The sequence below is a fragment of the Acinetobacter sp. B51(2017) genome (assembly GCF_003711395.1).
Lineage (GTDB): Bacteria > Pseudomonadota > Gammaproteobacteria > Pseudomonadales > Moraxellaceae > Acinetobacter.
This window is the reverse complement of record NZ_PJRJ01000002.1, coordinates 115,343-173,013: the sequence shown is the minus strand read 5'-3', so window position 1 is coordinate 173,013 and position 57,671 is coordinate 115,343. Positions and strand designations below refer to the sequence as shown.

The window sequence follows — 57,671 nt, the reverse complement described above, 5'->3', positions numbered from 1 at the left end:
TAACGCCACATAAATGTAGCCCGGTCGATATACAAATACCAAAACATCTTTTTGTTTGAGCAGTTTATGACCTTGCCATAAAAAACGCCGTTCGGCCCATCGTTGCCATTGCGCGCGCATTAACTCACCTTAACTTGCTGCAACAGCGCCTCGGCCTGCGCTTCACTGAGGTTTAAACGATGGGCAACCACTGCACTAAAGACGGCTTGTACATCATCTGCACTGACAAAATCACGTTGGCAAATTAAAGCATAGGCCTGTGCCGCTTTTTTGAGTGCCAAGATACCTCGCGTAGATAGGCCCTGTCTGTTTTTACGCGTCACCGCAGCTAAATCGAGCAAGTACTCAATCATCGCTTGGCTTAAATGCACTTCATCGACTTGTGTTTTAAGCGCCAGAATTTCTTCTGGACTAAACACCGCTTGTAGTTGTGACAACAGCACTTGGCGCGTGCTTTGTTGTAATAACAAACCCTCTGCTTGACGTGATGGATAACCTAAAGATAAACGCATTAAAAAACGATCTAACTGCGATTCAGGCAAGGCATAGGTGCCACTTTGAAACAATGGATTTTGCGTCGCTACTACCCAAAAAGGTTGCGGTAAGGCATAACGCACGCCATCAACACTGACATAACCTTCTTCCATTGCTTCGAGCAAAGCACTTTGGGTTTTTGGGCTACAGCGGTTAATCTCATCTGCCAATAGAATTTGGCTAAAAATCGGCCCTTGTTTAAATTCAAACTGTTGTGTTTTTTGGTTAAACATATTAATGCCAATCACATCACTGGCGAGCATGTCGTTGGTAAACTGAATACGTTGAAAATCTAAGCCTGTTAAATGTGCCAAACTACTGGCGAGTGTGGTTTTTCCCAGCCCAGGTAGGTCTTCAAACAGCACATGCCCACCCGCCAATAAGCAAGTAAGTGCCAATTGGGTTTGTTTTGATTTATCTAAAATCATGTGGTTAAGCTGCTGTAAAAATTCAGCAATTTTCTGTTGCTGTAATTTTGTAGTGAGCGGCTGAATAGTCGTGGTTTTTTGTGTGCCCCAAATCACTGATTTTTATCCCCAATTAAAAATAGTGTTTTATTAACATAACGCCTTTTTTAGCTTTTCTAAAGTGATTAATCGTGAACATTAAACTTAGGCTATTGAAAGCCAACCCTAATGGCATACTTTTATATCGGTATATGGCACTAAGGTGCAGGATTTTTGTGTAAATTTAGGCTTTAGGCAATGACTCAATATGATCATTGTGATGATGAAACGTAAGATAAAATTAGGGTGTATAAGGCATTTTCAGCACTTCTTCACAGCATAAGTCAGCTTCAAACATAAACTGCTTCGAGCTTTTGCATTTCATATTTTTTATTTTACACAAAGAGTCTAAAATATCTTTGCATTGAAAGACGGCCGCCCATCCTACAAAAATCAATTTCGATTTGATAAAAAAGCGCCTCGAAAGGCGCTTTGATTTAATACAGGTTTAGCACGGACATTTCTTCATACCGCCACCCGCTGATGGATAACGTGCATCTACACAATGACGATAAAAAGTTTTGGCATCCATTGGGGTTAAATCTGGATGGTGCTGCTGCATATGTTTTACATAATTTTCATAATCTGGTACGCCCACCATTAAACGAAAACTTTGCTGTAAACGCTGCCAAAGTGTCGCTATACGCGACCAGTTTTTTGGATTTAAAATTAAATCTTTTTGCGACATCACGGTCATTTTAATGATCTTATAAATCACCGTTTTGCCACTTTTGGCAAATTTTAGCTTCATGTATTCCTCCCAAGCAAGGCTTAATGATGCGCTTGTGGCTTAATCTCTTCAGGATCGCGATAAATCGCCTCTGCTTCATTCACACTTGGATGTGGATTGGCAAGCGCACGGCGTACCACACCAACAGCAGCAAATAACATCACAAATGCCACAATCATAAAGAAGGCACAAAGACCCGCGTTAATTTGATTGGATAAAGCCACGGTATGCATTTCTGCTACAGTTTTTGCTGGCGCTAAAATTTCATTATTGGCAATGGCTGTATTAAAACGCTCTGCTTGTGCCAAGAAGCCAATTTTAGGGTTTTCATGGAAAATCTTTTGCCAACCTGCGGTCATCGAAGTAATAAACAAGAAGATGGTTGGCACAATCGTCACCCACACATACTTTTGTTTTTTCATCTTAAATAAAATCACAGTCCCTAAGATCAGTGCCATGGCTGCCAAGATTTGGTTACCAATACCAAATAGTGGCCATAAGCTGTTAATCCCTCCTAAAGGATCGACCACACCTTGATAAACAAAGAAGCCCCAACCTGCAACAGCGACCGCAGTACCAATTAAATTACCCACAAAACTTGATGAGTTTTTTACCGCAGGTACCACAATACCTACTGTATCTTGCACCATAAAACGACAAGCACGGGTACCCGCATCTACTGCAGTTAAAATAAATAAAGCTTCAAATAAAATCGCAAAGTGATACCAAAATGCCATCATTTCACGGCTGTTAAAGATTTCCGTAATGATATGCGCCATACCAATGGCAAAGGTTGGTGCACCACCAGTACGCGATAAAATGGTACTTTCTCCCACTTCTTGTGCCAGTAAGGTTAAGGCTTCAGGGGTGACCACAAAACCTAAGTTACGTACTGCTTCTGAAGCGGATTCTACCGTCGTCCCTAATAATGCTGCTGGGGAGTTAATGGCAAAATAAATCCCTGGATCTAAAATCGTGGCACAAATTAAGGCCATAATCGCGACAAAAGACTCCATTAACATACCACCATAACCAATGATACGAATATCGCGTTCGTTATTCACCAGTTTTGGCGTTGTACCTGAAGAAACTAAGGCATGGAAACCTGAAATTGCACCACAGGCAATGGTAATAAATAAGAATGGGAACATTGAACCTGCAAAAACAGGACCAGTACCATCAACAAACTGCGTAAAGGCAGGCATTTTCATTTCAGGCATTGCAAACACAATACCAATGGCTAAACCTGCAATCACCCCAATTTTTAAGAAGGTAGACAGATAATCACGCGGTGCGAGCAGTAACCATACAGGTAAGACTGAAGCAATAAAGCCATAAATAATGAGTGCCCAAGTCAGTTCTGTACCGGTTAAAGTAAACAGTGGTCCCCAATAAGGGTGCTGGGCAATATTTTCACCATAAATAATACCCGCCATCATTAACACAAAGCCAATAATCGATACTTCGGCGATTTTACCCGGACGGATAAAACGCATGTAAATGCCCATAAAAATGGCAATTGGAATGGTGGCTGCAATACTAAACACGCCCCACGGACTATTGGTGAGTGCTTTGACCACCACTAAGGCCAACACCGCCAAGATAATAATCATGACCCCCAGTGCACCGAGCATCACCACGATACCCGCAAAGGTACCCAGTTCTTGCTTGGCCATTTCACCTAAAGATCGACCGTCACGGCGTGTTGAGATAAATAAAACCAAAAAGTCTTGCACTGCACCGGCAAGCACGACACCCACAAGCAGCCAAATGGTGCCAGGTAGGTAACCCATCTGTGCCGCTAAAATTGGGCCGACTAAGGGACCTGCACCAGCAATGGCGGCAAAATGATGGCCAAACAATACCCCTTTATTGGTCGGTACATAATCTAAACCATCATTTAAGCGATGTGCAGGGGTTAAACGCCGCGCATTCAGCTCAAAGACTTTATTGGCAATAAATAAACTATAAAAACGGTAGGCGATGCTGTAGACACAGGCTGCTGCCAATACCAACCAGACTGCGTTGACATGCTCACCACGACTTAAGGCGAGAATCCCAAAGGATACTGCCCCAATAATGGCGACCAGCAGCCAGATCATTTTAGAAGATAGGCTCATCTTCTGTTGTAAAGTTTCCATTCAATCCCTCATATCATGATGCTATTCAATCAGCTTATATTTGTTAGAGGTCTGCTGTTTAAAGCGACTCTACGCTCCTTATTGTTGTTTTCCTCTTATACTTTGGCATTAAAAAAGGGGTGATTTTAATCACCCCTTTCGATAATAGTCTATTTTTAAACCATTATGCACGTTCTAGGTAGTCACCTGTACGGGTATCTACACGAACGCTTTCTTCTTGCTGAACGAATAATGGTACACGTACCACAGCGCCAGTTTCTAATTTAGCTGGTTTACCCCCACCGCCAGAAGTATCACCACGTACACCTGGATCAGTTTCAACGATTTTTAATACCACGAAGTTTGGCGCGCTGACTGACAATGGAACACCGTTCCAAAGCATAATCGTGCAAAGTTCGTTAGAGTCGTCTTTTAACCATTTTGCCGCATCGCCCATTGCAACTTTGTCTGCAGCGATTTGTTCAAATGATACTGGGTCCATGAAGTTCCACATTTCGCCATCGTTATACAAGTAGTTCATTTCTACTTCTTGGATGTCAGCAGCTTCTAAAGAATCACCAGATTTAAATGTTTTTTCTAACACTTTGCCTGATTTTAAGTTACGTAATTTAACGCGGTTAAAAGCCTGGCCTTTACCTGGTTTTACGTATTCGTTTTCCATGATTGAACATGGGTTGCCATCAAGCATAACCTTAAGGCCTGACTTGAAATCATTCGTAGAATAATAGGCCATGACTGGCTCACTCCAAACTAACTAATTAAATCTATAAATGCTAAAAGCAATTTACATCGCACTTGGCACGAGGGGCTCATTCTACTGTGGATTAATTTCAATCAACAGAAAATTTGCGCCTTTTTATGCCATGACTGCTTATCTTACGCACGGACAGGACAAAACTATAGTTTATCCCTTCCCCGCTTATCGGTAGAATTATCGCATACTTTAGCGACAGACTAAAAAAGTGCAGCGTTTTTTTAGCCGCTCTGGTGTCTTTAGAACGTAATTTGTGCGCTATTTTTAAGCAAAATTACGCTCTGCACTCCCATCTTACTGAGCATTATTTTAAACATCTGGCATGATAAACTATTTATATCAAGAGCAAAACTGGCAATCACAACTGAGTGATTTAATTACCGACCCACAAGAATTGCTTGAGCTGCTTCAACTGCCTCAAGATTTACTGGGCGGTGCACATCTGGCCGCTCAAAGCTTTAAATTACGTGTGCCGCGTGCTTTTGTCGCCAAAATGCAAGTGGGCAATCCTTTTGATCCCTTACTCTTACAAGTGCTGCCGCACCATTTAGAGTTAAAAGAACATCCTGATTTTGTCACCGACCCTTTAGGCGAAGAAGATGCCAATCAACAACCGGGTGTATTGCATAAATATAAAAGTCGTTTTTTGCTTACCTTAACAGGGGCTTGCGCGGTGCATTGTCGTTATTGTTTTCGCCGCCATTTTCCTTATCAAGAAAACCTACCCAAAAATCAAGATTGGCTCAATATTAAGCAATATATTGAAAGCCAACCTGAGATCAATGAGGTGATTTTTAGTGGTGGCGACCCACTGACCTTGTCCAATCGTAAATTAGGTGAATGGATTGAACGGCTATCGAGTATTCAACAATTAAAATTTTTGCGAATTCATTCACGCGTTCCGATTGTGATTCCCAACCGTGTCGATGATGAACTCATTTCCATCTTAAAAAACAGTAGGCTACGCATAATTGTAGTGGTACACTCAAACCATGCTGCTGAATTGGACGATTTTACTTGCCATAAACTTGCACAATTGATCGAACATAAAATCACCGTCCTCAATCAAGCAGTTTTGCTCAAAGGGGTTAATGACTCAGCACAAATTTTAAGCAATTTAAGTTATCGTTTATTTGATGCTGGAGTAATGCCGTACTATTTACATGTCTTAGACAAAGTCAAAGGCGCACAGCATTTTGATTTAACACCAGACCAAACTGAGCTGATTTACAAGGATGTTTTAGCGAACCTACCGGGCTATTTGGTTCCTAAACTTGTTCGAGAAATTGCGGGTGAGAAGAATAAGACTCCGCTTTTTGGCACCACGAATTTTTGAGTTAAAATCATTATGACGATGCAGGCTTCGGATTTGTTTCAGACCCCGACTCAACCTAAATTAGACAAGTTGAGTTTTTGCCATCATAGTATTCAAGGCGTCCAAGATTGGGTGTCGACTTTATCTATTTTACAATTGGGCGATTCGTCTAAAACTTTATTTAATGCTTTATTGGAAATCTCAGAACTCAATTGCTCAGAGGCTTTACGTTTTGACTTGATCCAAGCCCTGCATCCTACCTTAGAAAACGTGTTACTGAGTTTAGAAAAGCACTTTTTAAACCAAGGCTTAATTTCCAGCGACCGTAATGATCATATTATTGAGCTGGCGACATTACTGCGCTGCTACTTTAGCAAGATTTATATTGATATTGCCAAACGTAGTCACCAACAATTACAACATCAGCCATTTTCATTATTTGCCTTTCGCAAAAAGCGTAACTTAAGCACTGTCCGTATTATGGCAACCTATTATGCCTTACAGCAAATTAGCGCCTTATTTTATCAGCAACATATGCTATATAGCGCACCGCTGCCTGGCCAGTGGCTGATTGCCCATCAACTGCTATCCTTAGCGATTGAACATCATTTTGATCAAACCAATATTAACCATATTCAAGGTACTGAACATAAACTTAACACTGTCGCACAGGCTTATGCGCGTTTAATCTTGTTAGAAGTGTTTAATACCCATCAAATTCGTCCAACAGAAATTCAAGCCCTGTATTTATGTAGTGTCGATTGGGCGCGTTTAGTACAAGTGTTACCCAAAGAAACTACACTGTCACGTTATGCGGTCGATACTCAGCAAGATCATCCTCCCATGTATAACAACAATCATGCCAAAAGCTTAAATCCTAATATTTATATTGCGACCCAAAAGTTATTAGAACATTTTAGTGATTTACAACGTAAACAAAGTGAATATTTATCAAGTAATGAAAAAAATCTGCTCACGCCAGCTCTACACTTTCATATTCAAAATTTATTAAGTAATCAAACTGGGCGACGTTCTGAGCGTTATGACTATTCGGCACCCCTACAAATTTGCTTTAGCTTGGCTGTAGCACATTTTTATTTATCGAAAGGTAAAGCTTTCTATGAAACCTTAGAGCTGAATCATGGCTATAAGCTGCAAAACACTACCAGTCTATTTGGCAGCCAAAACAGTCATAACAGTTCACCTGAGCCAAAATTTGTCGATCGTGAAGCCCGGCAAATTTATTCCGCAGATGTCATCAATATTAGCTTAAATGGTTACCGCATCCGTTGGACAGGTGAAACGCCTAAAAACTTAAAAACGGGTGAGCTGATTTTGGTGCAAGAAAACACCCATAGCCAATGGCGCTGTGCCACGATTCGTTGGATTAAACAGGCCACAGAAAAAACTTTAGAGCTAGGCATTGAAATTTTAGCGCAGCATATGTACCCCTGCGCAGTGCATATTCGCAACGAAAATACCACCAACAATTATCATTTTGCCCTGCTGACGCAAAACGTCGAACTGGATTTGGTCAAAAACAGTTTAATTCTGCCGGGCCTACCTATTTTTAGAGAAAAACAAACTGTCTTTTTACGCTTGGGGAATACCGAGATTAAAGTTTATCTGGTGAAAACATTGCTCATTACGCAAAGTTTTATGCAATTTGAATACGAACTTCTGGATGAAGCACAACATGCCATCATTGAGAATTTTATTCATAAAAAGCAATACGAGGTAAGCAATCATGATTTATGGGAAACATTAAAATGAGAAATCCACTCTTGTCAAAAAAGTTAAAGCAGACGCAGACGCGGCTTCTGATTATTGATGATAACCAAATCGGCTTTAACCACATTTTTGACTTACTCGGCAGCCACGAACATCACATGCATGGTCTGCTACTGGATGACTTAAAAAGCTTTGAAAAACAGCTGCAACAACCTTGGGACTTGGTCATTTTTGGTCGTGCTTATGACTTAAAAATAGAACAAGCATTGGCCTTGATTCATGCCTCAAACCAAGCTTATTTACCAGTGTTATTGTTACGTCCAGATGATTATCAAGCCCATCAATACAGCAGCTATTTACATAAAGGCGTGTATGATGTGGTGAGCTTAAATGAAGCGGATAATTTTTATTTAAGCTTAGTTCGTGCTTTAGCCTTTAGCCGCCTACAACAAAATCAAACCCAATTGTTAAACGAGCTGGAAACCGCACAAAACCAAGCCCAAGCCTTAGTAGAAGAAAGTAATCGCCCTGTGGCGATTATTCAAGAAGGCATTCATATACATGCTAATCCTGAATATCTCACCTTGTTTGGTTTTCAAGATCTGGATGATTTGATTGGTTTACCTTTGCTGGATGTATTACAGCCACAATACACCAGCGAATTTAAGTCTAGATTTAAGAAAATTAGCCAAGGCCAATTAGACTTAGGTCGCTTTAATGTTCAAAGCCACAACCCTGCGATTGGTCAAGAAGCGGCACTCAACCTCGAGTTTTTACCAGCCCCAGAATATGAAGATGCATTGCAATTAAGCATTGATCAAGGCGAACATATTTTTGCGCTCAGCAATTTATCTGCAAAAAGCGATGTGGTTGCTGTGAGCAAAACCACTTTGGCCTATCAGCAGGTGAACCGTTGTTTACAACAACATCCTGCCAGCTTTAATGCCTTGGTATTGTTTTCGTTGGCCTCCTTCCCTGTAGAAGCATTGCAATATGCGTGGCATACCCCGCAAGATTATGGCACCAGCATGAAAGAGTTCTTAAACGAACAAACCCATGCGCCTATCTTTGATATTGCGCCAATGGTGTACATCAGCGTATTGCAAGCTGAGAGTAAAGAAAAACTCGAATCTAAACTCATTGGTCTCACCAGTTTACTTAAACCGCAGCTCTTAGCAGTCGGTCAGCAAAGTTATCCTTTGCATTTAACTATCGGTTATCGCACCATCGAACGTGAATTTGAAGATCAAGCGCATTTACAGCAGCTCATGAACGATGCATTTACACAACCCTTGCCAAGTAATTTACGTCAAGATGCGCTCGAACTCAATTTAGAACAGAGCAATCCAGAAGATGAACTCAGCTTAATTGAAACCTTACAGCAGCATCTAGAGCATGGTCAAATTCACCTAAAATATCAACAGATGTATGACAAGCAAGATCGTGATTTACATATTTATGAAGTCACCAGTGGCTTTATTTATCAAAACCGTTGGGTGGGTTTAGAAAACCTAAGCGATTTAGATGCAGCGCCTGAACTTTCAATCAAACTGGATCGCTGGATTTTGGTCGAAGCATGCAAGCAATTGCATAACTTTATTACCCAATATCCAAAAGCCAAACTGATCGTCAACTTAAATAAACATGTGTTGCTTGAAGATGCCAGTCTGCCTGATTTAGTCACCAAATTACTGAGTATTGTCGGCAGTAAAGAGCAGTATCCGTTATGCTTACAATTCTCTGAGCAAGATTTAAGTGCACACTTTGCCGAAGCACAAAAACAAACAGCGCTGTTACATGAACATGGTGCTGCCATTAGCGCTCGTGATTTTGGCTATTCGATGTATAGTGAATCGCTTTTACAACAAATTGAGTTTCGTGCCGTCACCTTGCATGATGACTTAACCCTCGCCTTGCATAATGACACGCAAACCGCAGAGTTACAGCAACGCTTACAAGAGTTTTATGACATTAAAGCGATTGATATTGTCTTACGTGGTTTAGATGATATGACGCTATTTGCCAATTCTTGGAATTTGGATGCGCGTTTTATCCAAGGCGATTATTTCCAAAAGAAACTTGATCATTTAATTACAGTGGATGACTAAAAAAAAATGCGGGCATTGCCCGCATTTTTGCTATAAAAAAACGAGCCAATGGCTCGTTTTTTTCGCTTTGGATTAACCACGTTTGATAGAACGTGACATACCAGCAAAACGTTGTTTGAACTTGTCGATACGACCGCCAGTGTCCACGTTCTTTTGTTTACCAGTGTAGAACGGGTGGCAAGCTGAACATACGTCAAGGTAAATAGTTTCTTTACCAAGCGCAGAACGAGTTTCGATTACGTTACCACATGAACAAGTTGCAACGATGTTTTCGTATTTTGGGTGAATATCGGCGCGCATCGTCGATTACTCCATAAAGTTAAGAAGGTTTTGCTGTCATCGCAGTTGATCACTCTCAATACTGAGGAATGGCTAATTTCTTAGCAGATCAACACCACAACAGACCATTCTTTTGGCCCACCGAGACGGATACCGTCAGAGCTAAGCACAACAAGCTGCGCGTATTATACGCGAAGCTTGTTATAAAAGCGAATTTATTGTTGAGATGCTTGAGCGTGTTTCGCCCAGTAGTTAGCGAGAATGCCACAGACCATCAATTGAATTTGATGAAAAATCATAATCGGTAACACAATCATTCCCAGCGGCTGACCAATAAATAAAATCTGAGCCATAGGTACGCCACTGGCTAAGGTTTTTTTGGAACCGCAAAAGAAAATGGTACGTTGATCAGCTGTACTAAAGCCCAGCCATTTAGGAATCAATAAAGCCAGTAGCATCACCAGCGTGAGCAATACCGAACACACTAAAATTAATAGCATTAACGTGGTTAAACTCACTTGTTGCCATAGACCTGCCACCACGGCGCTACTAAACGCACCATACACCACCATTAAGATTGAGCCTTGATCAAACACTTTAACGATTTTGGGCATTTTTTGCATTAAAGGAAACACCCAAGGACGCAAGATTTGCCCCAAAACAAACGGCACTAACAGCAATAAAGTAATTTGTATGATTGATTGGGTTGGGTCAAAATTATGCTGACTTTGCCCTAAAATAAATACGCTGACTAAAATTGGGCTAATAAACATGCCAATTAAATTGGAAAATGAGGCACTACAAACCGCACCTGCCACATTGCCATTCGCGACAGAAGTAAAAGCAATTGAGGATTGTACAGTAGAGGGTAAAAAGCACAGGAATAAAAAGCCCCAATACAACTCTTGGCCAAGTAGCGGCAATAACAGCGGTTTGGCTGCTAAACCTAAAATCGGAAATAAAGCAAAGGTAAATAAAAAAACTAAGCCATGTAATTTCCAATGCAAAATACCATCACGTACTGCTTGTCGTGACAGTTTAGCCCCATGTAAAAAGAATAAAATCGCAATGGCAACCGTAGTGAGCTGAGCAAATACTTCAGCAGCTGCGCCAGAGACTGGCAAAAAGCTGGCCAAGATCACCATCACAAATAATAAAATGGTAAAACGATCAAGTGCGAGAAGCTTTAACATAGATCATCCTTGATAAATAAATATAAAAAAGCCCAGTCACAGCGGACTGAGCTTAAACAGTGTGACGCCAAGCATCAACACCACTCACGCTTAGTTATTACGCGCGTTTGAATCTTGTTGAATCAATTCAATTTTGTAGCCGTCAGGATCTTCAACAAAGGCAATAACCGTCACACCACCTTTCATTGGACCCGCTTCACGCACCACATTACCGCCGCGCGCTTTAATTTCTGCACAAGCTTGATAAGCATCATCTACTGCAATGGCAATATGACCATAGGCATTGCCCAGCTCATAGCTGTCTGTGTCCCAGTTATGGGTAAGTTCTAATACAGTATGATTTTCTTCATCACCATAGCCCACAAATGCTAAAGTAAAACGACCTTCTTCGTAATCACGTTTACGAAGTAAAGTCATACCAAGCACCTCAGTATAAAACGCCAATGAGCGTTCTAAGTTGCCTACACGTAACATGGTATGTAGCATGCGCATGATCTAATATCCTTTTGGTTGAATTTTCTAAACTTCACTATAGGCAGTTCAAGGGAAAAATTCAATTTGAACTGCCGCTATGTGTCATTAACCTTGTCGCTGATGCTGGCCTAATAGACGTGCCACCCATACCACCAACAATAAAATTGGAATGCCAATTAAAGTGGTCATTAAAAAGAAGTTTGGATAGCCAATATTGGTCACGATGGTGCCTGAATAACCACCCAAAATTTTAGGGGTTAAGGTCATCAGTGAGCTAAAAATCGCATATTGCACCGCAGTAAAGGAAACACTGGTTAGACTCGATAAAAAGGCAATAAATGCCGCGCCTGCCAACCCTGATGCCAAATTATCCACAATAATGGCAAAGTATAACCATGCATGACTATAGGGTTTAATCACCTTACCACTAACTTCCACTTGCTCAGTTGTCCCCACCGCAGGCAACGGTTCTAGGTCAATATCCAAACTTTGCGCAGGACTCAGTTGATAATGAGACGCTGCTTGAATACCTTGACCCTCTAATCCATTGGCGCGTGCAGTCACTGTTTTAGTTGGACTTTGTAATAGATCTAGCGCTGGAATCGCTGCACTAAATAAGCCATTTTCATCCATTTTTGCCGGATAATCTTTGCCATTTAAACCTAAAATGACCGGCTGCTCGGGATGAAGCTGTGCCCTATCCACCGTAAATAATTGCCCTTGTACCACAATGCTTTGGCTGGCATCTGGCGTGACTTGAATGGGCAACAATTGAATTTGCGCATGCGCTGCCTGATTTAAATAAGGCAAGGCAACACTGACCTGCTGTTGCTGCTGATTGACACTTGCTTGCACAGTCAGTTGATTGCTGTTAGCAAATGCCTGACTCGGTACAGTGACCTTAAAATAGCCCACTTCATCCACGCTGCTGACATATTGCTGGCTGCCAACATTGATCCTAACCTCATCAAACTTATCGCCTGATTTGACCAAACCAATAAAAATGAGGTTGGTGGATGAGGCTAAAATTGCCCCAACAAACATCAGTTTCATGATGTTAAAACGCTGTGCCAACAAACCACCTAAGAAGCCACCGACTAAGCTAAAAATTACCCCGTAGATTTTCACTGCTTCGGCAATTTGTTCTTTACTAAAGTTCAGGTCTTGATAGAACACATTGGAAATTACCCCAGCAATAATGTCGGAAATACGATAAAAACCAATCAGCAACAATAAGACTAATGCGAGTTTTAAACCATAACGTTTAAAGAAATCGGCAATCGGATTGACCCAAGTGGCATAGGCCATTTCACGATTGACCGCGCCAAACTTGACTAAGCTTGAACCCACCAATAAAGCTGCAGCAGTCGCAGTTAAAAAGCGTAGACTTTCCAAACTAAACAATACAAAAGCATCGCTCAGTTCAAATTGACTTTTAATGCCTGTAACCACATCACCTGAATACATATAAGTGACGACAAAACTAGTGACCGCCACAAAAAACACCAGTACTAAACGGTAGTAATCGCTACGTTGATAGTGTTTTTCGACCCGCGCAACATTCGGCTCACGAATACATAAGGTGGTGATAATTCCCACCAACATTATCGCTGCCATGGCTAAATAGGTGATTTTCCAAGCATCGTAAATATAGTTGCCTTTGGCTGTACCCAATGATGCCGCTAAAAACAGCGCACCTGCCCCTGCGACGATCATCCCAATGCGGTAACCTGCATTATAGGTCGAAGCCAACACAGTTTGCATTTGGGTTTCGGCCAATTCAATACGATAGGCATCAATCACAATATCTTGGGTAGCGGCAGAGAAACCGAGTAATACCGCACCAATCGCCATTTGATAAACCTGACTTTGCCCTAAAGCTGGATCTGAAAAGGCCATGATCGCAATGGCACAAATAATTAAAATTTGCGCAACCAACAACCAAGCACGGCGCCGACCTAAAGCTTTGCTCAAATAAGGCAGTGGCAATTCATCAATTAAAGGTGCCCAGACGAATTTAAATGAGTAGCCCAAGGCCGCCCAACTAAAAAAAGTGACAGCACTTTTACTAATGCCAGCTTCACCCAGCCAAAGCGATAGACTTGAAAAGATCAGCAGGATGGGAATACCTGCAGAAAAACCCAAGAACAGCATAATCAGCGCACGTCGATCTAAAAACGCGGCAAACGCTGATTTCCATCCAGTCGATTGTGTGGTCATTGCTTATTATTTTCTGTAAAACGAATAGCGCTATTCAAACGCTTAATGCAGGCTGTTTCAACTGTATTTATTACAACTTCATCAATATTTTCTTAGTACAGGTGTAGTTTTGCTTGAATTTATAGGGCTAACCCATATACCTTAAAGCCTCACTCCATTTTTATTTATGTTTTGGATTCTATACAGTGACCGAAAAACTTGAGCAAAATAACGCCCCAAGCGAGCAACAATTACAACCCTCTCATGCAGAATTTGTGTCTGCTTTCGATCAAAATGATATTCAAAACACCTTAGAAAAAACCCGTTTACGGTCTGACCAACTGACTCATATTCCCAATTACGCTAAAATTCCGGCCTCAACCAAACGCATTAAGCCGCTGAATAACTTTTTAGGCCAAGATCGTGCGCGTGCTTCGGTAGAAGCAGGGATTGCACTGCCGTATTCAGGCTATAACATTTTTGCGGTGGGTACCGCGGGTCTTGGTAAACGCACGATGGTCAAGCGTTTACTTGAGCAACACGCCAAAGACATGCCAACGCCAAGCGATTGGGTGTATGTAAATAACTTTAAACAGCCACGCCAACCGATTGCCCTTGAATTACCCGCAGGGCAAGCGGCTAAATTTCAGGCGCAATTGCATCAACATTGGCAAACCATTTTAAAACAGCTCGAGCGTCGTTTTAGCACCGAAACCTATCACAACCATATTGAAGTGATTCGTCAACAAACGGGTTTAGAACAACAGCAAGCACTGCTTGAACTCACCAAAGAAGGCGCAGAATTAGATCTTAAGTTGGTGTCGCGTGATGATGAACATTGCTTCGTGCCAGTACAATACAAAGATCAAAAGCTGATTGAACTGACTCAAGAAGATTTAGACACCTTAAGTCACGACAAGCAAAATGAAATTGCGGCCAATATGCGCTATATGGACAAAAAGCTTGATCGTTTGGGTTTACATTTGGGTGATTTAGAAGATCATGCGCGCGACAAAGTGCAAGTCTTAAACCGCGATATTGCTAAACAAGTGGTTATGCCACGTATGACCGCCTTAGCCAATAAATATAAGGACGTCGCAGGTCTTAAAGAATATCTCAAAGACTATGCTGACGATATTATTGCTCATGTAGAAATTATCTTAGAACAAGAAGAAGACGATTTCCGCCCGAGTAATTTTAGCCGCGTACCGGCACGCTACCAAGCCAATGTGGTGATTTCACATAAAGCCAATAGTGGTGCGCCTGTGGTGTTTGAGGATTTCCCAACTCATTACAACTTATTGGGTCATGTTGAACAACTGACTCAACACGGTACCATCACCACCGACTTTACCTTAATTCGTTCAGGCGCACTGCACCGTGCCAATGGCGGTTTCTTAATGCTCGAAGCTGAACAACTGCTCGAGCAACCTTATGCATGGCAAGGGCTGAAACGTGCACTTAAATCAGGACAACTTAAACTGTCGTCGCTCGAGCATATGCTGACCCTAACCGGCAGTATCTCGATTGAACCTGCGGCCATTCCCTTAAACATTAAAGTAGTGCTGTTGGCTGAGCCTGAAATTTACTATCAAATTTTAGAAGTTGAACCCGAGCTTGGCAGCGTATTTAAAATTCGCGCTGACTTTACCGATACCTTACAACGTAACGAAAGAAATGAACAAGCCTATATGCAGCTGATTGCCGATTATGTACAAAGCGATAAGTTGCTGCCATTTGACCGCTCTGCTCTTGCCGCCCTCCTGACCGATTCTAGCCGTCAAGCCGAAGATCAAAGCTCGCTGTCATTGCACGCCTTAACTTTAGGTGATTTGATTCGTGAAGCGCATCATCATGCAGAGAAGTCGCAGGACAAAATCGTTACCGAACAACATATTAATATGGCCTTACAACATCGTCAGTATCGCTTAGGCTATCTACGTGAGTTGTATTGGGAGGATTTAACCCGCGGTACACAGTTGATTGAAACCAAAGGTCATCGTTTAGGTCAGATCAATGCCTTATCGGTAATTCATTATGCTGACGTGGAATTTGGTTTACCGTCGCGTCTAACCGCATCGGTATATCAAGGTGGCGGTGATATTCTCGATATTGAACGCAGTGTAGAACTTGGTGGTTCTTTACATGCCAAAGGCGTGCTGTTGATGTCATCGTTCTTAAAAGCGCATTTTGGTCGTGAGCAAATCCTGCATTTCTCTGCGGCCTTGGCTTTTGAACAAAGTTATGGTCAAGTCGATGGCGATAGCGCGACTGTGGCGGAGCTTTCTGCCCTAATCTCTGCCATTAGCCAAATTCCAATTGATCAATCTTGGGCAATTACCGGTTCTATGAACCAATTAGGTCAAGTGCAACCGATTGGTGGCGTGAATGCGAAAATCGAAGGTTTCTTTGATGCGTGTAAATTGCAAGGCTTAACTGGCAAACAAGGCGTGATTATTCCACGACAAAACATGCAACATCTCATGCTGCGTAAAGATGTGATTGAAGCGGTCAATTTAGGTCAATTCCATATTCACGCCATTGATAATATTGCCCAAGCTTTAGAGATTTTAATGGCGCGACCAGTGGGTCGCTTAAATAAAAAAGGTCGTTATAGCAAAGGCTCAATTTTCGCAGCCGTGATGGATCAACTGGAATATTGGCAAGCTTTAGAAGATGGTGCCGAGTTTGAAGAAGAGCCAAAGAAAAAGAAGAAGAAAAAAAACAAAAAGAAAAAAGACAAGAAAAAGCAAAATGCGGTCGAAGAAGTGATTGAGCAAGTCACTGAAACAGAAGCATAAAAAAAAGCGCCTACGGGCGCTTTTTTGTCACTTCGCAACAAAAGCTTAAAATTAAGCTTCAGGTGCTGGGCTATACTGCTCAACTAAAGGTTGTAGTTCACCTTTTTGGAACATATCTAGCATGATATCGCTACCACCAATCAGCTCACCATTGATCCACAATTGTGGAAAGGTTGGCCAGTTGGCAATTTGCGGCAAAGTTGCACGAATGTCTTGGTTTTCCAAAATGTTTACATAAGCAAACGGACGACCAATTTGACTGAGTGCTTCAACCGCGCGCGCAGAGAAACCACATTGTGGAAATTGTGGTGTGCCTTTCATGTACAGTAATACTGCATGTTTAGCAATTTGATCACGAATTAACGCTTCAGTATCGCGTACTTGTTCAGTCATTGATAAATCCTCAACTAATCTGTGCTGCATTATACCCAAAACCAGCTAAAACAATATGGCAAAAGCAATATTTCTATTTTTATTTCGAATTAGACTTTCAATCCGAAACAGTTTTTGCTTATATATCCTGTGTATTTTACGCTTCTTTTGCAAAATACAGACTAATTTTTTTTATTCCTCAGATAAGAGTTCGTCATGAATAATATCACCCTTGCACCGGTACAAACTGATCAACCCTCGCATTTAATGCCGGTATTTGGCCGCCAAAAGATCAGCTTTGTCCGAGGACAAGGTGCTTATCTTTATACCGAAGATGGTACAGAATATTTAGATGCCTTAACAGGGATTGCGGTATGTGGTTTAGGTCACTCACATCCTGCGGTCACTGCTGCCATTGCAGAACAAGCTGCGACTTTAATTCACACCAGTAACTTATTTGAAGTGCCGTGGCAAACTGCTGCAGCACAAAAGTTAGCTGAAGTTGCCGGCATGGAAGAAGTATTTTTCTCGAACAGCGGTGCAGAATCCAATGAAGGCGCGATTAAAATTGCGCGTAAATTTGGTCATATGCAAGGCATTGCTTGCCCTAAAATCATTGTTGCTGATCACTCTTTCCATGGCCGCACCATGGCGACGCTTTCTGCGACAGGCAACAAGAAAGTGCAAGATGGCTTTGGTCCATTGGTCGAAGGCTTTATTCGTGTGCCATTTGGTGATGTAGAAGCCATTGAAGAAGCTGCAATCAATCACCCTGATATCGTGGCAATTTTAGTTGAGCCAATTCAAGGTGAAGGCGGTGTCAATACTGCACCACAAGGCTTTAGCTATCTAGAAGATATCCGTCGCATTTGTAACCAAAACAACTGGTTAATGATGTTGGACGAAGTACAAACCGGTAATGGTCGTACAGGTCAATACTTTGCTTACCAACACACCAACATTATCCCCGATGTGTTAACTACAGCCAAAGGCTTAGGCAACGGCTTCCCAATTGGTGCGGTAATGACGCAAGGTCGTGGTGTAGGCGTTCTGACTGCCGGTAACCATGGTTCAACCTATAGCGGTACAGCATTAGGTTCACGTGTGGTCTACACCGTGATTGATACCATTCAAAAAGAAAACTTAGTTGCTAATGCTGCAGAAAAAGGCGCTTATATTGTGAGCCAACTACGTGAAAAATTAGCGGATCAAAACGTAACTGTACGTGGCTTTGGCTTAATGATTGGTATTGAATTACCAAAAGCTTGTGGCGAACTCGTTGATATTGCACGTGATGAACATCAAACCATTATTAACGTCACTTCTGGCAACGTGGTGCGTTTATTACCCACTTTAAACATCACGCAAGACCAAGCTGATCAACTGATTGGACGCTTAGTTAGCATGATTAAAACCTTTTTAGCATAAGCTAAAATGCACAAAAAGCCGCAAATTGCGGCTTTTTTTGTGAAGCTTCTTTGATTTAAGAGGCTTCTTGGTATATTCGTCCCCCAGAGATCTGGCAAAAATATTGTTTTAGCGCCTCTAAACAACGATGAATTTTCATAGGTTGTTGTTCGCGTTTTAAGATTACGGCATATAAATTAAAAACGGGCAGTTTCCATTCAGGCAGAACTTCAACCAAAGCACCATTCATTAAATCTTTTTGTACATCTAAATAACAGACTCGCGCAATGCCGTGGCCTTGTAAACACAAGGCTTTAGCCACTGAACTGCTGTTACTACTTAAGCGTGCGTGCATATTTAGTTCAAGCTGTTCACCTGTTACACTATGACTAAACTTAAGTTCAGGCTGTGCTTTGAGTAAACTGACTGGCAATAAATCATGCTGTAGTAAGTCTTCTGGACGCGACACTGGGCTATTTTGATTTAAATAACTCGGTGCAGCCACCAAAATTTGCTCTACACGAAGTAATGGTTCTGCTATAACATGGCTTTCATCAATTTGAGCTGCAACACGTAAGGCAATATCAATACGATTTTCAATTAAATCAGCTGCTTGATGTGCTGCTTCTACATGTACAGCTAAACCACGATGCGCTGACATCCAGTGTGACAAGGCAGGAATAATATGCTGCGCTGCTAATTCTGGTGTGGCTGAAAGACGTAATTCCCCAACTAAATCATCACGTAATTCATTAATACGGATTTTACCCCGCTCTGCAGCAGCAAGCATCTCTTGGCAGCTATGGAAAAAGGCTTGTCCAGCCTCAGTCAAACTCAATTTACGCGTCGAACGATGTAGTAATGTTACTTCCATCTCGTGTTCTAACGAACGAATTTGCTGGCTCACTGCACTGGTTGTGATTCCAAGTTCACGCGCAGCACCACTAAATGAGCTTTTCTCAACTACACAAGCAAATACTCCCATTGCTCGAAGTTGATCTAACATAAATTTCCCTCTGAACTTATGAGTGCTTATAACAAAAATAAATTTGCTATAAGCAACTCATTGTATTATACGGTGAAATTATTTATTTGTATTCGGTAAATTTAATTAATTGGTAAAACATTACCCGGATTAATTGGTTTTCCGTCTAAGCGAACTTGAAATTCCAACATGGTTTGCTGAGCACCACTGTTGCCCATTTCTGCAATTTTTTGCCCTGCTGTCACATTTTGTCCACTTTGCACCAGCAATTTACTATTGTGTGCATAAGCCGTGATATAACCATCAACATGTTTAATTAAAATCAATTGCCCATATTCGGGTAAACCATCTGCCGAATACATCACCTGCCCGTCTGCTGCAGCTAAGACTGCATCACCTGTTTTCCCAGCAAAACGCACACCTTTAACATTTTTAGCTAAATCAAAGTGCTGGAGGACTGGACCTGTACTTGGACGCACCCATTTTAAGCCATTTTGCTTGCTCACGGTGACAGGTGCTGTGACTGGCGTGGCTACCTGAGGCGCAGTGACAACTGGTGCAGGCACAGAGCTACTTTGGCTAGGTAAGGCAATACTTTGGCGTTGAATTGGCTCGGCTTGTGCTACCGCTTGCGTGGTGGTGGTGCGCTTGCTCCCAGTATTTTTTAAACGAATCGATTGTCCAACATAGATTTTATAAGGCGGTACAATATCGTTCATGGCAGCAATACTTTCATAGCTCAAACCATAACGTGCAGCAATGCCACTTAAGGTATCCCCTGAACGCACAGTATAAAAATCTGGAGCCACAGCATAACGTGCCGTATTATTCACTTGTGGTTTAGATGCACATCCTGTCAATACTGCCACCGAAACCAGTGCCGTAGATAACAACACATGCTTCAATAAAGTGTTCGGCTTGCTCAGCATGCTGGATTGAAGGACTGACATAAATAAAACTCTCCACAAAATCTGTTTTTTGACTGCGGCTAAGACTAGCAAAAAAAATCACTGAATCACTGTTGCCACGACTTTTTATCACAAAGTTATAACATTCAAGTTCAATGTGAACTAAATTGTTGAGATAAAGCAGGTAAAACTGCGTAATTGGTTGCATCCATTTGAATCGGGGTAATGCTGACATAAGCATTTTGAACTGCTGCAAAGTCCGAACCAATCTCGCCAAGCTCAGTTTTCATTTCCGTCACAGCCTCACCCGCTAAACCAATCCAAAATACTTGCCGACCGCGCGGGTCTACTTGACTGGTAATCGGTTTCGATAAATGTTTACGGCCTTGATAAGTTATTTTTTGTCCTTTTAGCTCACTGACGTCAGGAATATTAATATTTAAAATATGACGTGGTGGCAATTCAGGTACGCCTTGGGCAATAAAGTCATGTACCCATTGTGCAGCTTGCTGGTAATCATCAGGTTTTAAGTAACTACGCACATTGGGACCTGCCAATGACACGGCGATCGCAGGCTGCTTCATTAAACGCCCTTCAAAGGCCGCGCCAACTGTACCCGAATATAAAACATCATCGCCTAAGTTGGCACCACTGTTGATACCACTCACCACCAAGTCAAATTCAAAGTCAAATAGACCATTCATAGATAAATACACACAGTCGGCAGGTGTACCATTGACTGCCCACACGTCTGGTGCAATTTCTACAGGTCGTAACGGACGATCTAAGGTTAAGGCTGATGAAAAACCACTACGCTCTGCCTCAGGTGCGACCACCACCACGCGCCCTAAAGGTTTTAATGCTTGTGCCAAAGCAATAATGCCAGGTGCAAATACCCCATCATCATTGGCAATTAAAATATTCATATTGTTATCCTTAAGAAAATATAAACCTTATTGTAACCATCATGTGGTTTTTACCACTTTATTATTAGCTTAAAGCAAGGTCTCGTTATTTTTTAGACTTTTGCACAATTTTCTATTTTTTTGTTTGCTTTTGCACATTTTATTGGCAATATCACTTGGATTTTGCTGTCATTTTCAGCGAAAAAACATTTAAAACCGTAGATTTCTTATTTTCTATTACTTAATTTGAGTTCAGGAGATCAATCGTGCGCCGTCTTGCACTGTGTTTCGCTGCTGTTGTTGCTGTTTCTTGTCCTGTTGCCCTAGCACAAAACAGTAACCATGAAGTGACTCCCACCCAATATGTTACAGAAGAAGAACTGGCAGCTTTATATGTTTTATCTGAGCTTTGCCCAAGCTTGGTTGAAAATAAAACTGCCTTTGAGCAAGGCTATGAAAACTTTGTGCAGTCCTATTTACCTGAGCTTAAGCAACCCCTAGTCGCCTTAAAACATTTTGCTCAACAAACCCAATCTGCACCGATTTTGCTTGAAGCCCAACAAGATGCCAAACAAGCGGGCACTGTGAAAAACCGCGAAATCTGTCAAGAACTGACGACTTATCGCAAATAACACAAAATGCTTACAATATCTTGAGAATCAGGGCGGTTCCCCCATAGCAGTTGTTGGAACTTTGTCCTAGAATGCTAGGCTCATTGTGCTTACCTCAAGATATTGGAACCATCTAGAATGACCCGTAAAAGTGCCCTTGCTGCATTCTTGCTCTTGCCTAGTTTCTCTTATGCAGCAACTGTGTTATCAGCACCACCAGAACTCAATAACAAATCTTATGTTTTGATGGACTATGAAACAGGTCAAATCCTTGCTTCAAAAAATGAAAATGAAAAATTAGCACCAGCATCAATGACGAAAATGATGACCAGCTTCATCATCGAACAAAAGTTATTAAAAGGCGAGCTCACGGAAGACGAAAAAGTTCGTATGAATGAATCGGCTTGGTGCCGTGGTAGCAGTACAGAATCATGTATGTATGTACCTTTAAATGGTACAGCCACAGTTTTGGAAATGCTGCGCGGCATTATCGTGCAATCGGGTAATGATGCCTCTAAAGCCATGGCTGAACATATTGCTGGTAATGAAGGTACCTTTGTTCATATGATGAACGAAGAGGCCAAACGTATCGGCATGAGTAATACCCAATTTGTAAACTCAACGGGTATGCCAGCAGATGGACATTTTTCGACTGCCAAAGATATGGCGACGCTTGCACAACATATTATCCATGACAGTTCGAAATACTATCCAATTTATTCAGAAAAAGAGTTTAGCTTTAACGGTATCAAACAAGGTAACCGTAACGCCCTACTTTATACTGACCCAAGTGTGGATGGTTTAAAAACAGGTCATACCAATGAAGCTGGTTATTGCTTAACCACCTCTGCTAAGCGCGGCCCAATGCGTTTAATTTCGGTGATTTTTGGTGCACCGACTATGCAGGAACGTGCCTCACAAACCCGTAATTTATTGGCCTGGGGCTATGCCAACTTTGAAACCGTTAAAGTACAACCTGCCAACCAAGTCTTAGCTAAAGCCAAAGTTTGGTATGGTAAAAGTGCTGAAGCTGAAATTGGTTTAGCGGAAAACTTTAACGTGACCATGCCTAAAGGTCAGGCTAATGCCATAAAAACTCAATTGGTAGTACAACCTAAACTCACTGCGCCTTTAACCAAAGGTCAAGTTGTGGGTAAATACGTGGCTTCTCTAGATGGCAAAGTGATTGCTGAAAAACCATTAATTGCATTAAAAGAAGTGGAAGAAGCGGGTTTCTTTGCACGTATGCTGGATCACATTAAACAGTTCTTTAGCAACTTGTTTTAATTGATTTAAATTTTAAAAAAGCATGCTTTCGAGCGTGCTTTTTTTAACATTAAAATAATATTGAGGAAAAATATGTCTAACTCTGTACGCCCCTATTTAAATACTCGACCTGTCATTGCAGCCACTTGCTATATCGATGCAATGGCTGTGGTGATTGGTGATGTAGAACTGGCTGAAAATGTCTCGGTTTGGCCCTTTGCCTGTATCCGCGGTGATGTCAATCATATTCGTATTGGCAAAAACTCCAATGTTCAAGACCATGCCATGCTGCACGTTAGTCATAAAAAAGCCGATAAACCGGAAGGTTCACCGTTAATTATTGGTGAAGATGTCACCATTGGTCATCATGTCACCTTACATGGCTGCACCATTGGCAATCGCGTTTTAATTGGCATTAACACGGTGGTATTAGATGATGTCATCATTGAAGATGACGTGATGATTGGCGCAGGCTCTTTAGTGCCACCGGGTAAACACTTAGAAAGCGGTTATTTATATATGGGCAGCCCAGTCAAACAAATGCGTGCTTTAACTGAAAAAGAACGTAATTTCTTGCCATATTCGGCACAAAATTATGTCAAAGTATCACGCAATTATTTAGCACAACTCTAAGCTTAAAAATAGCTGAGGAGTACCTCATCCTCAGCTTAGTGGTGCTCATCCAACAACCATCCTGCTGTTTTGGTCTAAACAGAAAAAATTAAATGGCCCTCATCTGAATAAAAAATATATTTATATAATTTAGTTAATATTTAACAGTTACTTATTTTTAACTATTTACGCTAAAAATTACCCATCTAAACAACAAATTTTGTCTGAGCATAGCCAAGCTAATAGAAATTGCGTAGAATATGGCTTTTATTCCATGGTGCTTTGCGATGACTGCTTGGACTGCGCATGTGACTGTTGCCACCGTTGTTGAACAAGACGGAAAATTTCTGTTTGTTGAAGAACATTCAGAAGGCGTCACACATACCGTATTTAACCAACCCGCAGGCCACGTTGAAGCAGGCGAAACGATTATTGACGCTGCAATTCGTGAAACTATGGAAGAAACTGGCTATCGCGTGAGTATTGAATCACTGCTTGGCATCTACACCTATACCCCACCGCTATTTCCTGATCGTACCTATTATCGCTTTTGCTTTTTGGGCAAGGCGCTTGAGCATTTTCCCAATGCCAAACTCGATACAGGAATTGTCGCTGCCGTGTGGATGAGCTTAGATGAACTTTTAGAGACTGCACGAGCACGTAGTCCATTGGTAATTAAAGCCATTCAAGATGCCAAAGCCGGAAAGTCGTATCCTTTATCGCTCATTGATGAGCACCAAAACTCTCCCTTAATTTCAAATTTGGATGCCTAATCCTATGCAACAACGTGTCATCGTCGGTATGTCTGGTGGTGTAGACTCATCTGTGTCTGCTGCCCTTCTACTTCAACAAGGTTATCAAGTTGAAGGCTTGTTCATGAAGAACTGGGAAGAAGATGATGGTACGGAATATTGCACGGCGATGGATGACCTTGCCGATGCGCAAGCCGTATGCGATAAAATTGGTATTAAATTACATACTGCCAATTTCGCTATGGAATATTGGGATCGTGTCTTTGAGCATTTCTTAGCAGAATATGCTGCAGGTCGTACCCCAAACCCAGATATTTTATGTAATAAAGAAATTAAATTCCGTGCTTTCTTAGATCATGCAGTCAACTTAGGTGCTGACTTTATTGCTACAGGTCACTACTGCCGCCGCGGTGAAACCCGTACCAATTCACGCGGTGAACAATATGCACCGCTATTGCGTGGTGTAGACAACAACAAAGACCAAACCTATTTCTTACATGCCGTACACGGTCGCGAAATTAACAAGACTTTGTTCCCTGTCGGGGAAATTGAAAAACCACAAGTACGTAAAATTGCTGAAGAATTGGATTTAGTCACTGCCAAGAAAAAAGATTCAACCGGTATTTGCTTTATTGGGGAACGTCGCTTTAATGACTTCTTACAGCAATACCTGCCTGCACAGCCGGGTAAAATTGTCTTAGAAGATGGTACTGAAATTGGCGAACATCATGGCCTCATGTACTACACCTTAGGGCAACGCGGTGGCATTGGCATTGGCGGCTTAAAAGGTGCAGCTGAAGGCGCTTGGTTTGTTTTATATAAAGATATTCCAGGCAACCGTTTGGTGGTCGGTCAGGGTCATGAACATCCACTGATGCAAAGCACCACTTTATGGTCGGAAGCGATTGATTGGGTCGCTGGTGAACAAGAGATTCCTGCTACAGGTTTACGTTGCACTGCTAAAACCCGTTACCGTCAACCGGATCAAGTATGTACCGTATTTAAAGACGAAAATTCTGAACATGGTGTACGTGTTGAATTTGATGAACCACAACGTGCCGTTACACCGGGACAAAGTGTGGTGTTTTATTTAGCTGAGGAATGCTTAGGTGGTGGTGTGATTCACCATACCAACGCACCAACGCCTGCATTTGTATAAAGGATATTGAAATGGCTGGCTTACCTTTTCAGCAGTCGATTCCGCTCACGCCACGGCAAAATCGTGCTTTGGCTTTAGCGGGGGTATTTCAAGCCACCCAGCTCACGCATATGACCGCCTTAGGCGGTCGACAGAGTATGGGTGAAAGCGGTTTGTTTTATTTCGAACAATTAATTAAAGCCAGTCTCAATATTCGACCCAGCCAAGGCAATAGCCAACAGACCTTAGATTTTTTTCATCAACTCGCTGATGTCTCTTTGGGACTTAAATCTTTTGAAAATTGTTTAACCCAACCTTTTAGCAGCGCACCCAAATCAAGACTCCCTAAACTGGCCAGCACCAAATTGCCGATGAGCTATGCCATGGCGCTGTTGCATTTAGAAAAGAAAGTCTATGCCAACCCCCAATTTGTTAAAATTATCGAACAATCTCAGCAAAAAATATTAAAACAGCTGTCTTTCTTTGATCACAATTATTCCCATCCCAGTATTATTGCCAATCTTGCGCAAACTTATGTCGCAACCGCAGGCTCGATCAATCCACGCATTATGGTACGTGGCAATGCCGAAGCCTTTAAAGATGCCGCGCATACCAACCGTATTCGAGCCTCTTTATTTACCGGTTTACAAATGGCACATTTATGGCGTGAATTGGGCGGTAGCTCATGGGACTTTGTGTTCTTTGGCAAGCGCAAGCTTGTACGCGATATTCAAGATCTCGCTCGCCTACAATATCAGGTGGTAACTTGATGTTTATTTCAGAATTTTTTACGTTTCATTCCAAAGTTTAAGGAATTGCTATGAACGCTTTAACTGCACTTTCTCCATTAGATGGACGCTATGCGAGCAAATGTGATGCTCTACGTCCTTTTCTTTCTGAGTTTGGTTTAATCCATGCTCGTGTGACTGTTGAAGTGCGTTGGTTACAAGCGCTTGCGAACCGTCCAGAAATTACGGAAGTTCCAGCGTTTTCTAACGAAACAAATGCTGCATTGGATGCAATCGTGGCGAACTTCTCAGAAGAGAATGCCAACCGCATTAAAGAAATTGAACGTACCACCAACCACGATGTAAAAGCGGTTGAATATTTCTTAAAAGAACAAATCGCTGATATCGAAGAATTAAAAAATGCTGGTGAATTCATTCACTTTGCATGTACTTCTGAAGACATCAACAACTTGTCACATGCATTAATGCTTAAAAATGGTCGCGAAGTATTGCTTGCCGCAATGCAACAAATTATTGATGCGATTGTTGAACTTGCTGAAAAGCATGCAGAACAACCAATGTTGTCGCGTACGCATGGTCAAACTGCAAGCCCAACTACTTTAGGTAAAGAAATGGCGAACGTGGCTTACCGCCTTGCACGTCAAATCAAACAGTTTAAAAATGTGGAATTATTGGGCAAAATCAATGGTGCTGTAGGTAACTACAACGCGCACTACTCTGCTTACCCAGACATCAACTGGCCGGCACATTCACAAGCTTTTGTTGAATCTTTAGGTTTAGAATTTAACCCGTACACTACGCAAATTGAACCACATGATTACATGGCGGAACTTTTTGATGCATTACGTCGTTTTAATACCATCTTAATCGACTTTAACCGTGACGTGTGGGGTTATATCTCGCTTGGTTTCTTCAAACAACGTTTGAAAGAAGGCGAAGTCGGTTCTTCAACGATGCCGCATAAAGTCAATCCAATTGACTTCGAAAACTCTGAAGGTAACTTAGGTATTGCCAATGCAGTACTTGCGCATCTTGGTGAAAAACTACCTGTATCGCGCTGGCAGCGTGACTTAACTGACTCAACTGTTCTTCGTAACATGGGTGTTGGTTTTGCACAAAGCTTAATCGCGTTTGAAGCATGTTCTAAAGGTATTGCTAAACTTGAACTGAATGCAGAGCGCATTCTAGAAGATTTAGACAATGCACAAGAAGTATTGGCTGAACCAATTCAAACTGTAATGCGTCGTTATGCGGTTGAAAAACCATACGAAAAATTAAAAGCGTTGACTCGTGGTCAAGCGATGACACGTGACATGATGGTCAGCTTCGTGAATGGTAACGAATTAGAAGCCGTTCCTGCTGAAGATCGTGCCCGTTTAGCCGAAATGACGCCTGCAACGTACACAGGTAATGCTGCAGCTCAAGCAAAACAAGTTCAAGATTTAATTGCTAAAATCTAACTCTTCAACTTAAAAAAAAGCGGCGTTTCAACGCCGCTTTTTTATGCCTGTATAGTTTTAAATATAAGTTTGTGGCTGTAATAAGCTGTCATCGTGTTGCCATGTAGTGTTGATCACAACAGGTTCTATTGAGGCTTGCGTTTTCATCAGCGCTGTTTGCTCACCCAGTAATGCCGCTAGGATCGGTTCAACCGTATCGCTCTGGTTTTCATCTAAAAGTAGGCCCTGCGCTAGTGTATTAAAAGCCAAACTTTCATCTATTGCAAAGCTCACGCTGACGGTATCTTGTTCTGTTTCTTCAACTTCGGGCTCTGCCATTGCAATTACGCTAAATTTAAAGGCATCACTCATAGCACTGGTATTGCCACTGGCATCCATCTGACTAAAAGTAAAGCTATGTACACCTAAACTTAGATCGCTATCAGGGGTATACGTCCATGTGCCATCGCTTTTCACCTTCACTGTGGTGATGGCAATACCATGATCATAGATGGTTAAAGTGGCATTGGCTTCACCTCGTCCACTAAACTGTGGACGTGTATCATCGGTTTGGCTATTTTGGCTGATATTGCCTTTTTGCTCACCCACATCATCGGCCACAGTTAAAGTACTCAAATTTACTTTGCTTGGCGCAATCGTATCTTTACGCCCAATGACTTGCGTGGCAACTGATTGATTATTGGCAGCATCGCTTGCATAGACATTGGCGCTGTTATTATTGATTAATGGACTGGTTAAATTAATGCTAAATTTACCACTACTATCGGCTTGCCCTGAACCAATGGTTATTTCTTGACCATTACTGATGATGGTAATTTTAATTTTACTATTTGGCTCTGCAGTACCTGTCACCACCGTCCCTTCTGTATTGACACTCGCTTGCACAGCCTCAGGTGCCAAAGTGTCAAGATTTGGTTTTAAGCTAATCGCATCACTTTGATTACCAGCCGCGTCTTTCACCACCAGTGTTGTGCCACTTTGGTCTGTGACTGCTGGGCTTAAATCCAGCTCAAAATAACCCTCTGAATTGACTTTAGCCGTAGCGATCACTTGACCTTTATCATTCTTAATTTCAATGTTGCTATTGGCTTCAGCATAACCTTTGACTTGGCTACCCGCGCTATTCACTTCTAGCTTTGGCGTGGCTGGGGCTAAGGTGTCTTGTCCAACAATCACAGTAGTATGTGTTGAGCTGTTGCCAGCCGTATCTTGGGCAAGCACTTGGGCTTGGGTGTCTTTTGGCAAGGCTGGATTTACATTTAATGAGAAAGAGCCATCTGATCCAGCAGTGACTGGCCCTGCTAATAAAGTCTTACCATCTGCACTATAGAGGCTAACTTTGCTACCCGCTTCAGCCCGACCCGAAACGATTGTGCCTGTATCATTAAATTGTGCTTCTGGTGCATGCGGTGCAATGGTGTCTTTGCTGCCCGTCACCGCGACCAAATTGGATTGATTACCTGCAGCATCTTTGGCATATACACCAACGCGCTCACCATCCGTCACGGCACGTTTTAATTGAATACTATAGTTACCATTGGCATCTGCAGTGGCTTCACCAATAATATTACCTTGTAAGTCTTGTACATAAACTTTGGCTTTGGCTTCTGTTTTACCTGTGATGACTTTACCCTCTGCATCAATACTGGCAGTCGGATTGGCAGGTGGCATGATATCTTTGGGTTTGTCGCTGTCATCATCATTTTTAAAGGCAGTGAGGTAAAGCGCCTCTACCCCTAGCACTACCAAAGCAGGTTTCACCCAAGATTTTTCATACCATGCTGGACTTGCTACAGGCTCTTCAGCCACCACCGTGGTCGGCTGCGGATTCACCCAAGTTTCACTGCTGGCCAATTCAGTTAAGTGTTGTACTGGATTATAGTTAATGACTTTACCTTTACCATCAAATTCAACTAAATCAAATGCCCCACTTTGATTAGGCAAGACTAAGCTGTGCGGGCTAGAACCATCGGCATGAAAGAACTGTTCAAGGGTGATTTTCTCACCATTCTTTAAGGTGATGATGAGTTTATTACCTGAACGTACCATGCTGGCAATATCATCACGGCTATGACTGATTTGAATAATGGATGCCTGATTGAGTGCCACCAATTGAGTATCGGTATTATGCAGGGTGGCTAAGTTTTGTTTATTTAAAACGACGATAATCGCCATAGAATCCTCAAGGTTTTCACTAGCATCATGCTAAAGGCTCTAACTTATCAAAAGCTTAAAAACCCGACAACGCTTAAAACAAAAAAACCAGCATATTGCTGGTTTTTGATGTCGCTTTATCGCTTAATTCTAAAGCTGCGGGTCACGCAGTTGCACCAAATTATTATTGGCTTTCACTAAGCTGTCTAAAACTTTATTAACTATACTTGGCACGAAACCCTGGGCAATTTGGGCAGCTTGTAAGCCTAACTTTTCACCTAAAGTCGGTTTTTTACGGGTATGAATGGTATAAACATCATGTTTATCTAATAAACTGAGTAAATACTCATCCGAGGTTTTAAGCTCATCAACCAGTTTTAAGTCTAAGGCATCTTGCCCATACCAATGCTCGCCTGTTGCTACCTGTTCAACATTGAGCTGATTACGATATTGTTCCACAAAGTGCTTAAATAAGGCATGGGTTTGTTGTAATTCTTGTTCAAATTTGGCTTTGCCCTCTTGAGTGTTTTCACCAAACATCGTCACAGTACGTTTGTACTCGCCTGCGGTGTACAGTTCAAAATCAATATTATGTTCTTTTAGCAATCGGTTAAAGTTAGGCACTTGTGCCACCACCCCAATTGAACCCACCACAGCAAAAGGTGCAGAAATAATTTGGTTAGCAATACACGCCATCATATAACCGCCACTGGCCGCGACTTTATCGACGCAAATGGTCAAATGAAAACCTGCTTCACGTAAACGCACCAATTGCGCTGCTGCTAAACCATAACCATGTACCATACCACCTGGGCTTTCTAAACGTAGTACCACGCGGTCACGCCCCGCTGTCGCGGTGGCTAAAATTAAAGTAATTTCTTCACGTAAGCTTTCTACAGCTGAGGCCGCAGTATCTCCAGTAAAATCGATTACATACACTTTTTCATTGTTTTTCTTACGCGCCCGCGCTTCTTTGGAGAGCTGCTGATTAAATTGTAACAGTTCCAATTTAGAGGCCGTCATTTGCGCAATTTTTTTACGTTGTTCATTGACACGCGCATTTAGGTGGCTAATAGAAATTTCGGCAGGAACTTTGGGTACATGAAATAGCATACATCTCTCGTATCATTTTTTATTGGTATTTAACATGAGGTCAAATTAAATAAAATTCAATGTTTTTTACAAATAAAAAGAGCCCGAAGGCTCTGTTTATTGCACTGTGGCTTAACCAAAACGACCTGTAATATAGGCTTCTGTTAACTGATGATCAGGCTGAGTAAAGACTTTTTCAGTTGAGTTGACTTCAATTAAATCCCCCAAGTGAAAGTAAGCTGTACGATCTGATACACGCGCTGCTTGTTGCATCGAATGCGTCACAATGGCAATGGTGTACTGCGTTGATAACTCAGAAATTAGCTCTTCGACTTTAGCAGTGGCAATTGGATCAAGTGCTGAACACGGCTCATCCATTAGGATAACTTCAGGGCTGACCGCAATAGTACGCGCAATACATAAACGCTGTTGCTGACCACCCGATAAACCTGTACCTGCTTGATTCAGACGATCTTTTACTTCATCCCAAAGACCTGCTTTACGTAAGCTGCTTTCAACAATTTCTTCTAAATCATATTTATCACGCGCCAAACCATGCAATTTAGGGCCGTATGCCACGTTATCAAAAATGGACTTTGGAAATGGGTTGGGTTTTTGGAATACCATGCCCACTTGCGCACGTAACAACACCACATCTAAGTTTGGATCATAAATGTCTTGGTTGTCGAGCATGACTTTACCCGTGACGCGACATGAATCAATAGTGTCATTCATACGGTTTAAGGTACGTAAAAATGTCGATTTACCGCAACCTGATGGCCCAATAAAAGCAATCACTTCATTTTCATAAATGCTTAAGTCAATACCTTTAATCGCTTCAGTTTCGCCATAATATACATGTACATCAGATGCACTGAGTTTGACATTTTTGGCTGCTTGCTGCGATTTTTCGGCAGTTGTGCTATGCACTTGAAAGGTGTGGCTTGGCGACGTGGTTTGCTTTTCAGTCACAGATTTCACATTATCCAATACAGTATTCATCAATTTTATCCTCAATTACCAACGCACTTCGAATTTTTTACGTAACCAGACTGCAAAAGCATTTAGGCTAATCATCAGCGCCAATAACACAATAATGGCTGCGGCTGTACGCCCTTCAAAGAAGTTACGTAATTCATTGCCCTGCCATAGGAAGATTTGGACAGGAAGTGCAGTTGATTGATCAAATGGGGTCGCAGGTACGCTGGCAACAAAGGCACTCATACCAATTAACAACAGTGGTGCAGTTTCACCCAGCGCCTGTGCTACACCAATAATGGCACCCGTTAAAATACCTGGCAGTGCTAGAGGTAATACATGATGGAACACAGTTTGTACTTTTGATGCGCCTAAACCTAAAGCGGCTTGACGGATCGAAGGCGGAACGGCTTTTAACGATGCACGGGTCGTAATGATCACAGTAGGTAGAGTCATTAAGCTTAATACCAAACCACCCACTAACGGTGCAGATAATGGCAAATGCATCCAGCCAATAAAGATAGCGGCACCGAGTAAACCAAACACGATAGAAGGTACTGCCGCAAGGTTGTTAATATTGACTTCAATAATGTCCGTCAGAACATTTTTAGGTGCAAATTCTTCTAAGTAAATTGCAGATGCCACACCAATTGGAATCGAGATAAAAATCACAATGAGCATCATAAATAACGAGCCCATAAATGCACCCGCCAAACCAGAAGTTGCAGGTGAGCTACGCGAGTCGGCACTATAGAAGATATTGGTGTTAAAGCTATTTTCAAGTACGCCTTTGGCTTTTAAATCATCTGCCAACTGGCGGATTTCAGGGCTAAGTTGTTGCTGTGCATCAGGAAGTGAACGATCAATATTACCCGCTAACCAAACATCCACATTGGCATCTGCCAGTAAATTAATCTCTTTGCTTTGACCAATGAGGCTTGGATCTTTAAACACCATATCACGTAAGCGATATGCTTCTGAGCTGGTATATAAACTCGACAATTCATCGCGGTAATTGGCAATGCTTGGATCTTTGGCAATCATGGCATTCACAATCAAAGCATCCCAATCCACCATGCCCATTTTGGTTTGCCATGCAATATAACGCTGTTCATATTGTGCTGGATTTTCCTCTGCCAGTTGCACTGGTTTTGGGCCTGCATCAATAATTTGCGCATCAAAAGTAATGGGTAGCGTCATACTGGTTTGCCAAAATGCAGGCAAACCTTTGGCTAAAATACTGCTAAATAACAATACGACAAAGAATAAACCCGCAATGACTGCCATAAAGCCTGAGGCTTGAAAGAGTTTTTCTTTACGGTGACGCTTGGCTAAAGAGTTAGCAATGGTTTGTTTACGTTGCTCGCGTGCGCTCGCAGCCGCCTCAGCGTCAAACTGCGGTACAGTAGATGGATTAGATGTACTCATTCGTATTGCTCGCGATATTTACGCACGATGTATAGTGCAATGATGTTGAGACCCAAAGTAATCACAAATAAGGTTAAACCTAAGGCAAAGGCTACCAGTGCTTGTGGGCTAGCAAAATCCGTATCACCGGTTAATTGATTGACAATAGTAATCGTCACCGTAGACACTGCTTCTAATGGATTGGCATGCAGTAATGGACTATTGCCCGCTGCAAGTACTACAATCATGGTTTCGCCAATGGCACGAGATGCTGCAAGTAAGAATGCGCCAATAATACCGGGGAGTGCAGCGGGCAAAACCACCTGACGAATGGTTTCTGATTTGGTTGCCCCTAAACCTAAAGAGCCATCCCGTAATGCGCGTGGCACTTGGGTAATAATGTCATCCGATAATGATGAAACAAAGGGAATGATCATAATGCCCATCACAAAACCGGCGGTTAAAGCACTGGTCGCGTTAATGTTTAGGCCAACCATATCGCCCAACATTTTAAAGAACGGCCCCATGATCATTAAGGCAAATACACCATAGACGATGGTTGGAATACCCGCTAAGACTTCAATGGCAGGTTTCGCCCAAGCACGGAAACTTGAAGATGCATATTCGGCTAAGTAAATTGCGATCATTAAGCCCACTGGCACCGCCACCAATAGCGCAATCCCACTGACCATTAATGTGCCCCAAATCAGTGGCAATAGACCATACTGACCATCAGCACTGCCTGAGGTACTAAAACCAGGGTTCCACTCTGTACCAAAGAAGAAATCTAGAGGGCTCACAAAACTAAAGAAGCGCATCGCTTCACTAAACATCGACATCACAATACCGATGGTGGTGAGAATCGCGACACCTGAACATAACGCTAAAGCGACATTAACCACTTTTTCGACTTGGTTACGGGCACGGAAATGTTGATTTAGGCGTTTTTTAGCGATGACTAAACCTGCGATGGCAATTGCGAGAACCACTGCAAATTTTGCAAATGCAGCAACAGTTGCCATTTTGGCTAATTCTGCTGCGGCTGCAAGTTCATAACTTGCGGGTTGATCGCTAACCCCAAAACCTGAGGCAATCGCTTGCACACGATCCATTAACACTGCAGTGCTTGCAGGGTTTAAGCTCGCTGCAATATTGGCAGGTACATTGTCCATCACCACATGCCGTAAAATACTTGGCTCAATTAAGTTCCATAGCAACAAAATTAAAATGGCAGGGATACCGCACCATAACGCCACCAACGCGCCATAATAACCCGGACGCGAATGTAGCATTGCCGAGTTATTGCCCTGACCTGCTAATTGACGACTTTTGCGTAACCCGATCTGATAGCCAATGGCAATCAAAGCCAGTAATACGCCTATAAGTAGCAGATTCATGTCTTCTCCAGCATTTTTTCAAGTGACTTGAAAAAAGGTTTAAAAAAAGCCAATGCAGGGACTCATCCCTCCATTGGCCGTTTTAAGCTTAATTATTTTACTGCCTTACCTGCTTTAAAATCGGCAAGAATTTGTGCACGTTCTGCATCAGACAATGCAATTAAGCCCGCTTTTTCAAGTTTTGAACCTTTGCCTGAAACTTTTTGATTCAGGAAGTATTCAGTAAATTCACTTAAGCCTTTAATTGACTTTAAATGTTCGCCCTTGACATAGAAGAACAATGGGCGAGATACAGGGTATGCGCCATTTAAAATGGTTTTTTCAGATGGTACAACATTATTTACAGTGGCCACACGTAACTTGTCACGGTTTTGATCATAGAAACCTAGACCAAACACCCCTACCGCACTTGGTGAAGTGGTTAAACGTGCCAATGTTTCGGTGTAATCACCTGAAATTTCGACCACACGACCGTCTTTACGGAATGTGGTGCAGGCTGCTTTATGTGCATCTTTATCTAGTGCTTTAATCGCAGTATAAGCATTACAGCCCGCATCGACCATTTTTTCTTGGAACACTTCACGCGTACCGTGGTTGGATGCAGGAATCACTAAAGTAATCGGCTCATTTGGCAGAGTCTTATCAATTTGATTCCAATGCGTATACGGGTTAGCCACCATTTTACCTTTTGATGGTAATTCAGCTGCCAATGCCGCATAAACATGATAAGGCTTTAATTTGTATTCGCTTTTCTTAGCATTTGAGGCAAATACAATACCATCATAGCCGATTTTAATTTCTAAAACTTGTTTTACGCCTGCCTGATGGCAGCTTTCTAATTCAGTCGATTTAATTTGACGTGATGAGTTGGCCACATCAATTGTATTATCACCCACACCATTACAAAATTGTTTTAAACCACCAGATGAACCACCAGAACCAACGACAGGTGCTTTAAATTGGGGGAAAGTATTGCCAAACTCTTCTGCCACAATACTTGAATACGGTAAAACTGTTGAAGAACCAGCAATTTGAATTGTGTCTCGTGCCGCATTCGCAGTTGTTGCTGCCAAAGTACCTGCTGCCAGTGCGATTGCAATGTGAGTTAAGCGCATTCTCATCTCTCTTGATTAGCCCGAAAGTACAGCACTAGAATTGTTAAGTTATGTACTTTTTTCGATAGGAGCATTTTGATTTTAAAATATGACAGATAAGTTACAGCTTTATGACGCTTTGATGATATATGACCACAGGTATTACAGGCCATATCCCAAAAAAAAGATCCAATATATGGATCTTTTTTACGCTTAAGTGATTGATTTAGAAATAACCACTGGCTTTTTTTGATATTTAAAGCGATATAATAAGATGAGCAAAGCCAACCAAACTGGCACTAACAACACGGCCATACGCATACTCTGGCTCAGACTCATAATCACTAGAATCATGACAATAAAGCCAATACATACATAATTACTGAGTGGACTATACAGACTTTTAAAGCGCGTAACTTGTTGGCTTTTCAGCATCGCTTGACGAAATTTTAAATGGGTAAAAGCAATCATCATCCAATTAATGACCAAAGCTGACACGACCAACATCATTAAGAGTGCAAATGCATCTTGTGGAATCAAATAATTCATCACTACACAAATGGCTGTTATGGCCGCAGAAAATAAGACTGCATATACAGGAATACCACGGCGATTAACACGTTTTAAGATTGCAGGTGCATTACCTTGTTCAGCTAAGCCATGCAACATCCGTGTATTACAATAAATACAACTGTTATATACCGACACTGCTGCAATGAGCACTACAAAATTTAAAACATTGGCTACCCCATGACTGTTTAAGGATTGAAAAATCAATACAAAGGGGCTGCCACCTTGTGCCAATAAATGCCAAGGATATAAGCATAACAACACGCCAATGGCACCAATATAAAAAATCAACACTCGATAGACAATTTGGTTAATCGCTTTAGGAATTGTGGTTTCAGGTGCTTTGGTTTCACTGGCGGCAATGCCAATCAGCTCTAAGCCACCAAAAGCAAACATAATCATCGCGAGGGCCATTAAAAAGCCAGTGCTACCGCCGGCAAAAAAGCCACTATGTTGCCAAAGATTGGCTACACCTGCTTGTGACCCCGCGCCACCACTGATTAATAAATACACCCCAAAGCCGATCATGCTTAAAATGGCAATAATTTTAATCATGGAAAATACAAATTCGCTTTCACCAAAAAATTTGACATTCACCAAATTAATGCCATTCATCACCATAAAAAAGGCTAAGGCACTAAGCCAAGTGGGAATATGCGGCCACCAAAACTGAATAAAGGTACCAATTGCACTCAGCTCTGCCATACTCACCAACACATACAGCACCCAATAATTCCAGCCTGCAATAAAACCGGCCATTTTTCCCCAGTATTTATTGGCAAAATAACTAAAAGAACCACTGACTGGCTCATGCACCACCATTTCACCCAGTTGGCGCATAATTAAAAAGGCGATGATTCCTGCAATGGCATAACCCAATAATACCGAAGGCCCTGCCAATTGAATGGTTTGCGATAGGCCTAAAAATAAACCTGTACCAATCGCGCCCCCTAAAGCAATTAATTGAATGTGGCGGTTAGATAATTGTTTTTTTAATTGATGCTGTTCAACGTCCATATCACGACTCCTTGCCAATTTTGATTTAATGCAGGCCTATTCCATTGACCTAGATTGCATCTTGATAGTCGATCTGCTTAGGCTGGTTGAGTTTAGTATAGCCATAATCACCATAGTCATAACGTGCCACCACTTGCCCAAACTGTTTTAACCGTTCAGGCGCATCCATAGGCTGGAGCTTTAATTCAATCAAACACAGCGATTGACTGACCTGTACATGGTTTAAAGTTTCACTTAATTGCTGATGAGTATGCACCACATGCGCTTGATGTGGCTGATTGGCAGCAAAAACCTGTGCAAACTGACTATATTGCCAATTTTGTACATCGTTATAACGGGCGTTTTCTCCCATAATTAAGCGCTCAATAGTATAGCCGCCATTATTTAATACAAAGATGATCGGCTTGAGCCCCAGACGTAAAATCGTCGAAAGTTCTTGAATAGTCAACTGAATGGAACCATCCCCAATAAAGAGCAGATGGCGCCGCTTGGGTGCTGCCAACATACTGCCTAATAATGCAGGTAAGGTATAACCGATAGAACCCCAAATCGGCTGGGCAATATAATCAACGCTTTTAGGGAATACTAAGCTCGATAAGCCTGCATTGGCAGTACCAATCTCTGCGACAATCACATCATCTGCCCGAATAAAAGGGGCAATTTGCTGCCATAACCAGGCATGGCTCAAAGCCTGCTCCAACTCAAAATCAGCTGCGACTAGTTCTAAGGGCTGTGGCTGAATGTTGATTTTGGCTTGAGGCAGTTGTTGAGTCCGACGAAGTAAAGCATGACATAGCTCAGATAAACCAACCCCAACAATCTGTTGCTCACCAATACAAATGGTATCTCTATTCAGACTAATCATCTGTTGAGCATGTAATTTCTGCGAGAAAAATGCTGTCGCCACATCAGTAAAACGCACGCCTATCGCAATTACACAATCTGACTGTTCCACCAATACTTGGGTCTGTGGATTAGCCGCACCTACATATACACCTGCAAATAAAGCTGAAGCCTCATCCATAATATTTTTAGTCGTGTTTAAGCAAGCATACGGTAGATTAAGCTGCTCCGCCCATTGTTGTAACACTTCGGTCAGTTGCCATGTAGATGCAGGATGATCAAGCAGTAAAATTGGCCGTTTGGCTTGCTTTAGCTGAGCTAAAATTTGCGTCACAGTTTGCTGTAACAGCACTGGATCAGTTTGAGCAGGGCTTAAATCCAGTGCTTTATGATTAACCTCTACACGAATATGAGTAATATCAGAAGGCAATTGAATATGTACTGGACGCTGCTGTAAAACACATTGTTTTAAGACACGATCAATTTCAGCCACGGCATTACTGGGGCTTAAACGGGTTTGTGCCACCGTAAATTCACGCATACATTGCATGATGTTTTGATAATTACCATCCACTAAAGTATGGTGTAACAATGCACCGCTGTTCACTGCATGTAATGGTGGAATACCTGAAATATGTACCAATGCCACACCTTCGGCATAAGCGCCTGCAATGCCATTGATCGCGCTTAAATCACCTACCCCATAGGTAGTTAATAAAGCGGCAATACCATTTTGGCGTGCATAGCCATCTGCGGCATAAGCTGCATTTAACTCATTACAATTGCCAATAAATGCTAAATTCGTATCCTGTTCCAACTGTTCTAAATAAGACAGATTAAAATCACCTGGCACACCAAAGACATGCCCAATACCCATCTCGACAAGGCGCTGATTTAGATACTGACCGATTTCCATAAACATTGTTATTGTTCCTGTTATATGACGCTGTAAATAACAGAATATTGCATTTCATTTTTCGATTTCATGCATAATGCACAGCATAATCAATAAAAAATACATAAAACGTGTATCAAGCAAGGATTCGATGCAATGGATAAATTTGATTGGAAAATCATTTATGCACTCCAACACAATGGTCGGCTCACCAATCAAGAAATAGGTGACTTAATCGGTTTATCTGCTTCACAATGTTCAAGACGACGGCAACTATTAGAGCAAAAAGGGATTATTTTGGGCTATAGCGCGCGAATTGATCCAGCAGCTTTAGGCTTAAGTGTGGTGGCAATGGTACAAATTAAATTAAAAACCCATGATGCCGCGGCCAAAATGGCCTTACAGCAATTGATAGCCGATGAAGATGCCATTCAAGAAGCTTTTTCTTTAAGTGGTGATGCTGATTTCATGCTTAAAGTGGCGGCACAAAATTTAGAAATTTTGGCCAATTTTGTGACTGATAAACTGTTAAGTTGTGAAGTAATTGGACATATTAAATCCTATATCGTGCTTAATAAATTTAAAGATGCCTCGACCTCTGCACGACTAAGCCGCGGTTTAGCGCTATAAAACAAAACGCTCAAATCTAGATTTGAGCGTTGTTTAAATCTGCTTTAATAGACACTACCCTTTGTGAATATGGATCACTTGCGACAAGGTATTTTCTAATAAACCTTGTTGTCCAAATTGTACGCCTAAACCTGAATGTTTCCATCCGCCAAATGGTACATGCGGCAGCACCTCAGCATGAGTATTGAGCCACACCGTACCGCAATTTAAATGCTGAATATAGCGTTGTGCCTTGTCTATATCTGATGACCAAATCGAGGCCCCTAAAGCATAATCACTGTGTTGCAACTCTGTTAAAACCTGTTCTACATTTTGATAGCTTAATATCGGTAATACAGGACCAAATTGCTCTTCTTGAACCACACGACTTTTGGCATTGACATGGATTAAAATCGTAGGCGCAATAAAATAGCCTTGTGCAGGCAGTGGTTGTGCTGTAGTCAATACCTGTGCACCTTCTGTGCATGCCTCGGTAATCAATTGCTTGACTTTTTGGTAGTGTTTAGCATTTTGCACAGGGCCGAAGGTCGTTTCAGGTGCTAAACCATCACCGAGTATTTGTGTTTCAGCCAAATTTGCTAAGCGCTGGCTTAATGCTGCATATTGACTTTCATGCACATAGACGCGCTTTAAAGCTGCACAGGTTTGTCCCATATTGATAAATGCAGCATTAAAAATTCGTGCTGCAATTTTATCTAAATCACTGTCAGGTAATACAATTCCAGCATCATTCCCGCCTAACTCAAGCGTTAGATGTTTAAAACTCGCGGCAGTGTGTTGTTTAATTTTTAAACCAGTTTGGATTGAACCCGTAAATACAATTTTATTGACTAAAGGATGCTGGCTAAGCTGTGCTCCCGTTTCAGCATCACCTGTCAGAATAGAAACCACGCCAGCAGGTAATTCACGCTGCATGATTTGCACCAGTTTGGCTGTTGCCAGTGGGGTATATTCTGAGGGCTTATTAATCACCACATTACCTGCACGTAAAGCTGGCATAATATGCCAAATAGCAATCATCAGTGGCCAATTCCACGGGGTGATTGAAACAACAATGCCCATTGGTCGGTGATGTAATTCGATCCGTTTTTCTGCATCATCTTGTAAAACCTCAGGACTTAAGTCAAGGCTCGCCTGATAGCGTGTCCATGCAATTGCAGCAGCCACTTCTGTATGTGCCAAACTTAGAGGTTTACCTTGTTCTTGTACAATGAGCTGCGCCAATTCATCGGCATGTTGTTCAATCCCTAATGCAATACGCATGAGTACAGCTTTTCGCGTTGCTTCATCACTGTGCTGCCAAGTGCTCAAGGCATGCTGGGCAGTGGATATAGTATATTCAATTTGCTCAGCAGAGGGGCTACTACATAAGGCAATAATACGTTCTGTAGCCGGATTAAGCACAGCAAATGAATCAGCTAAACCTTGTGTGGCTTGACCTTGTATAATGCAAGGTACATGATGCGGAATATGCAATTGAGTCATGGATTCATCCTGAATGCGACTATTGTTGTTGTCTATTCAAGTTAGCTGATTTAAGCCCGGCAAAGTATGCATTTTTTTGCAAGAATTGCACATTTTGTGCATGCATTAAAAAAGCACCCTAAAGGGTGCTTTTCTTGAAATCAACCTAATGCTCAGATTTAGTCAATTGCAGGTGTATAAGTACCATCAGCGATTGCACCTTTGATACGATCAGCTTCGATTAACACCAGTGCTAGCAAGTTCTTCACGTTATCTAAAGTTGCTACTGGGCTTAAAGTCGTCATTTTCAACGATTGAACTTGACCAACTTTAGTCACACCAATGTTTGCTTCACCACGCGCAAATAATTCGTCTGCGACGTTTTGGTTTAAGGTATCGAGTAATTCTGCTGGATAACCTGCAGGAATCACACGGAACAATACCGAAGCAAATTGTGGATCAACCAGCATTTCTAAACCATCAGTTGCAGTAATATAGTCTGCAACTTCACGTGTTAAGGTCACACCGTGATCAATCATTGAACCATATAGCTCTTCGCCTAATGCTTCAATGGTCATCCACAATTTAAGTGCATCAAAACGACGTGTGGTTTGTAGTGATTTAGAGACTAAGTTTGGAACACCGTGCTCTTCATCATAAGCTGAGTTTAAGTACTCTGCTTCATAATGCATAAAGCGATAGTTGGCTTCATCTTTCAGTAAGAATGCGCCACACGAAATCGTTTGGAAATAATGCTTATGGAAATCAAGCGTTACCGAATCAGATAATTCGATACCATCTAACATATCACGGTGATCGTTAGACAAGATTAAAGCACCACCCCATGCTGCGTCGATATGCATCCACGCGCCATATTTATTGGTGATTTCACGTACTTGTTTCAGTGGATCAATTGCACCAGCATCGGTTGTACCTGCAGTTGCAACGACACATGCCACGATCTTACCTTCAGCCTGAAGGTGCGCCATGGTTTTTTCAAGTGCGTCCATGTCCATACGAGCATTTTCGTCAACAGGAACAGTCACCACCGATTGGAAGCCCATGCCCATCATTGCCATGTTCTTTTGCACAGAGAAATGTGCATTTTCAGAACAAATGACTTTGACGTTACGCATCGCATCTGCTGGTACGCCATCACGCTGAACAGACCACGGCTTACCGTTTTCGTCTTTCCAGTTTTTCGCGATGCAGGCATCACGCGCAAGAAGTACACCCATTAAGTTAGACTGAGTACCGCCAGAGGTGAATACACCTGCTTGACCTGCACCGTAACCCACTTTTTGACGTAACCAGTCAATCAGCTGAACTTCCATCAAAGAACCAGCCGGGCTTTGATCCCATGAGTCCATTGATTGGTTCGTCGCGTTAATTAACACTTCCGCGATTTGGCTGGTAACCATCGTCGGACAATGCAAATGCGCAAGTGAATGCGGATGATGTACTTTTAAGCTTTTATTTAAGAAAAGCTCCACCATACGCTCTAAAGACTTTTCAACACCCAAACCTTGTTTAGATGGATTAAATGCAATCGCGCTACGTAGCTCTTTAATGCTACCGCCCGTGTACATTTTGTCGTTTTGTAACCATGCAGCAACCGCTTTGGTCGCTTGATCCATTGCTGAGGTATAGTCAGCAATAGATGCAGCATCATTACAGAGCAACGCTTTACGATGTTCTGCAAAATCAACCATTATTACGCGCCTCGAACAGCAACTAGAGCTTCAGCAAGAGCTTTTTTGAAGCGAACAATCACTTCAACACATTCTTCTTGCGTGATAATCAGTGGGCAAAGTAAACGAATCACTGTACCGTTACGACCACCTTTTTCTAACAACAATTGGTTGTTGAAACAAGCGGTTTGGATTGCCGCTGCCAATTGTGAATCAGCAGGTAATGAACCCATATGGTCAGCAGGTTTACGTTCGTCAACAATTTCAACGCCGATCATTAAGCCACGGCCACGTACGTTACCGATACATGGGAATTCTGCTGCTAATTTTTTCAATTCAGCTTGTAGATAATCACCACGCTCTTGCGCGTTTTGTGCCAAGTTTTGCTCTTTGATCGTTTTGATCGTTGCAAGACCTGTACCCATCGCCAATTGGTTACCACGGAAAGTACCCGTGTGACCCGCTGGCTGCCAAGCATCAAACTTACGTTTAATACCCAGTACTGCAAGTGGTAAGCTACCACCGACCGCTTTAGACATGACTACAACATCAGGTTCGATACCTGCATGTTCAAAGGCAAACATTTTACCTGAACGTGCAAAGCCCGCTTGAACTTCGTCAAGAATTAACACGATGTTGTGTTTTTCAGTCACTTCACGGATTTTCTTTAACCATTTTACAGGTGCAGTCACTACACCGCCTTCACCTTGAATCGCTTCAAGAATAACAGCTGCAGGTTTAGTTACACCGCTTTCTACATCTTCAATGAAGTTTTCAAAGAAATAAGTTAAAGCATCTACACCCGCTTCACCACCTAAGCCTAATGGGCAACGGTATTCATGCGGATATGGCATGAATTGTACGCCTGGCATTAAGTTGTTTACGGCATTTTTAGCAGATAAGTTACCTGTCATCGCCAGTGAACCATGTGTCATACCATGGTAACCACCAGAGAAGCTAATCACTGTGCCACGACCAGTAAAGGTTTTAGCCAGTTTTACCGCAGCTTCTGTCGCATCTGCACCAGATGGACCACAGAACTGCAAGCAATACTCTTCCTTACCACCTGGTAATTGTTCAAGTAATGCTTCAGTAAATGCATCTTTTAAAGGTGTCGTTAAGTCTAAAGTATGTAATGGCAAGCCGCTTGCTAGCGTGTCTTGAATACTTTGAATAACCGCAGGATGGTTATGACCTAACGCCAAGGTACCTGCCCCAGCTAAACAATCAAGGTACTGTGTACCTTCAACATCGGTAACCCAACACCCTTGCGCTTTTGCAATCGCTAACGGTAATTTACGTGGATAACTACGCACGTTAGATTCCATTTGACTTTGGCGAGTCAAATAGTATTCGTTAGTAGAAGTAGAGGCAGGGTTTACTGAAGTAACGCTCATATCGAATTACCATCTCTGATATGGGTTGAAAGAAATAAGTCGGGGGACTTGTGGTCTTTGACTCGGTGCTTTATATCTTAGTTTGACGCTGTTTGTTGTTCGTCATAACTAGGAGCGCGATGATACCGAATTTTTGTAAAAAATAAACAACTTTCGGCGTTTTATCGCTGTTAAACTCGTTAAAAAAACGGATTGGACCAACCAATAGTTGGAATTATCATCGCATATTATGACAATTGAAAGAAATCCTTATTTTTTATAATTTTTTTAACTGGTTTTTGATCAAGAGTTGAGTTAAACAGCCTATCTTATGTAAGTCTCTATTTTTATTTATATTTCTTTTATTTTTAATCTTTTATTCTCTTTACACTCCTACCACAAACTGAACTTATTTTTTACTTAAAGCACGCTTAACATGAGCAGAAGAATTGTTCTGCAACAGTGATCTATTTTATGTATAAAATTGCGCTTATCGTCTCTACTATTTCCGCTTTTAGCCCTCTTATTTTAAGCCATGCCCATGCAGAGACGCTGAATTATAATGTCGTCAATATCCAAGCCGAAGCTGAGCGTGAAATTTCCAATGATTTAATGCATGCCACCTTATATATTGAAAAGTCCAACAAGCAACCTGCGCCTTTAGCCACAGAGCTCAATCAGCGCATGAATCAAGCCTTGGCAACTGCCAAACATTACCCACAGGTCAAGCTCGAAACGGGCGCCCAAAGTACCTATCCAATTTATGATTCTGAAAATCGCAAGCTCAAGGAATGGCGTGGTCGTAGCGAAATACGTCTTGAAAGTGGTGATTTTAAAGCAGCAAGTCAATTGATTGCTGAGTTACAACAACATTTCCAAGTCAGTTCGATTAATTTTTCGGTGTCTGAACAAAAACGTAAAAAAGTTGAAAATGAGCTGATGTTAGAAGCCTCTAAAAACTTCCAACAACGTGCTGATACGATGAGCAAGGCATGGCATAAATCAGGCTATCAATTGGTGAGCTTAAATATCAACACCAATCACTATGGCTCGCCTATGCCTCGTATGGCGATGATGAAAGCTGCAAGTGATGCGGTGCCTGAACAAGCTGTGGCAGCGGGTGAATCAAAAATTAGCGTGACTGCCAATGGTTCAATTCAATTTAAATAAGGCATAAAAAATCCCGCTCGAAGGCGGGATTTTTTTCGTTTATTATAAGAATCACCCAAACCAATATATCTTTATCAATCCGCTATGTAGCTAGTCACATCTAGAAAATTCTTTATCTTTCTATATTAGTAAATAAGTCAAGTTGTAGATTTTCTTTAACATCTTTTAAGCATTTTTCTAAACTTAGTTGAATGTACTTTTTTTTCATCTCACTATAAGCAAATTGTTGAATATCATATTTTATTGCTTCTACGGATCGGCAAAGTTCATTAAACATATGAATTGAAATATTTAAATTACTCTCTTCTAGATTAAATACATGTATATATTGGATTTGTTCTGATTCTGTCTTTTTGCCACTCATCCGAACACTTAGTAAAAAGAATCCTTCCTTTGTTATTAGATAACTCGGGCATTCTTTTTTGCATGGATCTATACAAGTGCTGTGCAAAAAATTGTTTGCTCTAAATTTCTCATTAAATTTGAGATTTTTGATTGCTCGTCTAACTTCAGTCGATTTTTTATTAAAAACTTTAGCTAAAATTAAGTCTGTTGTAACAACTTGACCATTTTTGATAAAAGCTAATTGATTTGGCATGTGGATCTACTCCTTTATAGTGTTTCACATGCTTTCTAATTATCGTTAGTTTTATAGTTATGGAAATAGAACTCCTTTTTCTGTTCTAGTAGCGATTTTTATAATCATATTTAGAAAGTTTTTCTCTATTTAACGCGCTTAAACCTACAGTTTCTAATTCAATTTTTGGAAAATCATGTCCATTAGGGAATTTCCAACATTCAAATTTCAAGTTTAAATCCTTTGATTTACTATTCAAACAATTAATTAGACCAAAAAATAAGCTTGGGTTATCCTTTACATTAGTTAAAGAAAGAACACCATCCGCTATTAAAAGAGTTGAAGCCCACATAGGAGCAACCCATTTGTATCTATTCCATGCTCTTCCAACCTTTTCGGCATCTGTAACTTCTATTTTTACACCATGTTCAGAGATAGCTCTTTTAGAATAAATTTCGTAGGTTAAAAATTTAGCTTTATTAACGCTTGGTTGTTGTCCACCGCCTGCTTTCATTTCCAAAAGAGTAATATACATAGCACCTGCTAAACATCCCTCCTTAATATGTAGAAGTACTTCTGCATTATTTGCATTTCTCAAACCTAACTTCTCATCATAAAAATTTAATGCTTTACGTGCATAATCTATTGGCACACTTTCCAAGAATTCGTGATAATTTTTAATAATATATTGAGCAATAAAACAGTCTCTTTTATCGATGTCTTTTGGATTGGGGTAACACATGTAGCCATAAACTGTTGCCAATACATATAAGGTATCTTTAGGCATACAAGCAAAATCCATTTCCATACAATCTGCTCCTAGACTTAAGCTCTCTTAATTTTCTAAATTAATTTTATCTTTGAAAATTATTATGTATACAGCAAAATAAAAAACAGCCCCGAGAGGCTGTCTTTTTTACGCGAAAACTTAGTAAATCGCCATATGGTTACGATGAATCATTTCCAATGAGCGTGCTTCACCTAGCACTTGATAGACTTTATCAGAAGCTAAACCTTTGACAATTTCAGCCGAACGCGAACTAAAGTTAACACGTCCTACTGCAATACGATGACCGTCGCTATCAACACATTCCACCACATCACCGCGCTCAAAATGCCCTTCTACAGCTTTTACACCCACAGGCAATAAACTACGGTGATTGTCTTTAATGGCTTTCACTGCACCAGCATCCAACACTAAACGACCCGCAGTTTGTAAATGCGCGGCTAACCATTGCTGATGGGCCGTAATACGGTCGTTATCGGTAATAAATAAAGTCCCCAATAACTCACCTGCCATTAAACGTGATAACACTGCATCACTTTCACCGCTGGCAATTAACGTTGGACAGCCTGATTTAGCAGCCAAACGTGCAGCACGTACTTTGGTCAACATACCACCGCGACCAAATTTACCACCACCACCGGCCATATCAAACAAGCTTTCATCTAATGCACGTACCGTATGGAACAGCTTGGCATTTGGATTTGAGCGTGGATCTGAGTCAAACATCCCTTGTTGATCGGTTAATATAATTAACAAATCAGCATGGACTTGACCGGCAACCATAGCCGCTAACGTGTCATTATCACCAAAACGAATTTCATCAGTAGATACCGTGTCATTTTCATTAATGACCGGAATCACGCGCCAATCAATTAAGTGCTGCAACGCATCACATGAATTGAGATAACGACGACGATCAGCTAAGTCATCATGGGTCAGTAGCACTTGCGCGCTACGAATTTCATGTTGTTCAAGCACGCTTGACCACGTTTGAATTAAACCCATTTGACCAATGGCGGCACAAGCCTGAAGACTGGGTAAATCTGTGGGTCGGCTGTCGAGCTTCATACGTACCATACCTTCAGCCACAGCACCTGACGACACGAGAATAATCTCGTGTCCGGCATTGTGTAGCGCGGCGATTTGTCCTGCCCAATGCGAGATCGCATCAAGGTCTAAACCTTGCCCATTTGCTGTTAGTAAAGATGATCCGATTTTTACAACGATTCGTTTGCAATCCTTGAGCTGACGTTGCCCATCTACCACTTCTATCATCTTGTCCTCAGACTTGTTTTTTCACGATTAGCGTACGTAGTACACTTCTACTCCATCATCATCGCCATCTTCATCATCTTCGTCATCGCCCAAAATACCAGCAAGACGTTGTTGACGACGCATCTCACGATACGCTTCTTTCGCGGCAATGGTTTGTTCGCGTGTTTCAGCTTCAAGCTGATCACGGAAGGCTTTCATTTCGGCTGCATAATCTGCATCTTCAAGTTCACGTTCACGTTGTTCCTCGATTTGATCCATCAAGTAGTACACAACGTCCTTGGTGCCTTCAAAGGTTAAACCTGAAGTTTTAAAGACTGGACCTGTCCATTGCATTTCTGCAAGTAAATGGTCACACCATTCATCACGCGTATCGCTGTCCAATTGATCGACTTTATTGAGTACCAATACAATTGGTAATTTCGACAACGTTGGGGAGAATTTCTCAAGCTCAGTTAAAATTGCTTTCGCGTTGTAAGCAGGATCAGAACCATCAATGGGTTGTACGTCTACGATATGTAATAAAATACGCGTACGTGCCAAGTGTTTTAAGAAACGAATACCAAGGGCTGCACCATCTGATGCACCTTCGATTAGACCTGGAATATCGGCCATCACGAATGAACGATGGCTATCAGCATCCACTACACCAAGGTTAGGTACCATGGTGGTAAATGGATAATCTGCCACTTTTGGTTTTGCTGCAGATACCGCACGGATAAAGGTTGATTTACCCGCGTTTGGCATACCCAGTAAGCCTACATCCGCCAATACTTTTAATTCCAAACGAATTTCACGGAATTCGCCTTTAAAACCATGCGTACATTTACGTGGTGAACGGTTAGTCGATGATTTGAAGTGGGTGTTACCCAAACCACCGTCGCCGCCTTGCGCCACGATTACGCTTTGACCACTTTGAACTAAGTCGCCAATAATGTCACCAGATTCGGTATCGACAATGGTGGTACCTACTGGCACATAAAGAACTACAGATTCACCACCACGGCCAGCACAGTTTGCGCCACGACCATTTTTACCGCGCTCTGCACGGAATCTACGGGTATAACGATAATCTACGAGGGTGCTGGTGTTTTCGTCAGCTTGAATAATGACATTACCGCCACGACCACCATCACCACCATCTGGACCACCAAATGGTACGAATTTTTCACGGCGAAAACTGGCTACGCCATTGCCACCGTCGCCAGCCTCTACGGTAATGACTGCTTCATCAACAAAGCGCATACTGCCAATCCTCTAAAAACTTTAAAACCGCCTATTCTGCCATATTTTAAAAAATTTCTCGAATAGATTTAAGCCAGAATATAGGTATTTTGCATTTTGTTAATTTTTAAGCGCTTATAACAATCAATTCATTCATTTTATTTATTTGTTGTTGTTTGCTTGAGACTCTATAGTCGCACATAAATCTTGTTTAATTGTTTCTATGCCAAACACGTCTTCTTCTCCAACTCAACCGTTGTCATCACAATTTGTGTTAATCATGGCATTGGCTTGTGGTCTATGTGCAGGCTCGGCCTATTTTAATCAACCGCTAATTTACTCAATTGAAAAGAGTTTGGGCATTAGTACGAGTCAAGCAGGTTTTGCGGTCGTGGTCGCCCAAATCGGCTATATGTTCGGTTTAATGTTGCTGGTGCCTTTAGGTGATTTTTTTAATAAACGCAAATTGATCGTCAGTTTAATGGTGTTTGCTGCTGTGTCACAACTGCTCCTTTCGATGAGCAGCAATTTAACAGGTTTATACCTATTTACCTTATGTGCAACTTTTGGTGCCATTTCAGCACAGGTATTAATTCCTTTTGCATCAAGCATGAGTCCACCTGCATCAAGTGCAGCGACTGTCGGTAAACTGATGAGCGGCTTGGTAATGGGCATTATTTTGTCGCGTAGCTTTGCAGGCTTTGTTTCGACCTATTGGTCATGGCAAGCGGTGTATTTCAGTAGCGGCATTTTAACCTTATTATTTGCGGTATTGATGTGGCATAAATTACCCGATACCCAGCGTCAAGCAGGTTTAGCGATCAGTGATATTTATCGTTCTTTATTTAGTTTGGCTCAACAAAATCCGCATCTGATTCGTCGTGCCTGTGCAGGTGCTTTGGGCTTTGGTATTTTGTCGATGGTGTTCACTTCTATGACCTTTGTATTAGGGAGTGCACCATATGAATTTAGCGACTTTGAAATTGGCTTATTTGGCTTACTAGGTGTAATTGGTATCTATTCTTCAAGCTGGTCAGGTAAAAAAGTTGGACAAGGTCAAGAAAACTTAGTGGCAAAACTGTGTATTGGCTTAATGCTGTTTTCATGCATTCCGCTCTATTTTGCGCAACACAGTTTGATCATTTATGCACTTGGGGTCTTAATGAGTTATTTTGGTTTAACCGCTTTTCATGTGTTAAATCAAAACTTAGTCTATCGTATAGATGGTAAAGCACGCTCGCGTATTAATGCCGTTTATATGACCATTTATTTTAGTGGCGCAGCTTTAGGCTCATTAGGTGCGGTATATGCATGGCAACATTATCAATGGCTAGGCTGTGTGCTCTTAGGTTTAATGTTTAGTTTAGGTATTTTGGTCATTGACCGCTTTGATTTTAAACGTCTGCAAAAGACGTCATCTTTAAAATAAAAAAGCGCCCTTTAGGGCGCTTTTTTATTCGTGCTGTACAACTTATGCAGTTTGTTCAGCAGGAATTTTAGGGTAGCTTACGCCGCCCATTTGTTCAGCAATACGTAATACTTGGCAGCTATAACCTACTTCGTTATCGTACCAAACATAAGCGGTTAAACGGTTGCCAGAAGTGATTGTTGCTTGCGCATCAAATACACCAGCAGTGCGTGAACCGATAAAGTCAGATGATACAACTTCTGTAGAGTTGGTATAACCAATTTGACCTTGTAGGCTAGAATTGATTGAGATTTGGCGAATGTATTCATTCACTTCGTCACGATCAACTTCTTTGTCTAAAGTTAAGTTTAGAATCGCTAAAGATACGTTTGGTGTCGGAACACGTACCGAGTTACCTGTTAACTTACCTTTAAGCGCTGGAAGTGCTTTGGCAACTGCTTTCGCCGCGCCAGTTTCAGTGATGACCATGTTCAGTGTTGCAGCACGGCCACGACGGTCTGCTTTATGGTAGTTGTCGATTAAGTTTTGGTCGTTGGTGAACGAGTGAACTGTTTCAACGTGACCATTTAACACTTTGTATTTATCTTCTAATACTTTAAGTGTTGGTGTAATCGCGTTGGTTGTGCAGCTTGCAGCAGAGATGATTTTGTCTTCATCTAAGATGTCCGCTTGGTTCACACCAAATACCACGTTCTTCATGTCACCTTTACCAGGTGCAGTTAAGATCACACGTGCAGCGCCTGGGCATTCTAAGTGCTGAGCAAGACCTTCAGCATCACGCCATTTACCAGTGTTATCAATGATCAATGCATTGTTAATACCGTAAGCTGTGTAATCAACTTCAGATGGTTTACCTGCATAAATTACTTTGATGAATTGACCGTTGGCAATGATTGCTTCGTTTTCTTCATCTACAGAAATTGTACCTGCGAATGGACCATGGATTGAGTCACGGCGTAATAAAGACGCACGTTTTTCTAAATCGCCATCCGCAGTTTTACGTACTACAATTGCTTTTAGGTTTAAGCCACGGCCAAGACCAGATTGGCTGATCATTAGACGCGCTAGGATACGACCGATACGACCGAAACCGTAAAGGACAACGTCACGACCTTCTACAGAAGTAGGACGACCTTCAGCTGCTTTAACCGCATTGGCAACAAATGCATTTACGTCGCCGCCTTGAGCAGCAAATTCAACAGCAAGTTTACCTAGATCAATTTCAGCTGTACCGATGTTGTCTAACTTTGCCAATGCTTCAATGATTGGGAACGTGTTTACAACAGAAAGTTCAACGTCAAGTACGCGAGTACGACGGTGTGCTTTTAAGATCTGGATCACAGAACGGTTAACTAAAGAACGACCGAATACTGAAACCACGATGTTTTTTTCACGGTATAACTGACCGATTAACGCGATCATTTGTTCCGCAAGTTCTTCACGGTTTTTCCAGCGACCTTGGTGCTCTGCATGTAGGGCGATGATAGTCTCTTTGCTCACAGATACGTCCTCTAATTAATTGTATATCTAGGCATAAATTTTAAAACCCGACAATTGTAATGGAATTCTGCCAAAGTTTGAATCAAAAGCTGCCTCAAGCTCAGTCATTTTGCGCTATATTCACTATAAAATTGCAAAATAGTTGTAATTATTTTTATGATTTTGCTATCAAAAAGCAAAAAATCGTTATTTTTCAGTAAAATTTAAGCAGCCGCTCAAGTGCTGCTTAATCATTCAAAAGCTTAAAGCTGACTATTTTAGGGTTTTGTCCTCTAAGCGTGCATCTAAAGCTGCCATATTTTGCGCTAAAGCACGCTGCTTTTGTTGCTGTTTAATGACATGCAAACTGCCTTCAATCACCAATAAAATCACTGCCAACCAAATAGGCAGATAAGTGAGCCATTCATCGCTGCTAATCCGCTCACCAAGCATCATCGAGGCAAAAGCCAATAACACAGGTTCTAAGTAACTGAGTAAACCAAAAATCACAAAGGGTAAATAACGACTGGCGAGCATATAACTACCCAAGCCCAAACAGCTTAAGAAACCTAAACCAATCACCGCCCAAATTAAATGTGGGAAATTAGCAATCACGGCAAAGCTATCACTATGGAACGTGGCTAAGTAAATCGCCACTGGAATCACACAGGCTAAATCCCACCAAAAACCACCCAAATGATCGGTTTTAAACACACGGCGTAAGAAGAAATATAAAGGATAAGCCACCGCGACATAAGCGGTCTCCCATGCAATTTGTCCCATCCGCCAAATTTCATGCGACACTCCTAACACGGCTAAAGCGACTGCAACCATCTGCCAATAACTGAGTTTTTCTTTATATAAAACGCAGCCGACAAGTACCATCACCAAAGGCAATAAGAAATAACCCAAAGACACTTCTAAGCCGCGACCATTGATCGGCCCCCATAAAAACAACCACAATTGTGTGGTACATAAAAATGAGCTGATGATGAGCCATAGAATCAGTTGCGGTTTTTGTAGCAAGCGCTTAAAAATCTCTGCCACGCGGTTTAGGTCGCCACTCCACCACATAAACAAAGTTAAAAATGGCAAAGTCGATAACATGCGCCAAGCGAAGGTTTGTTCACTGTCCAGTGGTTTTAAAAATTCGGTGTAAAAATATAATACCCCAAAGGTAAACGATGCCAATACTGACAACATCACGCCCTTATACATCGTTTATGCTCCCCAAGACCTAACACATGATTATAGTCAAAGCCGCGCTATAAACCGATGTGTGTGTAGCAAAATCTTGGCTTTATTTGTTATTTCGCTTGGCTATAAATCAAATCATCTAACTCATAGCCTAAACGCTTGGCATAATTTAAATAATGCTGGGTAATATTGGGAGCTAAATGCGGTTCGCGTGCCAAGAGCCATAAATGTTGGCGTTTCGGTTCACCCACTAACACGGTTTGATAATCGTCATCTATTTTAAGTACCCAATAATCGCCGCGCCAAACAGGAATCCAACGTACAGCTTCGGGTAAATAACTGACTTTGAGTTTGGAATTAAATGGAGGATTGGCTATAAAACCTTCTGCCACTTGTTGATATTCACGTCCATGCCGATTAAGACAGTGTTGATCAATACTGACTTGGCCATTTTCATTTAAAGTATAAATACTACGTGCTGCATACTGACAGTGCTTTTGTGCCGCAAAGGGTTTACGTGCAATTTCATACCAAACCCCTAAATAACGATGAAGCTCCAATTCAGCAATGGCCTGTATAGGCTGTGCAGCGACACTGCTACTCCACAAGAGTAAAGCGCAGACGAGTTGTGCTGGTTGCATAGTTCAATATCCCTATTGCCCAATGCTTCTACCATAAACAAAAATAACGCCACTCGGCTGTGGCGTTATGTAAATAGTTATTGCAGCATTTGCGCTTTTAGACGCAGAATTTCATCCCTTAAACGTGCCGCTTGCTCAAATTGCAACTCTTTCGAGGCTTTGAGCATATCTTTTTCTAACTTCGCCATATGTTTGGCTAAGAGTTTTGGATTGGCAAGTAAATGCTGTTCATCTGCATTTAAAGCTTTGGCTTGTGCCGAGATATTTTCTTCAATTTGATCATCATCTAACACTTCACCAGTATCAATTTCTTTCATCACTTGGCGTTTGGCACTACGTGGGGTAATGCCATGCAACTCGTTAAATTCGATTTGTTTACGACGACGACGATCTGTTTCATCAATCGCGCGTTGCATAGAATCCGTCATCCGATCGGCATATAAAATCGCTTTACCTTTTAAGTTACGTGCCGCACGACCAATGGTTTGAATCAGGGAACGCTCAGAACGCAAGAAGCCTTCTTTGTCAGCATCTAAAATCGCCACCAAAGACACTTCCGGCATATCCAAACCTTCACGCAATAAGTTAATTCCGACCAACACGTCATACACACCGGTACGTAATTCATGGATAATTTTGACCCGTTCAACGGTATCAATATCGGAATGTAGATACGCCACTTTGACGCCATATTCTTTTAAATATGACGTGAGATCTTCTGCCATACGTTTGGTTAAGGTGGTCACCAATACCCGTTCATCCGAATCTTTACGTAAATTAATTTCCGACAATACATCATCAACTTGAGTCAGTACGGGACGAATCTCAATTTCAGGATCAACCAGTCCGGTTGGACGCACCACCTGCTCTGCCACTTGCTCAGATTTTTCTAGTTCATATTTCGCCGGTGTGGCACTCACATAAATAGTTTGCGGGGTAATGCGTTCCCATTCCTCAAATTTCATTGGGCGGTTATCTAAAGCACTCGGTAAACGGAAGCCATAATTGACCAAGTTTTCTTTACGCGAGCGGTCGCCTTTATACATCGCACCAATTTGCGGTACAGTGACATGCGACTCATCAATAATCAGCAAAGCATCATCCGGCACATAATCAAACAGCGTGGGCGGTGCTTCACCGGCAGGACGACCAGATAGATGTCGTGAATAGTTTTCGATGCCGTTGGTATAACCCAACTGTTGCATCATTTCGATGTCATAACGGGTGCGTTGTTCAATACGTTGTGCTTCTAATAATTTGTCTTCGGCACGGAAAAACGCTAAGCGTTCTTTAAGCTCAGTTTTAATGGTACCAATGGCACGTTCTAAATGATTACGCGGCGTGACATAATGGCTCTTTGGGTAAATCGTCACACGCGGTACTTTCTTCACCATTTTACCGGTCAGTGGATCAAACCAACGAATCGAATCCACTTCATCGTCAAACAGTTCAATACGAATGGCGTATTGATCCGATTCGGCAGGGAAAATATCAATAATCTCACCGCGCAGACGATAAGTAGCGCGCAAAAACTCTAATTCATTACGGGTATATTGCATCTCGACCAAACGACGAATAATGTCATCACGATGCATGTGGTCGCCTTGTACAATATGCAATAGCATACTCATATAGGCTTCGGGGTCACCAAAACCATAAATCGCCGATACAGATGCCACGATAATCGCATCACGGCGTTCTAATAAAGCACGAGTCGCCGACAACCGCATTTGATCAATATGGTCATTAATCGCAGCGTCTTTTTCAATAAAGGTATCTGAAGACGGTACATAGGCCTCTGGCTGATAATAGTCATAATAAGACACAAAATATTCCACGGCGTTGTGCGGGAAAAATGCCTTAAATTCGCCATAAAGCTGCGCGGCTAAAGTTTTGTTATGCGCCATAATAATGGTCGGACGCTGGGTTTGCGCAATGACATTGGCCATCGTATAGGTCTTGCCCGACCCCGTCACCCCAAGTAACAACTGATCATGCATGCCCTGTTGCACGCCTTGAACCAGTTTGGCAATCGCTTGCGGCTGATCACCCGCAGGTTGATAATCGGTAACGAGTTGAAACGGCTGACGCTCATGCATAAGACAAGAAAACTGTAATAAAGATGAATGGCTATTGTATGCGTCTAGACGCGCAATACTCAATGCCAACAATGTATCTAAAGCAGTCAGCAACACGCCTAACAGCAGCTGTTCATCTCACAAAAGTGATGCTACGCTATCGCTTGAAAAGTCTGAAAAAATTACTTGATAAATTTAGTTGCAGTTGAATCTACCGATTGTGAAGCAGTTTTTTTATTCTGCGCTTGACCCCCTCCCTATTCACGGGCAACATAAAGTTAAACATGACGCAAAAAGCAGCATTATGACTTACCAATATCACGATGAAAGCATTGTTAAAACCTTACCCAAAGATACGGTATTTGTGTTTGGCAGCAACTTGGCTGGCAAACATTACGGCGGTGCCGCAGCGATTGCGGTAGAACATTTTGGTGCGTTACTGGGTGTCGGGCGCGGTTGGTCTGGGCAAAGCTTTGCTATTCCCACCATGAATGAGCATTTACAACAAATGCCCTTGTCACAAATTCAACACTATGTTGATGACTTTAAGATTTACACCAAAAACCATCCTAAAAATAAATATTTTTTAACCGCGATTGGCTGTGGGATTGCAGGTTACACCGTTGAAGAAATTGCCCCCATGTTTAAAGGTATTTCGCGTAATGTGATTTTTCCACAATCGTTTCGTCCTTTTGTCGAAAAAGCATTACCTAAACTCACACAGCAGTTTTTACAAACCATTTTCCGTGACGGGATTATTTTCTCCGACAATAGTGATCATGTCATTGAAGTATTGGCACTGTCTGAAAATGAAAAAAGCTTGGCGCGGATTATTTTAAATACCCAAATGTATCCAACCGACAGTAATGGACGTGATCGCGTATTTGAAATTGCTGATATTTTACACAACCTCAATACTAAGGTCTTTGACTTTGACGCTAAAACCGAAGGCCCAATGCTATTTGGTGGCGTCATCTTGGCTTTACTTGAACTTTATGGCATCAATGAGCAAGATTTTGCTGATGTCTGGCATGCACGCCGAGAGATTGCTCCACCTAAACCTGTACATAAAGCAAAACGTTGATATACGACGTTTTGTTTCGTTTTTTAACCCTTGTTTTATTATAAAAATTCTTAAAATAAAATTCATCACCTTGGAACCTTCATGGAACGCTTTGATTCAGTGATTTTTGCGCTGGCGCCAATCCCGATGTGGCTAGAAGATTTTAGCCCCGTCTTGGCACGACTAGATCAACTGCGTGCACAAGGCGTCACAGAT

Annotated in this window: 49 protein-coding genes (2 of these 49 running past the window's edge); 17 read left to right on the top strand and 32 right to left on the bottom strand. The window is 41.8% G+C overall.

Features of this window, described 5'->3' with window-relative positions; translation table 11 throughout:
* From CYK47_RS02090 to efp, 5 genes are all read right to left on the bottom strand, one after another.
* Positions 1-120 carry the 5' end (the start) of a DUF58 domain-containing protein gene (locus CYK47_RS02090; RefSeq protein WP_122898445.1) on the bottom strand. It extends 783 nt beyond the left edge of the window, so only the first 120 of its 903 coding nucleotides appear in the window; it begins with the start codon at positions 118-120; its stop codon lies beyond the left edge, outside the window.
* Complete coding sequence (locus tag CYK47_RS02085; protein ID WP_502697044.1) at positions 120-1,058, bottom strand: AAA family ATPase; 939 nt, start codon at positions 1,056-1,058, stop codon at positions 120-122. The genes CYK47_RS02090 and CYK47_RS02085 overlap by 1 nt, the downstream gene beginning before the upstream one ends.
* A gap of 430 nt (positions 1,059-1,488) precedes the next feature.
* Positions 1,489-1,791 carry a YbdD/YjiX family protein gene (locus tag CYK47_RS02080; protein ID WP_122898443.1) on the bottom strand — a complete coding sequence of 101 codons (303 nt, stop codon included), beginning with the start codon at positions 1,789-1,791 and terminating at the stop codon, positions 1,489-1,491.
* A 20-nt stretch (positions 1,792-1,811) separates the two neighbouring features.
* On the bottom strand, positions 1,812-3,911 hold the full coding sequence (locus CYK47_RS02075) for a carbon starvation CstA family protein (protein WP_122898441.1): 2,100 nt from the start codon (positions 3,909-3,911) through the stop codon (positions 1,812-1,814).
* 163 nt (positions 3,912-4,074) lie between these two features.
* On the bottom strand, positions 4,075-4,644 hold the full coding sequence (gene efp / locus CYK47_RS02070; RefSeq protein ID WP_122898439.1) for an elongation factor P: 570 nt from the start codon (positions 4,642-4,644) through the stop codon (positions 4,075-4,077).
* A 343-nt stretch (positions 4,645-4,987) separates the two neighbouring features.
* Between efp and epmB the strand changes: the two genes are divergently transcribed.
* Genes epmB through CYK47_RS02055 form a run of 3 tightly spaced genes read left to right on the top strand, consistent with a single transcriptional unit; the run spans position 4,988 to position 9,819 of the window.
* Positions 4,988-6,001, top strand: a complete 1,014-nt coding sequence (gene epmB, locus CYK47_RS02065; RefSeq protein WP_122898437.1) for an EF-P beta-lysylation protein EpmB — start codon at positions 4,988-4,990, stop codon at positions 5,999-6,001.
* A 12-nt stretch (positions 6,002-6,013) separates the two neighbouring features.
* Positions 6,014-7,753 (top strand): cyclic-di-GMP receptor FimW-related protein, encoded by a 1,740-nt coding sequence (locus tag CYK47_RS02060; RefSeq protein ID WP_122898435.1) that lies wholly within the window; start codon positions 6,014-6,016, stop codon positions 7,751-7,753.
* The gene (locus CYK47_RS02055; RefSeq protein WP_122898433.1) at positions 7,735-9,819 is read left to right on the top strand and encodes an EAL domain-containing protein; all 2,085 of its coding nucleotides are present in this window, start codon (positions 7,735-7,737) and stop codon (positions 9,817-9,819) included. The genes CYK47_RS02060 and CYK47_RS02055 overlap by 19 nt, the downstream gene beginning before the upstream one ends.
* 72 nt (positions 9,820-9,891) lie before the next feature.
* Here the strand turns inward: CYK47_RS02055 and rpmE are convergent, their stop codons facing one another.
* The 4 genes from rpmE to CYK47_RS02035 all read right to left on the bottom strand — a co-directional run bounded on the left by rpmE (position 9,892) and on the right by CYK47_RS02035 (position 13,985).
* A complete protein-coding gene (gene rpmE / locus CYK47_RS02050; protein ID WP_122898431.1) occupies positions 9,892-10,119 on the bottom strand; it encodes a 50S ribosomal protein L31 in 228 nt (75 codons plus the stop codon).
* A 194-nt stretch (positions 10,120-10,313) separates the two neighbouring features.
* Entirely contained in the window at positions 10,314-11,291 is a 978-nt protein-coding gene (locus CYK47_RS02045; protein ID WP_122898430.1) for a bile acid:sodium symporter family protein, read from the bottom strand.
* A 90-nt stretch (positions 11,292-11,381) separates the two neighbouring features.
* Positions 11,382-11,783 (bottom strand): lactoylglutathione lyase, encoded by a 402-nt coding sequence (gene gloA, locus CYK47_RS02040; protein ID WP_122898427.1) that lies wholly within the window; start codon positions 11,781-11,783, stop codon positions 11,382-11,384.
* A gap of 87 nt (positions 11,784-11,870) precedes the next feature.
* Entirely contained in the window at positions 11,871-13,985 is a 2,115-nt protein-coding gene (locus CYK47_RS02035) for an AmpG family muropeptide MFS transporter (RefSeq protein WP_122898425.1), read from the bottom strand.
* Between the two features lie 185 nt (positions 13,986-14,170).
* Here CYK47_RS02035 and CYK47_RS02030 point away from each other — a divergent pair, with 185 nt between their 5' ends.
* The gene (locus tag CYK47_RS02030) at positions 14,171-16,765 is read left to right on the top strand and encodes a Lon protease family protein (protein ID WP_122898423.1); all 2,595 of its coding nucleotides are present in this window, start codon (positions 14,171-14,173) and stop codon (positions 16,763-16,765) included.
* A gap of 51 nt (positions 16,766-16,816) precedes the next feature.
* Here the strand turns inward: CYK47_RS02030 and grxD are convergent, their stop codons facing one another.
* Positions 16,817-17,158 carry a Grx4 family monothiol glutaredoxin gene (grxD, locus tag CYK47_RS02025; RefSeq protein ID WP_122898421.1) on the bottom strand — a complete coding sequence of 114 codons (342 nt, stop codon included), beginning with the start codon at positions 17,156-17,158 and terminating at the stop codon, positions 16,817-16,819.
* 195 nt (positions 17,159-17,353) lie between these two features.
* On the opposite strand from grxD, the gene CYK47_RS02020 reads away from it, so the two are divergent.
* Positions 17,354-18,565, top strand: coding sequence for an aspartate aminotransferase family protein (locus CYK47_RS02020; RefSeq protein WP_122898419.1), 1,212 nt, complete (start codon positions 17,354-17,356; stop codon positions 18,563-18,565).
* Between the two features lie 55 nt (positions 18,566-18,620).
* On the opposite strand, the gene CYK47_RS02015 is transcribed toward CYK47_RS02020, so the two are convergent.
* The 3 genes from CYK47_RS02015 to surE all read right to left on the bottom strand — a co-directional run bounded on the left by CYK47_RS02015 (position 18,621) and on the right by surE (position 21,363).
* Positions 18,621-19,550, bottom strand: coding sequence for a LysR family transcriptional regulator (locus tag CYK47_RS02015; protein ID WP_122898417.1), 930 nt, complete (start codon positions 19,548-19,550; stop codon positions 18,621-18,623).
* A 101-nt stretch (positions 19,551-19,651) separates the two neighbouring features.
* Positions 19,652-20,479 (bottom strand): peptidoglycan DD-metalloendopeptidase family protein, encoded by an 828-nt coding sequence (locus CYK47_RS02010; protein WP_122898415.1) that lies wholly within the window; start codon positions 20,477-20,479, stop codon positions 19,652-19,654.
* A 110-nt stretch (positions 20,480-20,589) separates the two neighbouring features.
* Entirely contained in the window at positions 20,590-21,363 is a 774-nt protein-coding gene (gene surE, locus CYK47_RS02005) for a 5'/3'-nucleotidase SurE (protein WP_122898413.1), read from the bottom strand.
* Positions 21,364-21,608: 245 nt separating this feature from the next.
* On the opposite strand from surE, the gene CYK47_RS02000 reads away from it, so the two are divergent.
* From CYK47_RS02000 to purB, 7 genes are all read left to right on the top strand, one after another.
* The gene (locus CYK47_RS02000; RefSeq protein WP_122898411.1) at positions 21,609-21,974 is read left to right on the top strand and encodes an MCR_0457 family protein; all 366 of its coding nucleotides are present in this window, start codon (positions 21,609-21,611) and stop codon (positions 21,972-21,974) included.
* Between the two features lie 117 nt (positions 21,975-22,091).
* Positions 22,092-23,240, top strand: coding sequence for a D-alanyl-D-alanine carboxypeptidase PBP5/6 (dacC, locus tag CYK47_RS01995; protein WP_122898409.1), 1,149 nt, complete (start codon positions 22,092-22,094; stop codon positions 23,238-23,240).
* Positions 23,241-23,312: 72 nt separating this feature from the next.
* Positions 23,313-23,852, top strand: a complete 540-nt coding sequence (locus CYK47_RS01990) for a gamma carbonic anhydrase family protein (RefSeq protein ID WP_122898407.1) — start codon at positions 23,313-23,315, stop codon at positions 23,850-23,852.
* Between the two features lie 266 nt (positions 23,853-24,118).
* A complete protein-coding gene (locus CYK47_RS01985; RefSeq protein WP_122898467.1) occupies positions 24,119-24,604 on the top strand; it encodes an NUDIX hydrolase in 486 nt (161 codons plus the stop codon).
* 4 nt (positions 24,605-24,608) lie between these two features.
* On the top strand, positions 24,609-25,742 hold the full coding sequence (gene mnmA, locus CYK47_RS01980; protein WP_122898465.1) for a tRNA 2-thiouridine(34) synthase MnmA: 1,134 nt from the start codon (positions 24,609-24,611) through the stop codon (positions 25,740-25,742).
* Between the two features lie 11 nt (positions 25,743-25,753).
* Positions 25,754-26,491, top strand: a complete 738-nt coding sequence (gene hflD / locus CYK47_RS01975) for a high frequency lysogenization protein HflD (protein WP_122898405.1) — start codon at positions 25,754-25,756, stop codon at positions 26,489-26,491.
* A gap of 50 nt (positions 26,492-26,541) precedes the next feature.
* Positions 26,542-27,930: an adenylosuccinate lyase gene (gene purB / locus CYK47_RS01970; RefSeq protein ID WP_122898403.1), complete on the top strand. Its 1,389-nt coding sequence runs from the start codon at positions 26,542-26,544 to the stop codon at positions 27,928-27,930.
* A gap of 57 nt (positions 27,931-27,987) precedes the next feature.
* Here the strand turns inward: purB and CYK47_RS01965 are convergent, their stop codons facing one another.
* The 8 genes from CYK47_RS01965 to CYK47_RS01930 all read right to left on the bottom strand — a co-directional run bounded on the left by CYK47_RS01965 (position 27,988) and on the right by CYK47_RS01930 (position 39,404).
* A complete protein-coding gene (locus CYK47_RS01965; RefSeq protein WP_122898401.1) occupies positions 27,988-30,105 on the bottom strand; it encodes an Ig-like domain-containing protein in 2,118 nt (705 codons plus the stop codon).
* Positions 30,106-30,234: 129 nt separating this feature from the next.
* Positions 30,235-31,197, bottom strand: a complete 963-nt coding sequence (sohB, locus tag CYK47_RS01960; RefSeq protein ID WP_122898399.1) for a protease SohB — start codon at positions 31,195-31,197, stop codon at positions 30,235-30,237.
* Between the two features lie 111 nt (positions 31,198-31,308).
* Positions 31,309-32,181, bottom strand: a complete 873-nt coding sequence (gene pstB, locus CYK47_RS01955) for a phosphate ABC transporter ATP-binding protein PstB (RefSeq protein ID WP_502697043.1) — start codon at positions 32,179-32,181, stop codon at positions 31,309-31,311.
* Positions 32,182-32,193: 12 nt separating this feature from the next.
* On the bottom strand, positions 32,194-33,582 hold the full coding sequence (gene pstA / locus CYK47_RS01950; protein ID WP_122898395.1) for a phosphate ABC transporter permease PstA: 1,389 nt from the start codon (positions 33,580-33,582) through the stop codon (positions 32,194-32,196).
* Positions 33,579-34,958 carry a phosphate ABC transporter permease subunit PstC gene (pstC, locus tag CYK47_RS01945; protein ID WP_122898393.1) on the bottom strand — a complete coding sequence of 460 codons (1,380 nt, stop codon included), beginning with the start codon at positions 34,956-34,958 and terminating at the stop codon, positions 33,579-33,581. Before pstC ends, pstA begins: the two co-directional genes overlap by 4 nt.
* Positions 34,959-35,050: 92 nt before the next feature.
* Positions 35,051-36,073: a substrate-binding domain-containing protein gene (locus tag CYK47_RS01940; protein WP_122898391.1), complete on the bottom strand. Its 1,023-nt coding sequence runs from the start codon at positions 36,071-36,073 to the stop codon at positions 35,051-35,053.
* A 192-nt stretch (positions 36,074-36,265) separates the two neighbouring features.
* The gene (locus CYK47_RS01935; protein WP_122898389.1) at positions 36,266-37,639 is read right to left on the bottom strand and encodes an amino acid permease; all 1,374 of its coding nucleotides are present in this window, start codon (positions 37,637-37,639) and stop codon (positions 36,266-36,268) included.
* Between the two features lie 49 nt (positions 37,640-37,688).
* Positions 37,689-39,404, bottom strand: coding sequence for an alpha-keto acid decarboxylase family protein (locus tag CYK47_RS01930; RefSeq protein WP_122898387.1), 1,716 nt, complete (start codon positions 39,402-39,404; stop codon positions 37,689-37,691).
* Positions 39,405-39,533: 129 nt separating this feature from the next.
* Here CYK47_RS01930 and CYK47_RS01925 point away from each other — a divergent pair, with 129 nt between their 5' ends.
* Complete coding sequence (locus tag CYK47_RS01925; protein WP_122898385.1) at positions 39,534-40,007, top strand: Lrp/AsnC family transcriptional regulator; 474 nt, start codon at positions 39,534-39,536, stop codon at positions 40,005-40,007.
* A 54-nt stretch (positions 40,008-40,061) separates the two neighbouring features.
* Here CYK47_RS01925 and CYK47_RS01920 read toward each other — a convergent pair whose 3' ends face one another.
* The 3 genes from CYK47_RS01920 to CYK47_RS01910 form a co-directional block, all read right to left on the bottom strand.
* The gene (locus CYK47_RS01920) at positions 40,062-41,492 is read right to left on the bottom strand and encodes an aldehyde dehydrogenase family protein (RefSeq protein ID WP_122898383.1); all 1,431 of its coding nucleotides are present in this window, start codon (positions 41,490-41,492) and stop codon (positions 40,062-40,064) included.
* A gap of 158 nt (positions 41,493-41,650) precedes the next feature.
* On the bottom strand, positions 41,651-43,183 hold the full coding sequence (locus CYK47_RS01915) for a pyridoxal phosphate-dependent decarboxylase family protein (RefSeq protein WP_122898381.1): 1,533 nt from the start codon (positions 43,181-43,183) through the stop codon (positions 41,651-41,653).
* A 2-nt stretch (positions 43,184-43,185) separates the two neighbouring features.
* On the bottom strand, positions 43,186-44,559 hold the full coding sequence (locus CYK47_RS01910; RefSeq protein WP_122898379.1) for a diaminobutyrate--2-oxoglutarate transaminase: 1,374 nt from the start codon (positions 44,557-44,559) through the stop codon (positions 43,186-43,188).
* 453 nt (positions 44,560-45,012) lie between these two features.
* Between CYK47_RS01910 and CYK47_RS01905 the strand changes: the two genes are divergently transcribed.
* On the top strand, positions 45,013-45,708 hold the full coding sequence (locus CYK47_RS01905; protein ID WP_122898377.1) for an SIMPL domain-containing protein: 696 nt from the start codon (positions 45,013-45,015) through the stop codon (positions 45,706-45,708).
* Positions 45,709-45,820: 112 nt separating this feature from the next.
* Here CYK47_RS01905 and CYK47_RS01900 read toward each other — a convergent pair whose 3' ends face one another.
* The 4 genes from CYK47_RS01900 to cgtA all read right to left on the bottom strand — a co-directional run bounded on the left by CYK47_RS01900 (position 45,821) and on the right by cgtA (position 49,589).
* Positions 45,821-46,306, bottom strand: coding sequence for a Rha family transcriptional regulator (locus CYK47_RS01900; protein ID WP_122898375.1), 486 nt, complete (start codon positions 46,304-46,306; stop codon positions 45,821-45,823).
* Positions 46,307-46,391: 85 nt separating this feature from the next.
* Positions 46,392-47,093, bottom strand: a complete 702-nt coding sequence (locus CYK47_RS01895) for a hypothetical protein (protein ID WP_122898373.1) — start codon at positions 47,091-47,093, stop codon at positions 46,392-46,394.
* 120 nt (positions 47,094-47,213) lie between these two features.
* Positions 47,214-48,347 carry a glutamate 5-kinase gene (gene proB, locus CYK47_RS01890; protein WP_122898371.1) on the bottom strand — a complete coding sequence of 378 codons (1,134 nt, stop codon included), beginning with the start codon at positions 48,345-48,347 and terminating at the stop codon, positions 47,214-47,216.
* 27 nt (positions 48,348-48,374) lie between these two features.
* The gene (gene cgtA, locus CYK47_RS01885) at positions 48,375-49,589 is read right to left on the bottom strand and encodes an Obg family GTPase CgtA (protein WP_122898369.1); all 1,215 of its coding nucleotides are present in this window, start codon (positions 49,587-49,589) and stop codon (positions 48,375-48,377) included.
* A 202-nt stretch (positions 49,590-49,791) separates the two neighbouring features.
* Here cgtA and CYK47_RS01880 point away from each other — a divergent pair, with 202 nt between their 5' ends.
* Entirely contained in the window at positions 49,792-50,997 is a 1,206-nt protein-coding gene (locus CYK47_RS01880) for an MFS transporter (RefSeq protein WP_122898367.1), read from the top strand.
* 42 nt (positions 50,998-51,039) lie between these two features.
* Here CYK47_RS01880 and CYK47_RS01875 read toward each other — a convergent pair whose 3' ends face one another.
* The 4 genes from CYK47_RS01875 to uvrB all read right to left on the bottom strand — a co-directional run bounded on the left by CYK47_RS01875 (position 51,040) and on the right by uvrB (position 56,413).
* On the bottom strand, positions 51,040-52,497 hold the full coding sequence (locus CYK47_RS01875; protein WP_122898365.1) for a glyceraldehyde-3-phosphate dehydrogenase: 1,458 nt from the start codon (positions 52,495-52,497) through the stop codon (positions 51,040-51,042).
* Positions 52,498-52,749: 252 nt separating this feature from the next.
* A complete protein-coding gene (gene rarD / locus CYK47_RS01870) occupies positions 52,750-53,694 on the bottom strand; it encodes an EamA family transporter RarD (RefSeq protein ID WP_122898363.1) in 945 nt (314 codons plus the stop codon).
* An 89-nt stretch (positions 53,695-53,783) separates the two neighbouring features.
* Entirely contained in the window at positions 53,784-54,314 is a 531-nt protein-coding gene (locus CYK47_RS01865) for a lipocalin family protein (protein ID WP_122898361.1), read from the bottom strand.
* Between the two features lie 77 nt (positions 54,315-54,391).
* Positions 54,392-56,413, bottom strand: a complete 2,022-nt coding sequence (gene uvrB, locus CYK47_RS01860; protein WP_122898463.1) for an excinuclease ABC subunit UvrB — start codon at positions 56,411-56,413, stop codon at positions 54,392-54,394.
* Positions 56,414-56,696: 283 nt separating this feature from the next.
* Here uvrB and CYK47_RS01855 point away from each other — a divergent pair, with 283 nt between their 5' ends.
* Together CYK47_RS01855 and CYK47_RS01850 are read left to right on the top strand one after the other, a co-directional pair.
* On the top strand, positions 56,697-57,476 hold the full coding sequence (locus CYK47_RS01855) for an A1S_2505 family phage non-structural protein (RefSeq protein WP_122898359.1): 780 nt from the start codon (positions 56,697-56,699) through the stop codon (positions 57,474-57,476).
* Between the two features lie 81 nt (positions 57,477-57,557).
* A protein-coding gene (locus CYK47_RS01850; protein ID WP_122898357.1) for a sensor domain-containing diguanylate cyclase crosses the window boundary here: on the top strand, positions 57,558-57,671 show its beginning. The gene runs 1,323 nt beyond the window's last position; 114 of the gene's 1,437 nt are visible here — the first part of the coding sequence; it begins with the start codon at positions 57,558-57,560; its stop codon lies beyond the right edge, outside the window.

Coding starts and splice junctions, on each gene's coding strand:
- CYK47_RS02080 (WP_122898443.1), bottom strand. CDS start 1,791: ATGAAGCTAAAATTTGCCAAAAGTGGCAAAACGGTGATTTATAAGATC.
- CYK47_RS02075 (WP_122898441.1), bottom strand. CDS start 3,911: ATGGAAACTTTACAACAGAAGATGAGCCTATCTTCTAAAATGATCTGG.
- efp (WP_122898439.1), bottom strand. CDS start 4,644: ATGGCCTATTATTCTACGAATGATTTCAAGTCAGGCCTTAAGGTTATG.
- epmB (WP_122898437.1), top strand. CDS start 4,988: ATGATAAACTATTTATATCAAGAGCAAAACTGGCAATCACAACTGAGT.
- CYK47_RS02060 (WP_122898435.1), top strand. CDS start 6,014: ATGACGATGCAGGCTTCGGATTTGTTTCAGACCCCGACTCAACCTAAA.
- CYK47_RS02055 (WP_122898433.1), top strand. CDS start 7,735: ATGGGAAACATTAAAATGAGAAATCCACTCTTGTCAAAAAAGTTAAAG.
- rpmE (WP_122898431.1), bottom strand. CDS start 10,119: ATGCGCGCCGATATTCACCCAAAATACGAAAACATCGTTGCAACTTGT.
- CYK47_RS02045 (WP_122898430.1), bottom strand. CDS start 11,291: ATGTTAAAGCTTCTCGCACTTGATCGTTTTACCATTTTATTATTTGTG.
- gloA (WP_122898427.1), bottom strand. CDS start 11,783: ATGCGCATGCTACATACCATGTTACGTGTAGGCAACTTAGAACGCTCA.
- CYK47_RS02035 (WP_122898425.1), bottom strand. CDS start 13,985: ATGACCACACAATCGACTGGATGGAAATCAGCGTTTGCCGCGTTTTTA.
- grxD (WP_122898421.1), bottom strand. CDS start 17,158: ATGACTGAACAAGTACGCGATACTGAAGCGTTAATTCGTGATCAAATT.
- CYK47_RS02020 (WP_122898419.1), top strand. CDS start 17,354: ATGAATAATATCACCCTTGCACCGGTACAAACTGATCAACCCTCGCAT.
- CYK47_RS02015 (WP_122898417.1), bottom strand. CDS start 19,550: ATGTTAGATCAACTTCGAGCAATGGGAGTATTTGCTTGTGTAGTTGAG.
- CYK47_RS02010 (WP_122898415.1), bottom strand. CDS start 20,479: ATGTCAGTCCTTCAATCCAGCATGCTGAGCAAGCCGAACACTTTATTG.
- surE (WP_122898413.1), bottom strand. CDS start 21,363: ATGAATATTTTAATTGCCAATGATGATGGGGTATTTGCACCTGGCATT.
- dacC (WP_122898409.1), top strand. CDS start 22,092: ATGACCCGTAAAAGTGCCCTTGCTGCATTCTTGCTCTTGCCTAGTTTC.
- CYK47_RS01990 (WP_122898407.1), top strand. CDS start 23,313: ATGTCTAACTCTGTACGCCCCTATTTAAATACTCGACCTGTCATTGCA.
- CYK47_RS01985 (WP_122898467.1), top strand. CDS start 24,119: ATGACTGCTTGGACTGCGCATGTGACTGTTGCCACCGTTGTTGAACAA.
- mnmA (WP_122898465.1), top strand. CDS start 24,609: ATGCAACAACGTGTCATCGTCGGTATGTCTGGTGGTGTAGACTCATCT.
- hflD (WP_122898405.1), top strand. CDS start 25,754: ATGGCTGGCTTACCTTTTCAGCAGTCGATTCCGCTCACGCCACGGCAA.
- purB (WP_122898403.1), top strand. CDS start 26,542: ATGAACGCTTTAACTGCACTTTCTCCATTAGATGGACGCTATGCGAGC.
- CYK47_RS01965 (WP_122898401.1), bottom strand. CDS start 30,105: ATGGCGATTATCGTCGTTTTAAATAAACAAAACTTAGCCACCCTGCAT.
- sohB (WP_122898399.1), bottom strand. CDS start 31,197: ATGCTATTTCATGTACCCAAAGTTCCTGCCGAAATTTCTATTAGCCAC.
- pstA (WP_122898395.1), bottom strand. CDS start 33,582: ATGAGTACATCTAATCCATCTACTGTACCGCAGTTTGACGCTGAGGCG.
- pstC (WP_122898393.1), bottom strand. CDS start 34,958: ATGAATCTGCTACTTATAGGCGTATTACTGGCTTTGATTGCCATTGGC.
- CYK47_RS01940 (WP_122898391.1), bottom strand. CDS start 36,073: ATGCGCTTAACTCACATTGCAATCGCACTGGCAGCAGGTACTTTGGCA.
- CYK47_RS01935 (WP_122898389.1), bottom strand. CDS start 37,639: ATGGACGTTGAACAGCATCAATTAAAAAAACAATTATCTAACCGCCAC.
- CYK47_RS01930 (WP_122898387.1), bottom strand. CDS start 39,404: ATGTTTATGGAAATCGGTCAGTATCTAAATCAGCGCCTTGTCGAGATG.
- CYK47_RS01925 (WP_122898385.1), top strand. CDS start 39,534: ATGGATAAATTTGATTGGAAAATCATTTATGCACTCCAACACAATGGT.
- CYK47_RS01920 (WP_122898383.1), bottom strand. CDS start 41,492: ATGACTCAATTGCATATTCCGCATCATGTACCTTGCATTATACAAGGT.
- CYK47_RS01915 (WP_122898381.1), bottom strand. CDS start 43,183: ATGGTTGATTTTGCAGAACATCGTAAAGCGTTGCTCTGTAATGATGCT.
- CYK47_RS01910 (WP_122898379.1), bottom strand. CDS start 44,559: ATGAGCGTTACTTCAGTAAACCCTGCCTCTACTTCTACTAACGAATAC.
- CYK47_RS01905 (WP_122898377.1), top strand. CDS start 45,013: ATGTATAAAATTGCGCTTATCGTCTCTACTATTTCCGCTTTTAGCCCT.
- CYK47_RS01900 (WP_122898375.1), bottom strand. CDS start 46,306: ATGCCAAATCAATTAGCTTTTATCAAAAATGGTCAAGTTGTTACAACA.
- CYK47_RS01895 (WP_122898373.1), bottom strand. CDS start 47,093: ATGGAAATGGATTTTGCTTGTATGCCTAAAGATACCTTATATGTATTG.
- proB (WP_122898371.1), bottom strand. CDS start 48,347: ATGATAGAAGTGGTAGATGGGCAACGTCAGCTCAAGGATTGCAAACGA.
- cgtA (WP_122898369.1), bottom strand. CDS start 49,589: ATGCGCTTTGTTGATGAAGCAGTCATTACCGTAGAGGCTGGCGACGGT.
- CYK47_RS01880 (WP_122898367.1), top strand. CDS start 49,792: ATGCCAAACACGTCTTCTTCTCCAACTCAACCGTTGTCATCACAATTT.
- rarD (WP_122898363.1), bottom strand. CDS start 53,694: ATGTATAAGGGCGTGATGTTGTCAGTATTGGCATCGTTTACCTTTGGG.
- CYK47_RS01865 (WP_122898361.1), bottom strand. CDS start 54,314: ATGCAACCAGCACAACTCGTCTGCGCTTTACTCTTGTGGAGTAGCAGT.
- uvrB (WP_122898463.1), bottom strand. CDS start 56,413: ATGCATGAGCGTCAGCCGTTTCAACTCGTTACCGATTATCAACCTGCG.
- CYK47_RS01855 (WP_122898359.1), top strand. CDS start 56,697: ATGACTTACCAATATCACGATGAAAGCATTGTTAAAACCTTACCCAAA.